The organism is Streptomyces sp. NBC_00683, assembly GCF_036226745.1.
Classification (GTDB): Bacteria; Actinomycetota; Actinomycetes; order Streptomycetales; family Streptomycetaceae; genus Streptomyces.
This window is the reverse complement of sequence record NZ_CP109013.1, coordinates 8,078,202-8,135,872: the sequence shown is the minus strand read 5'-3', so window position 1 is coordinate 8,135,872 and position 57,671 is coordinate 8,078,202. Positions and strand designations below refer to the sequence as shown.

The window sequence follows — 57,671 nt, the reverse complement described above, 5'->3', positions numbered from 1 at the left end:
AATCTGTCCCTCGTCCGCTTCGCCGCGGGCCGCTTCCGCAACCGGGGCAGCGGCGACATGGAGGACATCGTCCAGGTCGGCACCGTGGGCCTGATCAAGGCGATCGACCGCTTCGACCTCTCCCGCGAGGTGGAGTTCACCTCGTTCGCCGTGCCGTACATCGTCGGTGAGATCAAGCGGTTCTTCCGTGACACCAGTTGGTCCGTGCATGTGCCCCGGCGCCTGCAGGAACTGCGGGTCGAGATCGCCAAGGCGAAGGAGACCCTGTCGGCCGGCCTGGACAGGGACCCCACCGTGCACGAACTCGCCGAGCATCTCGGCCTCGACGACGCGGAGATCACCGAGGGAATCGTCGCCGCCAACGGCTACACGGCGGGATCGCTCGACATGCCGACCGATTCGGCGGACTCCGCGGGCCACGTCACGAGCGGCCGCACCTACGCGGATGTGCTGGGCAGGACCGACCCCGCCATGGAGACGGTCGAGAATCTTCATACGCTCGCGCCCCTGCTGGGTGAACTCGACGCCCGTGAGCGCAGCATCATCGACATGCGGTTCGGCCAGGAGATGACGCAGGCTCAGATTGGTGACCGCCTGGGAATTTCCCAGATGCATGTCTCCCGGCTGCTGAGCCGCATTCTGGACAAGCTCCGCACCGGGATGTTCACGCAGGACTGACACCCGGCCCCGGCTCCGACAGGCATCTCGTCGGGAGCCAGCGCGGCCGCCCCACCGCCTTCCGCACCATCCCGGTCCGCCGCTCCCCGCGCGACATACGCGGGGAGCGGCGGACCGGTTCCGGCAACAACGCAACTGCCCTCTGTTGCCGCGGTATTGCAGGTTCGTGGCCATCCCGACGGCACGCTTCCACACCCTCGCGCGGCCCTCTACGGTCCGTAGTCAGCCCGTCGCCGCCGCGTCGCCATCCGTGCTCGCGCGCATCCGCCACTGAACCACCGTGCGAGGAATGACATGAGCCAGCCCGTCGACTCCGTCACCGCAGGCCACACTCCCGAGGACCACGACCGCGAGGACGCCGGGGCCGCCTGGTCCTTCGAGACCAAGCAGATCCACTCCGGTGCCGTCCCGGATCCCACGACCGGTGCCCGTGCGGTGCCGATCTACCAGTCGACGTCCTTCGTCTTCCGTGACACGCAGCATGCGGCCGACCTCTTCTCGCTGGCCGAGCCCGGCAACATCTACACCCGGATCCACAACCCCACGCAGGACGTCCTGGAGCAGCGGATCGCCGCGCTGGAGGGCGGAGTGGCCGCCGTGGCACTCGCGTCCGGACAGGCCGCGGAGACGCTCGCGCTCCTGACGCTGGCCGGCGCCGGCGACCACATCGTCTCCTCGGCCTCGCTCTACGGCGGTACGTACAACCTGTTCCGGCACACGCTCCCCCGGTTCGGCATCGAGGTGTCGTTCGTCGAGGACCCCGACGACATCGAGGCGTGGCGGTCGGCGATCCGGCCCAACACCAAGGCCCTGTTCGCGGAGACGCTCGGCAATCCGCGCGGTGACGTCCTGGACATCCGGGGCGTGGCGGACGCGGCGCACGGGGCGGGGATTCCGCTCGTCGTCGACAACACCGTGCCGACCCCGTACCTCCTGCGGCCCCTCGAGCACGGCGCGGACGTCGTCATCCACTCCGCGACGAAGTTCCTCGGCGGGCACGGCACCACCATCGGCGGTGTCGTCGTGGACGGTGGCACGTTCGATTTCGGTGCACACGCGGAGCGCTTTCCGGACTTCCACACCCCGGACCCGAGCTACCACGGCCTGCGGTACTGGCCCGACCTGGGGCACAGCGCCTTCGCCGTGAAGCTGCGGGTCCAGCTGCTGCGCGACCTGGGGCCCGCACTCTCTCCGCACTCCGCGTTCCTGCTGCTCCAGGGTGTGGAGACGCTGAGCCTGCGCCTGGAGCGGCACACCTCCAACGCGCTGGCGCTCGCCCGGTGGCTGGAGGGCCGCGACGAGGTGTCGGCCGTGCACTACGCGGGACTGGAGTCGAGTCCCTGGTACGGGGCGGGGCAGCGCTACCTGCCGCGCGGTGCCGGAGCCGTGCTCGCCTTCGAGCTGCGGGACGGGGTGGAGGCGGGCAAGCGGTTCGTGGACGCAGTCGAGCTGTTCAGCCACCTCGCCAACATCGGTGACGTACGGAGCCTGATCATCCACCCCGCTTCCACGACGCACAGCCAGCTGACCGAGGAGGAGCTCGCCGCCACGGGCGCCACCGCCGGCCTCGTGCGGCTCTCGGTGGGTCTGGAGAACGTGGACGACCTCAAGGCCGATCTGGAGGCCGGCTTCCGGGCCGCCAAGGCGGCGTCCTGAACCGGGTCGCCACGTCCCCCGCACTCCCTCTCCCGCCGGCCGCCGGAGGCTGGCGGGAGGGGGATCCGTCCGGCCGCCGTTCCTGGGTGGCGCCGGACGGTCCGCTCGGGCTCGAGTCGGGGTCCGAGCTGCCGGGCGTACGGCTCGCGTACGAGACCTGGGGCAGGCTCGCACCGGACGGCGCCAACGCGGTGCTGGTCCTGCACGCGCTGACCGGTGACAGTCACGCGGCGGGCCCTCCCGGGCCGGGGCATCCGACCGCGGGCTGGTGGGACGCACTGATCGGGCCGGGCCGGGCGTTCGACACCGACCGCTGGTTCGTCGTCGCGCCGAACGTTCTGGGCGGCTGTCAGGGCAGCACCGGTCCGTCCTCCCGGCGCCCCGACGGCACCCGCTGGGGAGCCGACTTCCCGTATCTGACGGTCCGCGACCAGGTGGCGGCCGAGGCCGCGCTCGCCGACGCCCTCGGCATCGGCCGTTGGGCTGCGGTCGTCGGCGGTTCGATGGGGGGCATGCGCGCCCTCGAATGGGCGGTGAGCCGGCCGGACCGTACGGGATCACTGCTGGTACTCGCCACCCCGGCCGCGGCGTCGGCGGAACAGATCGCCTGGGGCAGCGTGCAGATCTCCGCGATCCGTGCGGACCCGGGCTGGCGGGGCGGCCGGTACCACGACGGCCCGCCCGGCTCGGGTCCGCACCGCGGGCTCGGCCAGGCGCGGCGGATCGCCCATGTCACCTATCGCAGCGAGACGGAGCTGGCGGCGCGGTTCGGCCGGGAGGCGCAGTCCGGTGAGCTTCCCTCGCAGGGCGGGCGCTACCAGGTGGAGTCGTACCTCGACCACCATGCCGCCAAGCTCGTGCGCCGCTTCGACGCCGGCAGCTACGTGACGCTCACCGAGGCGATGAACGGACACGATGTGGGCCGGGGCCGCGGCGGTGTCGCGCAGGCCCTGCGCCGTGCGGGCATGCCCGCCCTGGTCGCGGGAATCGACTCGGACCGGCTCTATCCGCCCTCGCAGCAGGCGGAACTGGCGGCTCTGCTGCCCGGTGCGGACCGGCTCCGGACCATCGGATCACCTTACGGGCACGACGGCTTCCTCATCGAGACCGGCCAGGTGGGCGACCTCGTGAGGGAGTTACTGCCCGCTTCGTGACCCCCTCCCTCCCCTCCCCTTCTCCCTGGAGCGCCCATGAGTTCCGTAGAGCCGTCCGAAGCCGCGTACGACCGGATGAGACTGCGTCAGTGGTCCCGCGGCGGCGCCAGATCGGCGGGGATCGACCGCCGCGACCTTCTGAAGCTGGTCGCGGCGGCGTCGGCCGCCGTCCCGCTGATTCCGGCCGCCGCCTCGCCGGCCCACGCGGCGGGAACCCTGGCGGGGGTGGTGAAGCCACTGCCGCCGGAGCTGTTCACGGTGCGCGGCACCAACGCGGAGACGAACTTCGCCGCGCTGCGCGACACCGGGCTGCTCACCCCCGTCGACCGCTTCTTCGTCCGCAACCACACCGCGACGCCCCGCATCGAGGCGGCGGACTGGAAGCTGACGGTCTGGGGCAGCGGGCTGACGGGCGGGCCGGTGGACTTCTCGTACGCCGCGTTGCGCGCCCTGCCGTCGGTGACCCGTACCGCGTTCGTCGAGTGCGCGGGCAACGGCCGCAGCTTCTTTACCTCGCAACAGAACCAGCAGGTCAGCGGCACCGCCTGGACTCTCGGCGCGATCGGTACGGCACGCTGGCGCGGGGTCCGGCTCGCCGATGTGCTGCGGCTGGCCGGAATCGGGAGGGACGCGGTGGACGTGCTGCCGCGTGGACTGGACGCGGAGGTCATCAGCGACGGGACGAACCTGGGCCGGGTGCGCAGGCCTCTGCCGGTGTCGAAGGCTCTGGACGACGTCCTCCTCGCCTACGAGATGAACGGCGAGCCGCTGCCGCCCGACCACGGCCATCCGGTCCGGCTGATCGTCCCGTCCTGGGTCGGCATCGCGAACATCAAGTGGGTCGGGGACATCGAGGTGAGCGCTGAGCCGCTGCTGACTCCGTGGAACACCGGCCTGTACCGGCTGTTCGGCCCCGGGTACCCGCCGGAGGGCAGCGATCCGCTGACCCGGCAGACACTCAAGAGCGCCTTCGAGCTGGCGCCCGGTGCCACCTTCGCCGCCCATCGCAGGCACCTGCTCACGGGCCGGTCCTGGTCGGGCGGCGCACCGGTGCGTCTCGTCGAGGTCAGCACCGACGGCGGCACCCGGTGGCGGCCCGCCCGGCTGCGCGACGAGCCCAGGAGCGGCAGCTGGGTCCGCTGGACGGCCGACTGGGTTCCGAAGGAGGCCGGCCCCGCCGTGCTGCTCGCCCGGGCGACGGACCGGTCGGGCCGCACCCAGCCGGCGACGGCGGCCCACAACACGCAGGGCTACCTCTTCGACGCGGTGGTGCGGCACCCGGTGACGGTCGCCTGACGCCGCCGCTATTCGGAGCGGCCCGCGTAGTACGTGGCGATCATGTCCTCGGCGCCGTGTCCGGCCGCCTCCGCACGGGTGAACCGCTCGGCGGAGGCGGCGACCAGATCCAGCGTCACCCCGGACGCCCCGGCGGCGTCGAGGATCAGCCGGGTGTCCTTGAGCGCCGTGGAGAGCGCGAAGCTCGGGGTGAGGTCGCCGGACAGCACCGCGGCGGACTTGCCCTGCAGATACGGGGTGTCCAGTGGGCCGCCCTTCACCGCGTCCAGGAACAACTGCGGGTCGATCCCGAGCCCCTCGGCGAGATTGAGGCATTCGGCCACGCTGTTGACCAGGTTGATCACCCAGGTGTTGGCGACCAGCTTGAGCCGGGTGGCCGCTCCCGGGTCCTCCCCGACCCACACGGTGCGCTGCCCGATCGCTTCCAGGACCGGCAGCGCCGCTGCGCGGGCGGTGGAGGGGCCGGAGACGAGCACGGTGAGGGTGCCCTGCTCGGCGGGCTGCCGGGTGCCGGAGACCGGGGCGTCCAGGTAGACGAGTCCGAGGCCGGCGGCCCGGTGGACGAGATCGGCGGTGGCGTCGAGGCCGACGGTGGAACTCTGCAGCCAGACCTGTCCGGGCCGGAGTCCGGGGGCCGCGGCGGTGAGGGTCGCGGCCACGGACGGGCCGTCGTTCAGCGCGGTGAGGACGACATCGGCGCCGCGCACCGCTTCCTCCGCGGTGTCCGTCACGGTGGCGCCGTTCGCGGCAAGGGGCGCGGCCTTGGCCCGCGTTCGGTTCCAGGCCCGGACGGGGAGTCCGGCCCTGAGCATGCTGCGGGCCATCCCGGATCCCATGATCCCGGTGCCGAGGACCGCGACGGTCGGCCTGCCGGTGGCTGAGCCCGTGGGGGCGGCGGTGGTCATGGGGGATTCCCTTCCTCGGTGCGCCCCGCGCGGCTGCGGCGGCGCGACGGGACTCAAGCCTGCCGCAGCGCGCCGTCGAGTACGGCGCGGTGTACGGCCCGGGCGAGTCGTGATCCCCAGCGTGAGCGCGGGCCGGCGAAGGGTTCCCCGGCCTGCGCCCCGGGGTCGGGAGCGGCGATGCACACGGCGTCCGTGGGGGTGCCCGAGCAGTCGAGTCCGGCGTCCACGAGGGCTTGGACCTTGGCCTCGGTCGCCGTAGCCACGGCGTTGACCAGGGCGGCGTCGGAGAGCGCCACGGGGACGGTGACGACGATGTTGACCGTGCCCGGCGGCAGCGGGCCGTCGGTGCCTCCGGCCGGGTCAGCGGCCCATCCCCGTACCCCGAGACCGCTGGTGACGGTGGCCGTGACGCCCCCGTCGGCCGCGACGGTGTACGCGGTGACGTCCGCGGCCGTCATCAGCCCGGCCCCGGGGCCGCCGAGCTCCTCGGCCGCGGCGATCTCGGCGAGGTGCCGGTCCGGGTCCAGCCGCGGGTATCCGCCCGGTACCTGCGCATTGAGAATCCAGGCCCGCGGCCCGATGCCGCCGCCCAGGACAGCGCTGCTGCACACCCGCCAGCCGGGTCCCAGCCGCCAGACCAGGTGGTGGAGGCGAAGGCCTTCCTCCTGCCTGGCCAGCAGTTCCCCGCGCTGTCCGGGGATGCGGGTGCGTACGGAATCGATGGCGCACCCCCGGGGACAGGCCGCCCGACGGTCGGCGACGGCGCGTCGATCATACGTGCGGGGCGGGGCCGCATCCCCGGCGCACCCATGAGGGTGCTCACCCGAATGGCGTAACGGGTGGAAGGGGCCGATACAGGCATTGCGCGGGGCCACCGCCCACCCCGGGTCCTCCGGGCCGCCCGCTCCCCGGGCCGGGAGGTTGCAGCGTCCAACCGGGTGAGGCGCGATGGAAGCCGGACGCGCCTTCCCTGCTGGACCCACCCACAGGGCGTGCCCGGGCGAGGAGGAATCGGCCATGGGAGCCGCTGACGGTTTCACGGATTCCGGAGAACTCGACGGTCTGACCGTCTACGACAGTGACGGCGAAAAGGTCGGCAGTGTAGGACGGGTGTACGTCGACGACGACACCGGCAAGCCCGACTGGATCACGGTCAAGACCGGAATGTTCGGCATGAAGGAGAGCTTCGTACCGCTCGCCGGGGCCCGCCGCGTGGGCTCCGACCTGCACGTCTCGCACGCGAAGGACCGCGTCAAGGACGCCCCCAGGGTGGACGCCGACGCGCATCTCTCCGTGGCCGAGGAGGAAGAGCTCTACCGGCACTACGGCATGACCAGGAAGACCACCGCCGGTGCGGGCGGCGACGCGCGCACCACGTCCGGCACCGGAACTGCAGCCATGGGCGCCGCAGGAACAGCCGGAGCCGCAGGAACAGCCGGAGCCGCAGGAACGGCCAGCCCCAAGACGACCGCCAAGCCGACAGCGGTCGGCACCACGGGCGCAGCCACCTCGGGCGCCGGCATGGGCAGGCACCGTGACACGGAGACGTCCTCCACGTCGCGCCCGCTCGCCGGAGCCGGGGCCGAACGGTCCGCCGCGGGCGCCGGGGGCCGGGAGGAAATGGTCCGTTCCGAGGAACAACTCCTCGTCGGCACAGAGGAGTACGAGAGCGGAAAGGCGCACCTCCACAAGTACGTCGTGACCGAGAACGTCACCCGGACGGTACCCGTGTCCCACGAGGAAGTCCGCGTGGTGCGCGAACCCATGCGGCCGGGCGAGAAGTCGACCGGGACGACGAGCATCGGCGAGGAGGACGTCGAAGTCACCTTGCACGCCGAACGCGCCACCGTCCGTAAGGAGGCCGTCCCGGTGGAGCGCGTCCGCCTCGAAACCAACAAGGTCACCGAACAGAAGGAAGTCTCCGCCGAACTCCGCAAGGAGAAGATCGACTACGCGGACGGCAAGGACATGGGCAGCGGCAAGGACACGGGCGGCGAGTTCGGCCAGGGACGCCGCCGCTGACCCCCTCACTCAGCGGCGACAGGCCGCGCGACAAGCAGCGAGGGGCGGACCCGGACGACGCGGGCCCGCCCCTTCGCCGTCTGTCACCCGGAAACCGGGCCGCCCGCGGCGGCCCCCGGCAGGAAGCGCACCGACGGCCTGCCGTCCGGCCCTTCGGGTGTCACCACAGCCCTTACCCGGTAGACGTCCGCGATGAGTTCCCCGGTGATCACCTCCGCGGGCGTTCCGCAGGCCACCACCCGTCCTTCCTTGAGGACGGTGACGCGGTCGCAGAACATCGCGGCCAGGTTGAGGTCGTGCAGCGCCACGACAGCGGTGACGGGCAGCGCGGAGACGAGGGCCAGCAGCTCCAGTTGGTGCTGGATGTCCAGATGGTTCGTCGGCTCGTCCAGGAGGAGTTCACGGGGCTGCTGCGCGAGTGCACGGGCGATCTGGACGCGCTGGCGCTCTCCGCCGGACAGGGTGTGCCAGGACTGCTCGGTGCGGTCGGCCAGGCCTGTACGCTCCAGCGCCTCGCGCACGGCGTCCTCGTCCTCGCGGCCGGGCGCCGACCAGGCACGGCGGTGCGGGATGCGGCCGAGGCGCACGACGTCCAGGACACTCAACTCGACCTGGGTGGTGGCGTGCTGGTCGACCACGGCGACGCGTCGGGCGACGGTGCGGCGGCCGGTCTCCGCGAGGGTGCGGCCGTCGAGGGTCACCGCGCCCGCGCCCGGGCCGAGGACGCCGGCCATGATGCGGAGCAGTGTGGACTTGCCGGATCCGTTCGGCCCCAGGAGTCCGACCGTGGCACCTGGTGGCGGCGCGATGTCCACTCCGTCGAGGACGATCCGCCCGCCCGCTTCCCGCGTCACGCGCTCGGCCCGCAGGCCCTCGGTCGCGGCGGCGGTCATGCGGCCCTCCGGGTGCGGTACAGGACCAGCACGAAGGCGGGCACGCCGATGAGGGCGGTGACCACTCCGACCGGTACCTCCTGCGGGTCGAGGACGGTGCGGGCCAGGGTGTCGACCCAGACCAGGAACACCGCCCCGGCGAGCGCGGTGACCGGCAGAAGACGCCGGTGCCCCGATCCGGTCAGGGCGCGGGCCGCGTGCGGCAGGACGAGGCCGACGAAGCCGATGGCGCCCGCCGAGCTGACGAGCGCCGCCGTCAGCAGCGCCGTGGTGCAGAGCAGCACGATCCGGGTGCGGGCGACATGGACGCCGAGGGTGGCCGCCGCGTCCTGGCCGAAGGCGAAGGCGTCGAGCGTGCGGGCGTGTCCGAGGCAGATCAGCAGCGCCACGGCGAGCACCGCCGCGCACATCCACACATCGGTCCAGCCGACCCCGCTCAGGGAGCCGAGCAGCCAGAACAGCACCCCGCGGGTCTGCTCGGCGTCGGCGGCCGTCATCACGACGAAGGAGGTGAGCGCGGAGAAGAGCTGCATCGCCGCCACGCCGGAGAGGACGACCCGGTCGGTCGTCCCGCCGAGTGTGTGACTGAGCAGCAGAACGAGGGCGAACGAGCAGAGGGCCCCGATGAAGGCACCGGCCGAGATCGACACCGCTCCCCCGCCTGCTCCGAGGATGACGACCACGACCGCTCCGGTGGACGCCCCCGAGGAGACACCGAGCACGAACGGGTCGGCGAGCGGGTTGCGCAGCAGTGACTGCATCACGGTGCCGCACACCGCGAGTCCTGCCCCGCACACCGCGGCGAGCAGGGTGCGGGGCATGCGCAGGTTCCAGATGATCCCGTCCCGGATCGGGGTGAGCCGCGAGTCCCCGGGGCCGAGATGGGCCGCCACCGCGGACCAGACGTCCGGGACCGAGATCCGGGCGGGCCCGATGGTGACGGCGACCGCGACGGACAGGAGCAGCAGTGCCGCCCCGCAGCTCCACAGAAGGCCGTCGCGCAGGACACGGACACCGGCCGGGCGGGGCACCGTTGCCTCCGGTGCGCGTACGCCGGCGGCCTGTCGGGTGTCGGTCACCCCGCGAGCCCGAAGCCGCGCAGCCCTGCGGCCACGAGCTCCACGCCTTCGACGGTACGGATGGAGGGATTCATGGCCTGGCCGCTGAGGAGGACGTAGCGCTTGTGCCGGACTGCGTCCATGTTCCTCGTGGCGGGATTGGACTCCAGGAACTGGATCTTCTTCTCGGCGCTCTCGGCGGTCTGCGACTTGCGGGTCAGGTCACCGATGACCAGGACGTCGGGGTTGCGGTCCGCGACGGTCTCCCAGTTGATCTGGGGCCACTCCTCGTGGGTGTCGTCGAAGACGTTCTTCGCGCCGAGTTCCTCGGTGATGATGCCGGGCGCCCCGCAGCAGCCCGCGAGGTAGGGCGACTCGGCGTTGGCGAACCAGTAGAGCAGGGTGGCGTCCGACGCCTCGATGCCCGCGGTCGCCCTGCTGATGCGTGCCCGGAGTTGGGCGACGAGTTCGTCACCGCGTTCCTGGACGCCGAACACCTCGGCCAGATCGTGCACTTCGGTGTAGACGCTCTCCATGGTCAGCGGCTTCGTACGCGAACCGTCCCCGCCTGTGCTGTTGTCCTTGGCCGTGCAGTCGGCCGGCGAGACGTAGGTGGGGACGCCGAGGTCCTCGAACTGCTCGCGGGGCGCGACACCGCCCTTGCCGAGCGTCGATTCGAACGAGGCGCTGATGAAGTCGGGTTCCTTGTCGAGGACCTTCTCCGAGGAAGGCCGGTTCTCGGCGATGCGGGGGACGCTCGCACTGGCCTTCTCCAGGCCCTTCATCACCGGGTCGGTCCAGGTGGAGGTGCCCGCCAGCCGGTCGGCGAGGCCGAGCGAGAGCAGGATCTCCGTCGACCCCTGGTCCAGGGAGACCGCGTGGTGCGGGGCCGCTCCGACGGTGACGGTGCGTCCGCAGTTCTTCAGCGTCACGGGGTAGCCGGCGGCACTGCTGCCGTCCTGCGACGTCTTCTCGGACGAACCGCCACCGCAGGCGGTGAGCAAAACAAGTCCCGCCGTGAGCAGGGCGGTTCGGCGTACGGTACTGGCTATGGGCGGCACTGGGTCCCTCTGCGTCCTGGGGCTCATGCGCGGAGCCCGGTACGAAGCACCGCTCCCGGTACGGGAAACGGGTGCCAGCAGGTTTTCGGACTCGGGTTCATCCGGACGGGACGCCTTCCCGGACCCCGAGGGTGTCCAGTGGCCGTGGCCCCGCCCGTCCCCCTCACCGCTGCGCGTCAGCTCCGGTTTCGCACCGGATTCCCTGACTCCACGTGGAGTGTGACTGGCTTCTGCAAGCTATCACGCAGCTGGACGGAGGCCTCGGGGGCCGCGGCCGGCACGGTGGGTGGGGTGTCCCCCCGCACCGGCCCCTTCCTCGGCCAGGACCTGCGCTCGGGGTCAGGACCAGCGCCGAACCGATTCTCCGCCTCTCACCTGCGACGTCCGCGTCGCCGGGCGAGTACGGATGCCGTGCCCCAGTACGCGAGCAGTACGACCCGCAGGCCGAGGATCTCTGCGGCCTCGCGCACACGCCGCCGGGCCCCGGCCGCACCAAGTGGTGTCCGGACGGGCCGTCGGTCGCTCACCGTGCGGCCGGCGGCGAAGGCTCGGCCTGGCCCCGGCTCCAGGAGCCGTCCGGGTCGTCGTACGCGTCGGCGTAGTCCGGTCCTGCGATCGGCCAGTCGGCGAGCAGCTCTTCCGGCAGCGCGAAGGACTCGACCAGTTCGGGTGCGTGTGCGGCGACCGCCGCGATCAGTTCCTCGGTGGCCTCGGGCAGTTCTTCGACCTGCTGGGTGGTCAGGTGACCTGCCGCCAGCAGGTCCCCGCTGTTGCGTGCCACCCATTGGAGGGCGAACAGCCGCTGCAGCTCGGCCAGCCGCTCCCGGGCGTCCCCCTCGGGGAGCGTGGCCAGGGCCTCGGTGTACCCCTCGGCCGCGTGTCGGTACGCGTGGGCCTCGACCCCGCGCAGTGCGGCGCCGGAGGCCGCGTTCCACCGCGCGAGCGCGTCATCGTTCGGTGCCCCGAGCGCGCGTTTCCTGGCCCGGGTGAACCAGATCTCCTCCACCGCGTCGAGAAGCCTGCCGAGGAACCGGGGGTCGGCCAGCTCACCGGGGGTCCTGTCGGGCGGGGTGTTGCCGGTCCCGTCCGCCGGGTCCTGCGAGGGGTCACCGGGTGCCGGTCCGGCGGCGAAGAACATGTCCGCCGCCGCCTTCGCGTGGATGGCGAGGTTGTCGCCCTCCGCCGTGATGGCGCCTTCGACCCCGGTGACCAGCTCCGTCATGCCGTTGTTCTCCAACAACGCCTGCGCACCGCAGCGTTCGCGGCACTCGACGATGACCGCGCGGGCCTGCCAGGTGATCCACCCCTTGGCGACGGCCACCAGGCGTTCCGCCTCCGCCCCGTCCTCACCGGTGCGGCGCTCCCACCGGTCGAGGGCCCGGCGGTGCAGCAGACTCATGGCGAAGACCGTGGCCATGGCCGAGGCGAGCGGCCCGTGGTGGGTCCGGTGGGCGTTCACCGGAATCTGCCCGGCGCCCCGGCCGCCGGAGACCATGCGGTGGCCGCCGTAGCGGACGGCGACCGCGAGCGTGGCGCGGGCGGATCCGGCAGCGCAGGCGCTCATGGAGATCCTCCCCGGGGTCACACGGCCGATGGATGTCAGGAAGCGGCGCCGCCGGTCGGCGGGGGTGCTGCTGAACCCGCTGTCCCCGCCCAGCACCCTCCCTTCTCCCAGCAGGGCGCCCCGCCCGACGAACAGCCGGTCGAACGAGGTCAGGCAGTGGTCCACGGGGCTGCCCATCCGGGCCGGCAGGCGCCGGACCCGTACCCCTGGAAGAGCCTGTACGTCGTCGGTGAGCGGTACCAGGAAGAGGTGGACTCCGTGGTCCGTGCCGTCGGCGAGCAGGCGTGCGGCGACGAGGCCGGTCTTCGGCCCGCCCGCCGGGCTGGTGTTGGGCATGAACTTCTGCGCCCCCGCGTTCGGGGTGTGCAGGACGAACCCGTCCCGCTCACGGTCGTACGTCGCGGTGGTCTCCAGGGACGCCGCGTCGTTGCCGTGCGCCACCTCCGTACAGAGGAAGGTGCCGATGCGCCGCATCCCCAGGAAGTCGGACAGGTCGCGGTCCGTGCCGGCGTCGTGGTCGAGAAGGCTGCCGAGGAAGAGGCTGTAGTGGATGCCCGCAACGGTGGTGAGCGCGGGGTCCACCGGGCCCAGCCATTCGTGCAGGGCGGCCAGCGCGCGCGGGTCGGCGGCGAGGCGGGCTCCGCTGTCGAGGGACCGGTTGAGGATCCGCAGCCGGTCGTAGGCGAGGGACAGCCGCTCTTCGGGGGTACCGCCCGCGGGGCGGCGGAACGGTTCTGTACTGATCAGCCGCCGCCAGAAGCCGTGCTCCCGGCGGAAGTCCGCGCCGAGGAGGACGCCGGTCAGCAGATCGGCCGTGGACGGTTGGACGGTGTCGGTAAGGGTCACGGTCATGAAGGACTAAACGACCGGGGCGTGCGGGAGGACACCGGCGTTGTCAGGCCTTGGGGACAGGTGCCCGGGTCAGTCCCGCCGCCAGCTCCTCCGCGTCGGGCGGAAGGGCACCGGCCCGCGCAACGGTCACGGCGGCCGATGCCGCCCCGTGGCGCAGCACGTCGCCCAGCGTCCCGGTGTCCAGTGAACGCAGCCGTGCGCGGCCGCCCTCCCCGAGCAGTCCGTGCGCTGCCAGGGCGTGCAGCGTGCCGGACATGAACGCGTCGCCCGCTCCCACGGTGTCGACGACGGGGACGGGCACCGCGGCGACGCTCGACGTCGCACCGGGAAGGAACGCCGACGCCCCTTCGGCGCCCCGCGTGACGAGGACGACGGCCGGGCCGGAGCGCAGCCACCGCTCGGCGGCCTTCTCCGGTGCCTCACTCGGGTACAGCCATGCCAGGTCCTCGTCACTCGCCTTGACGACGTCGCTGAGGGCGACACAGCGTTCGACCCTGCGTACGGCCTCGGTGTGATCCCCCATCAGCTCCGGCCTCACATTCGGGTCGTAGCTGACGGTCGCGGTCGCCCGGAGTGCTTCGACGGTGGCCAGGACGGTCCCGGCCCCGGGCTCGACGACGGCGGCGATCGACCCGGTGTGCACATGCTGCGCCGGACGCTCCGGTGTGACCGGCGCCAATGACCAGGTGATCTCGAAGGTGTACGTGGCCCGCCCCGCGTCGTCCAGGGTGACGGCGGCGGACGGTGTGGGCGCGCCGCAGCCATCGGTGCGCACACGGACCCCTGCCGACGCCAGATGGTCCCGGATGAGCCGTCCGTTCGCGTCCTGACCGAGCTGGGTGAGGAGCGTGGTGCTCCGGCCCAGCCGGGCCAGACCGTACGCGACGTTCGCGGGGCTGCCGCCCGCGTGGACACGGTCTGCCGCACCCGGCTCCCGGACGATGTCGGCGACGCATTCGCCGATGACCAGCAGAGCGAGTCTGTCGAGCATGAGGGAGGTCTCCAGGAGTGGCGCCGGGCGGGGGGTCCGGCACGCGGTGGTCGCCGGACACGCTGCCGCCGATTCTGCCTCGTGCGAAGGGGTGCCGGGAGACCCCGTGTCCGGCACGGACGCCGGAGGCGTCCGCACGCGCGGCGGTACGGAGCAGCCGTCAGCCGATGCCGTCTCCCGTCGCGGGCTCCGGCCGGCCGCTGAGGTGTGCGGCAGGGCCGGCGGCGCGACGGGCCCACAGCAGGGCGCCTGCCAGCAGCACCGTGGCACCGAGCAGCCAGGGCAGGGGGCCTGCGGGCAGCACACCCGTGACCAGCCCTCCGGCCGCCCCGACGAGCTGCAGCGAGAGTGACTGCACGGAGAGAGCGGTCGCACGGCCCGAGGTGTCGACGCGGCGGTGCAGGAGGTCGTTCTCGCTGGGACCGGCGGCCCCGAGCCCCAGGTACACCAGCGCGTATCCGGCGGCGGCCAGGGTCAGGGAGGCCGCTCCGGTGGAGGACACGGTCGCGGCGAGCACCAGGAGACCGGTGGCGCTCGCCGCGAGGCTCGCCAGGACCGCACGCTCGCTGCCGCCGGCGAACCGGGCGACGAGCGGGGCGATCTGACTGCCGAGCGCCGAGCAGACGAACCCGGCGGCTGCCAGTCCCGCGAACAGCACCGCACCGGTCTCGGAGGCTCCGGTGATCGCGGCGGCGCGGCCGGGCGTGAGCAGTTCGAGGGCGGCCAGCGCGGTGCCGGCGGCACCCGCGGTCATCAGGATGCGGCGGATCAGCACGTCCCGGGCGCCGAGCCGGAGCCCCGCGCCGATGGCCGCCGGAACACCGCGCAGCACGCCGCGCAGGGTGGCCCGGGGGCGGGGAGGTTCGGGGAGCGCGGTGAGGGCGTAGAGGACGAAGACGGTCTCGACGGCCACGCCCAGGAGCACGGGGACGGAGAGCGGCAGAACGAGGTCCGAGGTGTACGCGCGCACCCGGGCGCCGAGATCCGGGCCGAGGCCGAGCAGCCAGGGCAGCGCACCGCCGAGCAGCATGCCGAGTGCCAGGGCGGCCGAGGAGGCGGCGCCGCCGCGCGCCAGTCCCGTGCGCAGGTCGGCGTCGGGGCCGGAGCGGGCGTGCACGGTGTCGACGTACCAGGCTTCGGCCGGTCCGCTGGACAGGGCCCTGCCCGCGCCCATCAGCGCCATGCCGAGCGCGAGGACCCAGCCGGCCGTTCCGAGTCCTATCAGGGCGAGGGCGCACACGTTGAGGATTCCGGCACCGGCCAGGACGGTCCGGCGGCCGATGACGTCGGAGAGGCCGCCGGTGGGGAGTTCGAGGGCGGCGGCGGTGAGGGAGTGCGCGGCGAAGGCCGCGGCGACGGCGGCGAGGGCCAGGCCTCGTTCGGTGAAGAGCAGAACCATGGGGGCGGCGGTCAGGCCGGCCGGCAGCCAGAACAGGAACGACACCGCGACGAAGCGGCGCCGCGCGGTGCGTTCGTCCAGCCCGGTGTACTCGGTGTGCGCGGGGGCGGGCGCGGGCCGGGTCACGAGGTGCCCTCGGAGCGCGGGGCGGCCTCGGATGTGACGTGGGAGCGAGTGCCGCCGCCGGGGTCCGTATCGGAGCGCGGGTCCCTATCGGAGCGCGGGTCCGCGGCGGACTCCGGTGCCGTCGGTGTGCTCGCCGCCAGCGCGAGTCCGGCCGTGACCAGCACGACCCGCTCGGCCCTCGGATCGTGCTCGTCACGGGCGGTCAGCTCCGTCGCCTTGGCTTCGAACGCGTCCCAGAGCTCCCTCAGGGATTCCGGCGTCAAGCGGGGCATCAGGTCGCTGACACCGCAGGGCTCGTACCACTCCTCCCCCAGCCGGCCGTCCTCGATGTCCGCCTCGTGCTGGACCACCGAGTGCTGAAGGTGCTCGATCGAGCGACGCCAGAACGTGCCCAGCACCGCCCGGCCCCCTGACGTGGCCAGCATCCCCTCGTTGCTCCACGAGGTGACGGCGTGCACCGCCTGCCACCGTCGCTCGCGGCCGTCCCGGTGCTCCGCCTCCGCGACGAACGCGTACTTGGCCAGCACGCGCAGGTGGTAGCTGGTCGACGCCGACGACTCACCCGTCCTGACCGCCAGCTCGCTCGCGGTGGCCGGACCGTGCTGCCGCAGCAGGCCGAGCAGCCGGAGACGCAGCGGGTGGGTGAGCGCCTTCAGCGCCGCCGAGTCCTGCGCGGGATCGAGTTTTCGGGGTGAGCCGTCGCTGTCCATGACGGCAGGCTAAATGAGATCCACACTTTCCCAAAGTATTTTTGCAGAATATTTTTGGGAAACCTGTTCAGACGCTCCGGACCCCCTCCAGGGCGTCCGCCACCAGCGCGAGGAAGCGGGCATGGGCCTGAGGACTGCACAGGGGCTCCGGGTTCCACGGGACGATCCATGCCGCCTCCGTGGCCGTCCGCCAGTCCGGTGCGCCGATCTCGCCGAGCGGGGTCGCGTTCGACCGGACGTCCGCGAGGACGACGTGCGGCCGGAGCTCCGCCGCCCGGTCCCATTCCGTGGTGGACCAGTTGACTCCCCCGCCCTCGGCCGGTGACACGAGGTCGACCCCCAGCTCGGCCAGCACCCGCAGTTCGGGCCACATCGGCGGGCGGGCGATGTGCGCCTGCTCCTGGCCGGCCGGAGACAGCGCCACCACCCTCCGGCCGTCGGGCACGGCTTCGGCCACGGCACGCAGCCGCTCCCTGGCGGCTTCCAGATCCTCGGCGACGCCCGGGACCGGTTCACCGCCGAGCGAGCGGGCCAGTTCGGCGAACCGCTCGGCTATGCGGTCCAGCGTGCGCGCCTGACCCACGTCGATCACGGCGACCGGGACCCGCTCCTCCAGCTGCTTGGCGGCGTCCGGGTCCAGCCCGTAGACCTGTCCGTGGCCGTAGCTCACGGCGACGACCAGGTCCGGCCGTCCACGTAACAGGGTCTCCACATCCAGGTCTGCGCCCGCACCCCGGTAGTCGACGGTGTCCAGCGGGAGCGTGCCGGTCTTCGCCCGGTCGGGCGCGGTACCGTCATGGCCGGAGCCGAAGATCCCCTCCGGGCGCACGCCGTAGTCCCACAGCGTCGCTCCGGCCTGGACGTAGGCGAGCACGCGCGAAGGGCGCCGCTCCGCCGCCAGCAGCTGCCCCCGGTCGTCCGCGAACCTCCACGCACTCTGCTCCGTCACGTCTCTCACTCCTCCGTAGCGGCTGCCTCGGCCCTCACCCGGGCTCGCACCTGACTACCTGCCCAGCCGGTCGCCGCCACACCCCTCGGTGGAACGCCCCAGATAGGCGAGCGGCCCCGGATCGGGGACCTCGATCTCATGGAATCCGAGCCGGTCGTAGAAAGCCCTGGCCGGGGTGTTCGCCAGCAGCATCGACAGATGGACGGCCGGGACCCCCTTGGCATGGAGCGCACCCAGGAAGGTGCCCATCAGCTCCCTCCCGTACCCCTTGCGCTGCCAGGGTGGCAGCAGGTCGATGTGCAGGTGCGCCGGATGCCCGTCCAGCTCGGGAAGGATCATGCGTTCGGGGCGGTGGAGGAGGGCGGTCATCTCCTCGACGAACGTGCTCGGCGTCCCGTCGGGCCGGGGGAAGCGTTCCGTCACCAGCGGGAGCCAGACCTTTCGGAACGCGTCCACGAACTGCCGGGTGTCCGCGGTCCCCAGGATGTAGCCGACCGCCTGCCCGGACCCGTCGTCGAGGACGAACGTCAGCTCGGGTTCGAGGTACGCGTAGGGCGCCGCGAACAGCGCCGGCATCAGCTCCGGATCGGGGTACAGATGCCGGGAGTCACCGCCGTTGTCCGCCGTGCGGATGCAGATCTCCGCAAGGGCCTCACGGTCGCCGGGTCGGTAGGGACGTACGTGCGCTGCCTGGGTCATTGCCCCATCCTGCCCACCTGGGAGCGCTCCCACAAGGGCTTTCGCCCTCAGCTGCCGCCGCCCTTCACGCGTTCGAGTTCGACGTTGAACTGGGCGCCGGTCAGAAGCGCCAGGTTGGTGAACCAGATCCAGATCAGGAAGACGACCAGACCGGCCAGCGAACCGTACAGCCGGCTGTAGCTGCCGACGTGGGTGGCGTACAGCGCGAATCCGGCCGAGGCGAACAGCCACAGGAACGCCGCGAGCACTCCGCCCGGCAGCCCGCGCCGCACGCCCCGGGCGGTACGCGGACCGGTGCTGAAGAGGACCAGGATCAGGCAGGCGACCAGACAGAGCAGCACGGGCCACTTGAGAACCGCCCAGAGAGTCTCACCGGCGTGGGTCAGGCCCGTCCGTTCCCCGAACCAGCGGGCCAGCGGTCCGGTGAGGACCAGGGCGAACGCACTGGCCATCAGCAGGACGAGCAGTCCGATCGCGGACGCCACGATGATGTGCGCCTGGCGCAGGGCGGGCCTGGTGTCCTTCACCTTGTGCATGGCGTGCAGCGCCCTGCGGAAGACCGCAAGGTAGCTGGAGGCCGACCAGACGGCGCTCACGCTCCCGGTGGCCACGAGCAGCCAGACGGCGGTGCGCTCGTGCGTGGCCGCTTCCAGGGGCTGGCGCAGTGCCGCTCCGGACTCGGCGGGCGCGAAGGCCGTGATGTCGATGATCAGGGCGTTGGTGGCGCCGGGGTTCGCGAGGCCGATGACGGACACGGTGACCAGGAGCGCCGGGAGCAGGGCGAGGATGGCGTAGTACGTGAGGGCCGCTGCCCAGTCGGAGAGGTCGTCGTTCCAGAGCGAGACGGGAGTACGGCGCAGGGCGGTGCGCCAGCTCGCTGCGGCCCGCCCTGACGGGGGCGCGGTGCGGTCCGCGGCGGGGGCGTCGGTCCTGCTGGGCACGCTGGTACTCCGGGGGACGAAGGAAGAATCGGCGGGCCGGATGGCGTCACACGACGGCCCGGCTGCCACCTTTCTCTCATGCCTCCGTCCCGCAGGTGTATTCCTGGGTGCTCAGTCGTTGACAGCTGTCAGCAGCACCACGGCGTCCTCGAGCGCCAGCAGCCCGTGCCGTTCCTGGAGAATCGGGTGCAGCCCGCCCTCGGTCAGCTCGACGTCCCCGGAGGCGGCGGTGAGTCTGACCCGGCCTCGCAGCACCTGGAGCGAGGCGGCGGGGGGTGCGTTGTGCTCGTCGAGGGCGGATCCCGAGGTGAGTGCGATCACCGTCTGCCGCAGCGGTTCCTGCCGCAGCAGCAGGTGCGCGCTGCGCCCGTGCGCGCTGGCGCGGGCTGCGGTCAGGTGCTCGTCGGCGAGAGCGTTGAGATCATCCATACGACCACTGTGCCGCAGCCTCCGCTCCCCCGCTATCCACCTCGGGCCGGGCCGCCACGGTGCGCACGGTGACGGCCCGGCCCGGTGGCGGAATCAGCTCCGCAGCCAGGCCGCCGCGTCAGCGGGCAGCAGGCCGGATCCGTCCAGCGGGGCACTGGTCAGCAGCACCTCGGTGTGGTCGGGGAGCGGCACCGGAGCCCCGGACAGGTTGACGGCACAGATCAGGCCGTGGGGCCGGGTGAAGGCGAGCACCCCGGGCTCCGACGGCAGCCAGTTCAGCTGCCCGTCCGCCGTTTCCGCGGCGGCTGCGGCGAATCCGGGTTCGCTGCGGCGCAGACTCAGGGCTTCGCGGTACAGGCTGAGCATCGAGCCGGGATCGCCGCTCTGCCGATCGGCAGCGTAGGACGGCCAGGAGGCCGGCTGCGGCAGCCAGGGTTCGTCCGCGGACCCGAATCCCGCGTGCGGTTCCTGTGCGGACCACGGCAGCGGCACCCGGCAGCCGTCCCGCCCCGGATCGATGCCGCCGGAGCGCAGATGCATGGGGTCCTGGATGCGCGCCCGCGGGATGTCGGCTTCCGGAAGGCCGAGCTCCTCGCCCTGGTACAGGTAGACGGCGCCGGGCAGTGCCAGCGAGAGCAGGGCGGCGGCCCGGGCCCTGCGTGTGCCGAGTTCCAGATCCGTGGGGGTGCCGAAGACCTTCGCGGCGAAGTCGAAGCCGGTGTCCTCGCGTCCGTACCGGGTCACGGTGCGTGTCACGTCGTGGTTGCACAGCACCCAGGTCGCGGGGGCGCCGACCGGCGCGTGCTCGGCGAGGGTGTCGTCGATCGCGGCGCGCAGCAGCCGGGCGTCCCAGGGGCAGGCCAGGAAGTTGAAGTTGAAGGCGGTGTGCAGCTCGTCGGGGCGCAGGTACCGGGCGAAGCGCTCGGAGTCGGGAAGCCATACCTCGCCGACGAAGATGCCCTCGTACTCGTCGGCGATCGCACGCCAGGCGCGGTAGATGCCGTGGAGTTCGTCGCGGTCGATGTACGGGTGGGGGTCGACGCCCTTGGTGAAGTCCGGCAGGGCAGGGTCCTTGGCGAGCAGGGCCGCCGAGTCGATGCGTACGCCCGCCACTCCCCGTTCGAACCAGAAGCGCAGTACGTCCTCGTGCTCCTGGCGGACGGCCGGGTGTGCCCAGTTGAGATCGGGCTGCTCGGGAGCGAACAGGTGGAGGTACCACTGGCCGTCGTCGAGCCTGGTCCAGGGGGTGCCGCCGAATTCGGACACCCAGTCGTTGGGCGGGATCTCACCGTTCTCGCCGCGTCCCGGCATGAAGTGGAAGAGGTCGCGCTCGGGGCTGCCGGGGCCCGCCGCGAGCGCTGCCCGGAACCAGCTGTGCCGGTCGGAGACGTGGTTCGGAACGATGTCGATGATGGTGCGTATACCCAGCGCACGGGCCTCGGCGATCAGCTTCTCGGCTTCGGCGAGATGACCGAAGGCGGGGTCGATGACGCGGTAGTCGGCGACGTCGTAGCCGCCGTCGGCCAGGGGTGAGAGGTACCAGGGGGTGAACCAGAGGGCGTCCACACCCAGCTCCACGAGATAGGGCAGCCTGGCCCGTACTCCCGCGAGATCGCCGGTGCCGTCTCCGTCGCCGTCGGCGAAGCTGCGTACGTAGATCTGGTAGATGGCGGCGTCGCGCCACCAGGTTGCGGTGGCCTCGGTCGGACGGATGGCTGCCACGTGGCGTTCCTTTCGGGCAGGTGGTACTCCGCCGCCGGCCCCGGACACGGGGCGCGTGGTGGGATGGCCGGCGGCGGAGTGCTGGTGGGGGACGGCAGGGGTCGTGCTAGCCCTTGAGGCCGCCCGCGGTGAGACCGCTCATGATGTTGCGCTGGAAGAGAAGGAAGATCAGCAGCGTCGGGACCGACGCGATGGTGAGCGCGGCGATGAGGACGTTCTCCGGGACTCCGCTGGCCAGGGAGTAGATGCCCACGTTGAGCGTCTGCTTGCTCGGGTCGGGCAGGGTGAGCATCGGCCAGAGGAAGTCCTTCCAGACTCCGACGACGGCGAAGATGGAGACGACTCCGAGGATCGGCCGGGAGATCGGCAGCACCACGGAGCGCAGGGTGCGCAGGGGTGAGGCGCCGTCGATGGCGGCGGCGTCCAGCAGTTCGCGTGGGATCGAGTCGAAGAACCGCTTCAGCAGGAAGATGTTGAAGGCGTTCGTGACGGACGGCAGCCAGATCGCCCAGGGCGAGTTGAGCAGGTTGCGCTCGAAGATCGGCACGTCGAGCACGGTGAGGTACTGCGGCACGACGAGGACGGTCGCCGGGATCATCAGGGTGGCGAGCATCATGCCGAGGATGACCTTGCCGAAGACCGGCCGCAGCTTGGAGAGCGAGTAGGCGGCGGCCACGTCGAAGATCAGCTGGAAGGCCAGCGCGCCGAACGCGTAGTACAGGGTGTTGAAGAGCAGCCGGGACAGGTCCATCACGTTCCACGCCTGGGAGTAGTTCTCCGTGTGGATCGAGGTGGGGAAGGCCGTGGGCGGGCTCTGTACGACTTCCTGGGTGGTCTTGAGTCCCCCGGTGACCATCCAGTACAGGGGCCCGAGGAACGCGATGGTGAAGGCGGCGATCACCACGGCGAAGATGATCCAGTAGAGGACCTTGCCGCGGGGGCGGCCGAGTTGGGCGGGCGAGATCAGGGTCCGCTGCCGGCCGAGGTCGGACTCGCGGGGTCCTCCTCCGCGCCTGCCGGTACCTCGCCGGGAGACAAGCGTGTTCGATGCCATCCTCGTACTCCCGTCCTAGTCTTCGCTGTTGCGGCTGAGCCGTACGTACACCGCGGAGAAGCCCGCGAGTACGACGAGCAGGACGAGTCCGAGAGCCGCCGCGCTGCCGTAGTTGTTGAAATTGAAGGCGTACTGGTAGATGAGGTAGACGACCGTCGTGGTGGAGCCTTCGGGACCCGCTCCGTTGGTGAGCAGGAAGGGCTCGGTGAACACCTGCATCGTCGCGATGATCTGCATGAGCAGCAGCAGCGACAGGATGAGCCGGGTCTGCGGAATGGTGACGTGCCAGATCTTGCGCAGCAGTCCGGCTCCGTCGAGCTCCGCCGCCTCGTACAGCTCGCCGGGGATGCCCTGGAGTGCGGCGAGGTAGATGAGGGTGGCTCCGCCCATGTTCATCCAGGTCGCCGCGATGACGACGGAGAGCATGGAGGTGTCGGGGTCCTGGAGCCATTGCTGTGCGGGGAGGTGGAGGAATTCGAGGATGCGGTTGAAGAGTCCGTAGCCGGGGTCGTAGAAGTACTTGAAGAGCAGTACGGAGGCGACCGGCGGCAGCATGACCGGCAGGTAGACCAGCAGCCGCAGGTACCCCTGCGCGTGCCTGAACTCGTTGAGTACGACGGCGATGACGAACGGGACCGCGAAGCCCAGCACGAGGGCCAGGACGGTGAAGAGCAGGGTGTTGCGCCAGGCCTGCCAGAAGGCCGGGTCGTTGAAGACGTAGCTGAGGTTGGACCAGCCGGCCCAGGTCGTGTGTCCGTCCTCGGTCTTCTGGAAGGCCAGGAAGAACTCCCGGACCATCGGGTACCAGGAGAAGAACGAGAAGCAGAGAACCGCGCCGATCAGGAAGCCGTGTGCGGATATGTTGCGGCGCAGGGCGCGCACGAACTCCTCGCGGGGGGAGTCCGGCCGGGCGGGGCGGTGGTGTCCGGGCGGTGGCGGGCTCGCCTTGCTCGTGGACAGGGTAGGGGCCGACATGGTGTCTCCTCGGTGCCGGTGCAGTCGCTCGCAGTCGGACGGTCGGGATTGCGGGGCCGGGTCCGCGTGACCCGGCCCCGCGCGTCCGTTACTGGTTCGCCAGAACCTGGTTGACCTGCTGCTCCGCGGTGGAGAGCAGCTTGTCGATGTCGGCGTCCTTGTTGGTCAGGACTCCGGACATCGCGACGTCGAGGATCTTGTAGATCTCCTGGGCCTTCGGCGGCTCGGCCTTGCCCTGGACGGGGTTGTCCATGAAGGCCTTGAAGTTCTCGATGGGCATGGTGGCGTTCGTGGCGCGACTGGCGTCGTCCTTGGTCTTGCTCTCACCGGTGAAGAAGTTCGGCTGCGGCAGCCCGACGGGCAGCTGGTCGGCCTTGGTGCGGGCCCAGTCGAACTGGCCCTTGCCGGGCGAGAGGTTCTTGAAGTTCAGCCAGGCGACGGCCGCCTTGATCTTGTCGGGCGAACTGCCCTTCTTGATCATGTAGTTGTTGCCGCCGAAGAGGGTTCCCTGTGCGCCGGGGATCGGACCGATCCCGAAGTTCTCGTACTCGGCTCCGAGTTGCTGGACCATGTACGCGATGTCGTCGGGCGCGGCCAGGAACATGCCGAGCTTGTCGGTGGATATCTGCTTCTGCAGATCGCCCCACTTCAGCAGCTGGGTCTGCCCCATGCTGTTGTCCTTCCAGCGCATGTCGTGCAGCTGCTGGAGGACCTGCTTGCCCTTCTCGTCGTTGAACGCCGCCTTCTTTCCACTGGCGTCCACCACGTCACCGCCGAGGCCGTACTGCGTGGCGGCGAAGTGCCACCCGCCGTTGTTGCCCGCGCTGTACTCGCCGAAGCCTGCGATGCCCTTGCCGAGCCCCGCGATCTTCTTGCTCGCCGCGCGGACCTCCTCCCAGGTCGAGGGAGGGGTGTTCGGGTCCAGGCCGGCCTGCGTGAACAGCTTCCGGTTGACGATCAGACCCATGGTGTAGTTGCTGGTCGGCAGGGCGTAGAGCTTGCCGTCCTTGCGGGCCACGTCGAGGACCTGGGGCTGGATGTCCTTGAGCGCGGGGACGGACTTGTCGGTGACGTACGCCGAGATGTCCTCCGCCCCGTCGTTGTCCAGGACCTGCTGCAGGTCGGTGAAGTAGGCGTAGAACACGTCCGGCTGCGACTTGCCCTTGAGCATCGCCGTGAAGCGCGGCGGCTCCAGGCACTGTCCGGGCGTGGACTTTCCGTTGATCTTGACGTTCGGGTAGATCTTGGCGAACGCCTTGATGTCCTCTTTCCACTCGCGCAGCTCCGCGGCCTTCGCGGCCGGCGGCATGCAGTCGATCGACAGCGTCACCTTGGCCTTCGGGTCCAGCGGTGCTGACGGATCGGACGAGCCGCTACCGGAACCGCTCTTGTCGTCCTCGCTGTTGCTGCTGCTCGTGCCACAGGAGGCAAGGGCAGTCAGCGCGAGCGCGGTGACGAGCGCGGCGGCGGAGGTTCGACGTGTGCGAGAACGGCGGAACCCAGCACTTCTCATCGGTGGTCCCCTTCGGGCATGAGCATGGAAGGCCCTCGGCGAACTCTCTGCCGGGGCGCGGCTTACTCAACCACCGCCGACATGTGAACGCAATATCTCGCGCAGTTTTCGTAAATGTTTGACAGCCTTCCGCATCCGGGGCGCGGCGCACCCGGTGACGCACTCGCCGCCACGGACGGCGATCCGCCCCACGGGCCCGTCAGGTACGCGCCTGCGCGGTCGAGCCGCGGACCACCAGTTCGGGCTCGAAAAGAAGCTCGCCCGGCGGCACGGTGCCACCCTGGATCAGCGCGGAGAGCAGCTCGACGGCCGCCCGCCCCATCGCCTCGATGGGCTGGCGGACCGTGGTCAGCGGCGGTTCGGTGCAGTTCATGAAGGCGGAGTCGTCGAAGCCGACGACCGAGACGTCCGAGGGGACCGCGAGGCCCCGCCGGCGGGCGGCACGCACGGCACCGAGCGCCAGCGGGTCGCTGGCGCAGACGATCCCCGTGACGCCCCGCTCCAGCAGCCGCGAGGCCGCGGCCTGGCCGCCCTCGAGCGAGAACATGGAGCGCTCGATGCGCTCCCGCGGGAGCGCTCCCGCCACGGCGAGCACGGCAGCGAGCTTGCGCCGCGAGGGGACGTGGTCGGAGGGGCCGAGGACCAGGCCGATGCGCTCGTGCCCGAGTGACACCAGGTGCCGCCACGCCTGTTCGATCGCGACGGCGTCGTCGCAGGACACGCAGGGGAAGTCCAGCCCCTCGATGGGTGCGTTGATCAGCACGACCGGGATGCGGCGCTCGGCGAGCCGCCGGTAGTGGTCGTGCGGCTCGTCGGCCTGCGCGAAGAGCCCTCCCGCGAAGACGACACCGGACACCTGCTGCTGGAGGAGGAGCTCGACGTAGTCGGCCTCGGAGACGCCCCCCTTGGTCTGGGTGCACAGCACGGGCGTGAGCCCCTGCTGCGCGAGGGAGCCGCCGATCACCTCGGCGAATGCCGGAAAGATCGGGTTCTGCAGCTCGGGCAGGACGAGGCCGACGAGCCTGGCCCGCTCTCCGCGCAGCTGGGTCGGCCGCTCGTACCCAAGCACATCCAGTGCCGTAAGCACCGATTGGCGGGTCGTCCGCGAGACTCCGGGCTTGCCGTTGAGCACCCGGCTGACCGTGGCCTCGCTGACCCCTACCTTCTGTGCCACTTGGGCAAGTCGTCGCGTCATGACCGCAACGCTAGCGCAACTCTTGCAAGCCACCGACTTATCGCTGCAAAGAGTCTACGCAGGCGGGGTGCCCCGCGGAAGCCGCGAGGCACCCCCTCATCCCTGCTCCTTTCCCGTGGAACCTCCTCCGGGTCCCCGGTACCTACCGGGCGGCTACGGGTTGATGTTGATCTTGAAGGTGGAGGTGGTGTTCCTGACGTCCAGGGCGTTGCCGCTCAGCTTCAGCCCGTTGAACGTGACCTCACCGACGGCCGGGCCCTGGCCCGACTCCGGCATCTCGTTGGCCCAGAGGCCGAAGCCGGACTTCGCGTCGAACGCGTCACCGCTCTTGCGTGCTCCGGTGATCGAGATGTCGGTGAGCACCGTGTCCTTGATCGGGAACTGGGGCTGTCCACCGACGTAGTTCGTCTGGAACATGATCCCGCTGTACGTCGGGTCGACGATGTCCACATGGGAGATCCGAATGCCCTGGAACACCTTGGAGGCCGAGAACAGCCAGATGCCGGGGAAGGTCTGCGACCCCCAGAAGTGCCCGCCCGACCGCACGACCGACACGTTCTCGATCGCGGTCGGGCCGGTCCCGAATCCGTTCATCGGATAGCCGAAGTCCAGTGAACTGACCGTGATTCCGGAGTACACCAGGGTGTCGGCGATGTGGATGTTGCGGAAGGTGTTGTCGTACCCGCCGTACACGGCCACACCCGCGGCACGCCAGGTGAGGATGGACGTCAGGTTCTCGTAGACGTTGTTCTTCATGTCCGCGCCGCCGCCGTCGATCGCCGAGAACAGCGCGAAGCTGTCGTCCCCGGTGGCACGCGCCTCGTTGTTGGTGACGTGGTTGTCGGTGGATCCGTTGGTCATGTTGATGCCGTCGGCGAACATGTTGCGGATCCGGGAGTTCTTGATGGTGACGCTGTCGGTGTTGGCGCCCCAGTAGAGGCACACCATGTGCTCGTTCCAGATGTTGTCGATCACGATGTCCGAGACGTTGGAGAAGTCGAACACCTTGCCCGGCCCGTCGATGCGGGACGTGTAGTTGCCGAAGTACGCGAAGTTCGAGAACGACGAACCCTTCGCACTGGCCTCCGCGCGGAACCCGATATCGGTGTTGTCCTGCGTGGACGGGGCGTGGAAGCGGGTGTACCAGGGACCCGCGCCGACGACCTTCACGGCCTTGCCGTAGACCTGGAACTTGCTGGCGGTGGAGTAGTCACCGGCCGGCAGGTAGACGCCCACGAGGGTGCCCGTGGTGTCCATCCGGACCTTGTCCAGGGCGTTCTGGACGTCCTGGTGGGTGAAGCCGGCAGGCACGGTGTACGTGGCCGGGTCCGGGTTGGCCACCTGGGCGACCTGCTCCAGGCTGACGAAGTCGATCGCGTAGGTGCTGGTGTTGGCCGCGTCCTTCTGCAAGCGGATCTTGCTGCCTGCCGGGACGGTCCTGCCCAGCATGACGTTCGCCTCGTCGTAGATGTGCCGGGGCGCCCCCGCACCCGGGGAGTTGCCCGGTCCGGTCTCGTTCCCGTACAGCCACGCGTACTTCGACGTGAGGTCGATGGCCTTCAGGAAGGTGCCGTCCACATAGACGTTCAGCTTCGAGTCGATGCCGCCGCCACCCGCGGAGTCCGGGATGGAGAACCGGGTGACCAGGGTGTTCGTCGACGCCCGGGTGGTGAACTCGACGTAGTTGCCCGTGCTGTCGAGGGTGACCGCCTTGCGCCCGGACGCCTCACCTGCGACGTCGCCGACGGTCCTGTTGGGACCGACCACCTTGGCGCCTCCGCCCGCGACGCCGTCCTCGGCCTCGTACATGTCGTACGGCATGTTGGCGCCGCGTCCGACGAACAGCGACTCGGTGCGGGTGTTGTTCTCGCGCTTCACCGGAAGCTCGTTGGCGTCGTCGGCGACCACCACCTTCACCGTGTACGAGCCGTTGGCGGCCGTCCAGGTGCCGAGGGAGACCGGCGCCGTCGTGGAGCCCGCCGCGATGGCGCCGCTGTGCGCGCCGGTCAGGGTCTTGACCGTGGCTCCCTTGGAGTCGACCAGACTCAGGGTGATCCCGTGGCTGCCGCTCGCGGAGGCCACGGTGCCCTGGTTCCTGAGGGCGACGGAGAAGGTCACGGTGTCGCCCGCGGACGGGGCGGACGGGGCGGTGGTGACAGCGTTCGCGACGAGGTCGGAGCTGGAGACCGGCTTCACGACCAGCGGGGCACTGCTGGTGAAGCGGTTGTTGGTCTCGTTCTCCTCGATGATCTCACCCGCCGGGTCGACGACGGCGCCCAGCGTGTAACTGCCCGCGTCGCGCGCTCCGATACCGGCGGTGACCTGTGCGGACGCACCGGCGGCGAGAGCGCCCACCGAGGCGGTGGCGACCTTGGAGCCGCCCAGCTCGAAGTCGAGCTTGCCCGCGGGAGAGGCGAGGGCGCCCGTGTTGCGTACCGTCGCCGACAGGGTGATCTGGTCGGACTCGACGGGAGCGGCCGGGGAGGCGCTGACTGCCGAGACCTGCAGGTCCGCGTTGGGCGCGGGAGCGCCCATCACCTGGAACTCGGCGACCTGGCCGGCCGGGGAGCCGGTGTTGGAGGTGAACTTCAGCTGGACGTCGGCGACTCTGGCGGTGACCGGGATCGTCACCGTGTTGCCGCTCGCCGGGTCGAACGCGTAGTTCCTGGCCGCGGCCAGGCTCGTGAAGGACGTGGCGTTCTGCTCCCGTCCGAGCACCTCGATGTTCTGGGTGCGTGCGCCCCAGCTGCTGTCGGGGTTGAGCTTGACGACGACGCTCTCGGTGTCGGCGTTGGAGCCCAGCTTCACCGTGAGGGTGTTGGGGTAGCTGCCGCCCGCGCCCTCCCAGTAGGTGGTCACGGAGTTGTCGTTGGCGTTCGTCGCGACGAACGTGTGGACCACCGACGACGCGGTGATCGGCTTGGAGACGGCGAGGTTGGACGCGGCGTTCGTGGAACCGTTGCGGGTCACGGAGTTGCTCGCGACGGATATGTTCCCGGCCGCGTCCTTGGCCCGCACCACGTAGGTGACCGTGGTGCCGGCCGACTGGGTGTCGGTGTACGTCGTGATGTCGCCGGCCACGCTCCTGCGGAGCACGTTGTTGGCGTAGACGTCGTAGCCGGTCACGCCCTTGTTGTCCGAGGAGGCCTGCCAGGTCAGCCTGATCTGCCCCGCGGCCGGCTCCGTGAAGGCCAGTCCCGAGGGGGCGGTGGGTGCCTGCGTGTCGCCTGAGTCGCCCTGGCGGGTGACGGTGTTGCTGTTGGCCGACACGTTGCCCGCCGCGTCCCGGGCCCGGACGTAGTACGAGACGCTCTCGCCGGCCGGCCGGGTGTCGGTGAACGTGGTGACGTTGCCCGCCACGCCGGTCAGCAGTGAGTTGCCGGCGTAGATGTCGTAGCCGGTGACGCCCGTGTCGTCCGAGGAGGCCTTCCAGGTCAGCCTGATCTGCCCGGTGGACGGCTCGGTGAAGGCCAGGTCGGCCGGGGCCGTGGGTGCCTGGGTGTCCCCGGTTTCGGGGCCGTAGACCTCGAGTTCGGAGACCTGTCCGGCCGGCTGGACCGAGTTGGCGGTGACCAGCACCCGTACGTAGCGGGTGGTGGTGGCGTCGAAGGAGATCGTCGCCGTCTGTCCGCCCGCGGCGTTGAAGGTGTACGCCTTGGAGGCGGTCAGGTCACTGAATGCCGAACCGTTGGTGCTGCCCTGGATCTTCAGTGTCTGGGTCCGCTCCTCCCAGCCGTCGGGCAGCCGCAGCACGACCCGGTCGACGCGGACCGAGGAGCCGAGGTCCGCCTGGATCCACTGCGGGAGGGCGTTGTTCCTGCTCTCCCAGTAGCTGGCCCGGTTGCCGTCGTTGCCGTTGGCCGCCACGTACACCTCGGTGTAGCTGCTCGCCGTGAGGGTCCTGCCTGCAGCGAGGTCGGCCGACGACTCCTCGGCCTCACGGACCTCCAGTTCGGCGAGCTGGGCGTTGCGGCCCGCCGTGTTGGCCGTGATGTTCACCCGTACGAAGCGGGTCTTCGTGGCCGGGAAGGGGATCGTCACCCTGTTCGACGAACCGGGGCTGAAGGTGTACGTCCCCGAGGTCTTCAGGGTGGAGAAGCTCGTGCCGTCCGCGCTCCCCTGGATGGAGAGGGTCTGCTTCCTGCTATCCCACCCCGCGGGGAGCTTCAGCGTCACCTCGTCGATCCGGGAGTCCGGGCCGAGGTCGGTCTGCACCCACTGCGGAAGTGAGCTGCCGGATCCCTCCCAGTACGTCGACTGGTTGCCGTCCGTCACACTCCGGGCGGCGTGCCCGTCGCCGGTACTGCTCGCCGCCGCGGCCCTGCCCGCGGCGATGCTGGGGCCGTCGGCCGCCGAGGCGGCGAGCGAAGGCCATCCGATCATCAGAAGACTGGTGGTGACCGCGGCGGAAACGGCCCGCCATCTCCAGCGTGTGGCTCTCATTGGTCCCCGATCTTCGGCCTCGGCGCGGAGCGCGTCGAGGGCGCGGCTCTGTCTGCTCGGCTCGGTGACACCTGTTTCTGCGCTCACTGAGCATGAGTTTTGCGTTTTGCGGTCAGAGAATTGCAGAGAACTGCGAGAGCGTCCACCGCTGGGACAGAACCGATCGATCCGGATCGATGAGCGATTCAGACACAAGCACCTTGCTGGCACAGAGATTTGGGTGCCAAGGAAGGGAAGCTTCCTAGGGCTGCAAGCCGGTGAAATCAACGCAAGCCGCTTGCGCACAATTGGAAGGCGCTGCAAAGTGCCTGCTCCACGGCACAGCACGGAGCGGGGCCCGCATGACGCGGACCCCGCTCCGATGGGGGCGTATCAGTCTTCGGCCGGACCGGGGGTCAGAGGCCGCCGGTGTACAGAAGCCGGTCGGGCGAGCCGGTACCCAGCTCGGTCAGCGCGTCCGTCGTGGCCTGGCCGGCGATCCAGTCGGAGATCTCCTGCGGGGTCGCGGCCGGGTTCTGCTCCAGGTAGAGGGCGGAGACGCCGACGACGTGCGGGCTGGACATGGACGTTCCGCTCAGCGCCGTGGAGCCGCCACCGAGCCTGGCGGAGACGATGTCGACCCCGGGGGCGTACACCTCCACGCAGGTGCCCCAGTTGCTGAAGCCCGCCTGCCGGTCCTGGTCGTCGCTGGCACCCACGGCAAGCACCTGGTCGGCGCCCGCAGGGGAGACGTCGCAGGCGTCCTGGCTCTCGTTGCCCGCCGCGACGACGGGCAGGATGCCCAGCTCGGCCAGTCCGTCGAACGCGTCGTCGACCGCCGCGGACGAGGGTCCGCCGAGCGACGCGTTGACCACGCTGGGCGGCTCGGCGTTCTCGGCGATCCAGTCGAGCCCCGCGATGATCCCGGCCCAGGTTCCCGACCCTTCGCAGTTGAGCACCCTGACGGGGACGAGCGAGGCCGAGCCCGCGACACCGTACGTCGCACCGGCGACGGTGCCGGCCACATGCGTGCCGTGGCCGTTGCAGTCCTCGGCGCCCCGGCCGTCACCGATGCCGTCGTAGCCTTCGCCCACCCGGCCGCCGAACTCGCTGTGGGCGGCCTCGATGCCGGTGTCGACGATGTAGGCGGTCACGCCGGCACCCGTACCGGCCGCGTTGTACATGGAGTCCAGCGGCAGGGTCCGCTGGTCGATCCGGTCAAGTCCCCAGCTCGCGGCGGCCGCACGGGCACCGCCCGTCGTCTTGGCGGCCGGCGGCGCAAGGGAGGCCTCACTGTTCTCCTCCACGGCCTGGACGCCTGCCGTGCCGCGCACCTTGTCCAGCTGGGCGGGGGTGAGCGAAGCCGCGAAGCCGTGCAGGACCTTGCTGTAGGTGAACAGCGGGGTGACCCCGAGATCCTCGGCCATGGCGTCAGCCGTCTGCGCGGACGACAGGGTCACGATGTACTGACCGGGCACGGCCCGGGACGACTTCTGCACCGGGACGAGGCTGTCGCCGGTGTCGGCCGTGGCCGGGGTGGTGCCGATCAGCGGGGCCATCAGCAGTAGAGCGGCCGGGGCCCAGTGGGCGCGCAGGCGCATGCGTTCTCCCTTGACGTGGAGGAGCCGATCGCGGACCAGGACAGGCCCGCGAGTGCGAACACCTGACCTTTCGTCCACATCCGGGTCGCGCCTTGAGTCACGTCAGCCGGACAGCGCAAAGATCGGTACCGGGCAGGCCCATTCGGCCGATCGCCTGAAAGGTTTCAACTTCCTCCTGCGGGCGAACATAAACCCGCTTCAACACGGACGTCAATGCCGCACACAGCAGGCTTTCAATCATCAAGCCAGAAAGACCTCGATCACGAAGGAACCCTTGACAGGGACCGAACACAACCCTAGCTTCACAGGACTGAAACGATTCATCATCGCGTCGTTACGGAGCCGAGTTGTGATCAGCAGAAGACGACTGCTCAGCACCACCGCAGCCACCGCAGCGCTCGCCGCGGCGTCCGCACCCGCGGCCCACGCGGCCGGACCGGCGCGGGCGGCCGCCGGCCGGGCCCGTGTCACCGAACCGACCGTCGAATACGTACGCCATCCGCTCGGTCTCGACACCCCTCGTCCGAGACTGAGCTGGCCCGTCGCGTCGGAGCTCCCGGGCGGGACCCAGACCGCTTACCAGGTGCGGGTCGCCACCGCCCCGGAACGCCTCGCGAAGCCCGACGTCTGGGACAGCGGCAAGGTCGAGTCCGACCGGTCGGTGCTGGTCCCGTACGCGGGCCCTGAGCCGGTGTCCCGTACGCGCTACCACTGGTCGGTGCGTGTGTGGGACTCCGGCGGGCAGGTCTCCGGATGGAGCGAGCCGTCCTGGTGGGAGACCGGGCTCCTGGCCGAATCGGACTGGTCGGCCGGGTGGATCGGCGCGCCGGCCGCGCTGACCGCCGTGCCGGCTCTGGACGACGCCTCGTGGATCTGGTTCCCCGAGGGCGATCCGGCCGCCGGTGCGCCCGCGGCCACGCGCTGGTTCCGGGGCCGGGTGGAGATTCCGGCCGGTGTCACCCGCGCCCGTCTGGTCATGACGGCCGATGACGGATTCACCGCCCGGGTGGACGGCGTGGAAGTGGCGCACACCGAGGCGGACGGTCCCGCCAACAACTGGCAGCGGCCCGTCCTCAGGGATGTGACGGACCGGCTCTCCCCGGGCGTCCATGTGATCGCCGTGTCGGCCACCAACGCGACGGAAGGACCCGCCGGACTGCTCGGCCTGCTGGAGCTGACCACCGCTGACGGTGTGGTCACCCTGGCCACCGGCGCCGACTGGCGGACCACCGACAAGGAGCCTTCGGGGGACTGGGGGTCCGGTACCTACGACGACAGCGCGTGGCCCGCCGCCAAGGTCCTCGCCCCCTGGGGCTCCGGGCCCTGGGGCCGCGTCCAGGTGGCGCACTCCCCCGCCACCCAGCTGCGCAAGGAGTTCCGGCTCGGCCGCAAACGGGTGGCGCGCGCCAGGCTGTACTCGACGGCACTCGGGCTGTACGAGGTGTTCCTCAACGGCAAGCGGGTCGGCGAGGACCGGCTCGCACCGGGCTGGACCGACTACAACAAGCGCGTCCAGTACCAGACGTACGACGTGACCGGACTGCTCGCAGCCGGCGGCAACGCACTCGGGGTCACGCTCGCGCCAGGCTGGTACGCCGGCAACATCGCCTGGTTCGGGCCGCATCAGTACGGTGACCAACCCGCCGTTCTGGCGCAGTTGGAGGTCACCTTCACGGACGGCTCGACGGAGCGGGTGGTGTCGGGTACCGACTGGCTCGCCGCGACCGGGCCCGTCACCGGCGCCGACCTCATGGCGGGCGAGGAGTACGACGCCCGGCTGGAGACCGACGGCTGGACGCGGACCGGCTTCGACGCGTCGGGGTGGCTCGCCGCCGATCAGGTGGACGACGTCACGGCGGCGCTCGTCGCCGAAGTGGACGGGGCATGCCGGGTCGAGCGCGAGCTGACGGCGCGTGAGGTGACGGAACCGGAGCCCGGTGTGTTCGTGTTCGACCTCGGCCAGAACATGGTGGGCACCCCGCGCCTCACCGTGTCGGGGCCGGCCGGCACGACGGTGCGGCTGCGGCATGCGGAGGTCCTGAACCCCGACGGCACGATCTACACGACCAACCTGCGCACCGCCCGTGCCACGGACACGTACACGCTCAAGGGCGGCGGCCCCGAGACGTACGAACCCCGCTTCACGTTCCACGGCTTCCGCTACGTCGAGGTGACGGGCTATCCCGGCCGGCCGGGCCCCGACGCGGTCGTCGGCCGGGTCATCCACACGTCGGCATCGTTCACCATGGACTTCTCGACCGATGTGCCCATGCTCAACCAGCTCCACAGCAACATCACCTGGGGGCAGCGGGGCAACTTCCTCTCCATTCCGACGGACACCCCCGCCCGGGACGAACGCCTCGGCTGGACCGGTGACATCAACGTGTTCGCTCCCACGGCCGCGTACACGATGGAGTCGGCGCGCTTCCTCACCAAGTGGCTGTACGACCTGCGCGACGACCAGGTCGCCGACGGCGCCTTCCCGAACGTCGCCCCGGACCTGCCGGGCGTCGGCAGCGGTGTGGCTGGCTGGGGCGACGCGGGAGTGACCGTGCCGTGGGCCCTGTACCAGGCGTACGGCGATGTGCGGGTCCTTGAGCAGTCCTGGTCCGCGATGCTGAAGTGGCTGGAGTATCTGGAGGCGCACAGCACCGGGCTCCTGCGGCCCGCGGACGGCTTCGGCGACTGGCTCAACATCGAGGACGAGACGCCCAAGGACGTCATCGGCACGGCGTACTTCGCCCACAGCGCCGACCTCGTCGCCCGCACCGCGGAAGCGCTGGGCAAGGACCCGGCGCCGTACCGGAGCCTCTTCGGCCGGGTGCGCGACGCGTTCCGGGCCGCGTACGTGACGGCCGGTGGACGCGTCAAGGGCGATACGCAGACGGCCTATGTACTGGCTCTGTCCATGGACCTGCTGGCGGAGGGCGACCGAGGGCCGGCGGCCGACCGGCTGGTCGCGCTCATCGAGGCGAAGGACTGGCATCTGTCTACGGGGTTCCTCGGGACCCCGCGGCTGCTGCCGGTGCTGACCGACACCGGGCACACGGATGTCGCCTACCGGCTGCTGACGCAGCGGACCTTCCCGAGCTGGGGCTACCAGATCGACCGGGGCGCCACGACGATGTGGGAGCGGTGGGACTCCATCCGGCCGGACGGCAGCTTCCAGGACGCCGGGATGAACTCCTTCAACCACTACGCGTACGGCTCGGTGGGTGAGTGGATGTACGCGAACATCGCAGGCATCGCACCGGGGAGCCCCGGCTTCCGGAAGGTCCTCGTGCGACCTCGTCCGGGTGGCGGAGTGACGCAGGCCGAAGGCCGGTTCGACTCCCTGTACGGGCCGGTCACGACCCGATGGAAGGCGGACACGGACGGCTTCGCTCTCAGGGTCGTCCTGCCCGCCAACACGACCGCCGAGGTGTGGGTACCGGGCGGGGACGAGCGGAGCGCCGGCCAGGGCTCCGCGAAGTTCCTGCGCCTGGACGACGGGTGTGCGGTCTTCTCCGCCGGGTCGGGCACCCACCGGTTCGCCGCCTCCGCCTGACGGGGATCACCCGGGCGCCCTGTAGGACAGAAACTGTCCTACAGGGCGCCTAACGTGTTCCTCAGGAGCTCGGGGAGATGCCCCAGGATTCCCTGGAGGAGGCGGACGTGACCATGGCCGACGGCACGGAACCGGGGGCGGAGCCGCACTTCTTCGCGCGGGTCGCGGAACTGAGGACCTGGCTGGAACGGCACCACGGGCTGCGGTCGGACCTCTGGGTGAAGGTCGCGAAGAAGAGCACGGGCATCGAGTCCGTCACGGCCCCCGAGATCATCGACGCCGTGCTCTGCTACGGCTGGATCGACGGGCAGCGCAAGTCCCTCGACGAGGAGTACTACCTCCAGCGGATCTCGCGCCGCCGCAAGGGCGGCCACTGGTCCCAGGTCAACGTGCGCAAGGTCGAGGCGCTGACGGCGGCCGGCCTGATGCGGGAGCCGGGGCTGGCCGAGGTGCGGGCCGCGCAGGAGGACGGGCGGTGGGCGGCGGCGTACCCCTCGCAGAAGGAGGCCACCGTGCCCGAGGACCTCGCGGCCGCGCTGACCGCCGGCTCCCTGGCGGCGCAGCGGTTCGAGGAGCTCGGCAAGACGGACAGGTACCTGGTGATTCTCGAGCTCCTCAAGGCGAGAACGCCCGAGCTGAGGGCCGCCCGGCTCGCACGGGCGATCACGAAGCTGGAGTCGGGCGGCACGCCGGGCTGAGCCGCCCGGCCCGGTCAGGCCGGTGTTGCCGGCCGGTGTTGCCCGGCCCCGTCAGGCCGGTGTCGCCCGACCCGGTCAGGCGGAACTGCCGAGGAGCTCCGGCTTGTCGGCCAGCGCGGCGAGACGCCCGGCCGGGTCCGCGACCAGCCGACGGGCCGCCAGATCGAGGATGCCGCCGACGGCCCTGATGTCCGCGGCCAGGGTGCCGTCCTCCTTGACGATCTGCTGCACGATCTCGAAGGTCTTGCCCGCACCGTAGACGAACTCGCAGCTCACCCGCACTCTGTCCCCGCCACGCAGCTCCCGCAGGTACTTCACCGTCACTTCCAGCTGCACGGGCCCGACTCCGTCGGCCAGCAGTTTCTCCTGGGGCAGTCCGGCGGCCCGCAGCAGCTCCCAGCGCGCGTGTTCCGCGTACTGGAGATAGACGGCCTGGTTGAGGTGGCCCTGGGTGTCGAGCTCGTAGCCGCGCACGGTGACGTCGACGAAGTAGGTCATGAACATCCGAACACCGGCGGGCAGTCCGTCATTCCGCCGGAGTCCGTGCTCAGGTACCCCTACGCAACCTCTTTACGTGCCTGTCATGCACCGGTAACTTCCTCACTGCAAAAGATTGCAGCAAAATTCAGACAGCACTTGCTGTCGGAACGCACTGCTCGCCCGAACCCCGAGGCGCGTCCGGGTTCTCCGGCGGGATCCTCGCAGCCGCTCGCGGAGCGGTTGTGCTGTTGGCAGCCACGGTCCACCCGCCCGTGGCACTCCCCTGGAGACACACGAATGAAACGCACCCCCACCCGGCTGCTCGGACGCCCTCTGGCAGCGGCCGTCGCAGCCACCGTGATGCTGGGGCTCCTGACCGCGCTGCCGAAGGCCGCGGGTCCCGGTTCGGCCGTGCCCGCGGCTGCTTCGGAGTCCACCGCGACCGTCTTCTACTACACGAAGACCAAGAACTGGTCCGCGTACAAAATCCACTACGCACCTGACGGCGGCTCCTGGACCACCGTGCCGGGCGTGGCGATGGAGGCCGCGTGCACGGACTGGGTGAAGCAGACCGTCAGCCTGGGCAGCGCCTCCGGTCTGGCCGCGACGTTCAACAACGGTTCGGGCGTCTGGGACAACAACGCCGGAAAGAACTACGCCCTGGGCACCGGCAACATCACCGTCAAGGACGGCGTGGTGGCCCACAGCGACCCGTGCGCGGGCACCGGTACGGACCCCACACCGACCTCCGCCCCCGAAGAGGCACACACCGCGGCGGTCTACTACTCGACCGCCACGGTCGGCTGGACCACCACCAATCTGCACTACCAGCCGGCGGGCGGCACCTGGACCACCGTGCCCGGCGTGGGCATGGAGGCCGCCTGTACCGGCTGGGTGAAGAAGTCCGTCGACCTCGGCACAGCGACCACGATGCTTGCAACGTTCAACAACGGCAACGGGGTGTGGGACAACAACAACGGCGCCAACTACACGGTCCCGGCGGGGCTCACCACGGTGAAGGACAAGAAGGTCACCGCCGACGCGAAGGACCCGTGCGCCGCCGAGGTCCCCGACACCCAGGCACCGACCCCGCCCACGGAGGTGACCGCCGATGCCGACGGTGTCTCCGTCGTGCTGACCTGGGATCCGTCCACCGATGACCGCGGTGTGACGAAGTACCAGGTGACCCGGACCGGTGGCACGAGGGGCACGATGGTCACCGACGTCGGCTCCACGGTGTACTCCGACACCGGGCTGGAGGAGAGGACGGCCTACAGCTACACGGTCAGGGCCGTCGACGCCGCCGGGAACGTGTCGGCCGCCTCGGCCTCCGCCACCGCGACCACGGGCGAGAAGCCCGCGGCACCGGCGTCCGGGGAACCGCTGGGCACCGATCCCCGCAAGGACCCGATCTACTTCGTGCTCACCGCCCGCTTCAACGACGGTGACACCTCCAACAACCGGGGCGGGAGCCAGCACACGAAGTCGGGCAACGCGGCCAACAACGACCCCATGTTCCGGGGAGACTTCAAGGGCCTGGTCGAGAAGCTCGACTACATCAAGGGCCTCGGCATGTCCGCCGTCTGGATCACCCCGGTGGTGCTGAACCGGTCCGACTACGACTACCACGGCTACCACGGTTACGACTTCTACGAGGTCGACGCCCGGCTGGAGTCCGCCGGCGCCTCCTACCAGGACCTCATCAACGCGGCCCACGCCAAGGGCATGAAGATCTACCAGGACGTCGTCTACAACCACTCCTCGCGCTGGGGCGCCAAGGGCCTGTTCACCCCGAAGGCGTACGGAGTCCGCGACACCCAGTGGAGCTGGTTCTACGACGAGAAGAACGACGGGTTCGAGTACGACGGCCTGACCGTCGAGCCCAAGTCCGGGAAGTCGTACTACAACGGCGACCTCTGGTCCACCGCCGAGCCCTCGGGCAACACCTGCGTCAACTGGGGCACGCCCACCCAGTACACCTCGCCCGAGGGGTACCGGATCTACAACTGCCAGTGGCCCAACCCCACTTCGGGCATGTTCCCGAAGGCGTACTACCACAACTGCTGGATCGGGAACTGGGAGGGCGAGGACTCCCGCAGCTGCTGGCTGCACGACGATCTCGCCGACTTCAACACCGAGAGCGCGCCCGTGCAGAACTACCTGATCGGCGCCTACAACAAGTACATCGACATGGGCGTGGACGGCTTCCGGGTCGACACCGCCGTGCACATCCCCCGTACGACCTGGAACCGCCGCTTCCTGCCGGCGATCCAGGAGCGCGTCACCCAGCAGTTCGGCGCCGAGGCCGCGAAGAACTTCTTCGTGTTCGGTGAGGTCGCGGCCTTCGTCAACGACAAGTGGAACCGCGGCTCCGTCAACCACTCCGCGCAGTTCTACACCTGGAAGGAACGCAAGGAGTACGACGCGGACGACGAGAAGGCCGCCCTGGAGATGTACGACTACGAACAGCAGCAGGGCACCGGCTCCCAGCCGACCTCCACCAACGCCTTCCTGAACGGCAACGCCTACCACGCACCGGACCACAGCAGGTTCTCCGGCATGAACGTCATCGACATGCGCATGCACATGAACTTCGGTGACGCCAACAACGCGTACAACAACGGCAAGGACTCCGACGACAGTTACAACGACGCCACCTACAACGTCGTGTACGTCGACAGCCACGACTACGGTCCCAACAAGAGCAGCGAACGGTACGCGGGGGGCACCGACGCCTGGGCCGAGAACATGTCCCTGATGTGGACCTTCCGGGGCATCCCCACGCTCTACTACGGCTCCGAGGTCGAGTTCCAGGCCGGCAAGAAGATCGACTGCGGGCCCACCTGCCCGCTGGCGACGACCGGCCGCGCGTACTTCGGCGGTCAACTCGCGGGCGACGTCAAGGCGTCCGACTTCAGCAAGGTCTCCTCGGCGACCGGTGCCGTCGCCGACACCCTCGCGAAGCCGCTGGTCAAGCACGTGCAGCGGCTCAACGAGATCCGACGGGCCGTGCCGGCCCTGCAGATGGGCCAGTACTCCACCGAGGGCATCACCGGGTCGATGGCGTACAAGCGCCGCTACACCGACGCGGCGAGCGGCACGGACAGTTTCGCGCTGGTGACGGTCACCGGCAGTGCCACGTACACGGGCATCCCGAACGGCACCTACAAGGACGCCGTCACCGGGGACACCCGGGTGGTGACGGGCGGCACGCTCGCCGTCCCGGCACCGGGCAAGGGCAACCTGCGGGTGTACGTCCTCGACCTCGGCGGGAAGAACGCGGCCCCGGGCATGATCGGGACGGCGGGTGCCTACCTGAAGTGACCCGAGGTGAATCCGGGCGTGACGGGCGCGCGATGCGCGTCCGTCACGCCCGGCCGTCTCAGCCCCCGGCCACCCGCCGCAGGGTGCGCAGCAGGTACTCCTTGCGGTGGAGCGGGTCGTGGTCGGTACGGGGCCGCTGCGGAACGGGGCCCTCGACCGGCCGGTAGTGCGCGAAGTCGGACTCCAGCACCCCCTCGCCGCGCGTCAGCTCCGGCAGCAGCTGCTGCAGTTCGTGGATGCGGGCGGCGGGGACCTCGCCCTCCAGGGTGCATACGCGGCCCCGCGTCCGCGGAGTCCGGGGAACGGCGCGCAGCCGTGCCAGGACCGGGACGAGCGGGCCGAACGCATCGGCCGGGAGCTCGATGCGGAAATGGTGCATCGGCTCGTACACCGTGGTCCCGGCCTCTTTCAGCGCGTCCATGAGCACCAGTGGTGTCAGGTTGCGGAAGTCGCCCGCCGTACTCGACATGCTCTTGTCGAACACCGCGTGCGAATGACTCTGCCGGGGCCAGTATCCGGAATGGGTCAGGGTGACGGTGCAGTCGGTGACCTGCCATCCGTGAATTCCCTGGCCGAGCGTCTCCAGCACGGTGTCCTCCACGGCCCGCATGAGGGAGAAGGGCATGGATCCGAGTTCCACCTCCCGCCGGAATTCCACTCCGCTGCCGGCCGGTGCGGGATCGACACGGAGTCCGACCGTGGCGAGGAAGGGATTGGGTTCCCGGTCGATGACCTCGACGGCCGCGCCGGTTCCGGCCGGCCGTTCCAGACAGATGGTCGTCGTTTCCCGGAAGGTGACCTCGATTCCGTACTCGTCGGCCAGGGTCGCCTGGATGACCTCCTTCTGCACCTCGCCGTAGAGCGAGAGGGAGACCTCCTGACGGACGTCGTCACGCCGTACGCCGATGAGCGGGTCCTGCTCCGCGAGCTGGCCGAGCGCGGTGTGCAGGGCGCCCCGGTCCTCCCGGCGGAGAGGGGAGACCACCGTCTCCAGTGTCGGCGGGGCGAAGTGGGCCTGTGTCTGCGGCTTCGCGGGCGCCTCACCGATCCTGTCCCCGATCCGGACGGCGCCGAGCCCCCTCAGCCTGCCGATCCGGCCGGCGGTGAGTGCGGGAGCGCGGTCGTCCGTACCGCGGTCGAAGACGGTGATGCCGGAGATCTTGCCCTCGCGCCCGTCGTCCTCGCCGTCCCCCCGGAAGCGGACGCGTTCACGCGTGCGCAGCGTTCCGGAGAACATCCGCACGTACGCGATCTTCTCCCCGGCCGGACCGCGCTCGACCTTGAACACCGCGCCCGATGCCGGTCCCTCGGCATCCTGGCCGGTCACGGGCAACAGCTCGGTGATTCCCGCGATCAGGTCCGCCACGCCCGCCCCGGTGGCCGCGGAGCCGAAGTACACCGGGTGCACCAGCGCCTGCCGGGTCTGCGCGGCCAGACCGGCGCGCAGCCGGTCGTACGGGATGCCCTTCGCGTCGTCGACGTAGGCGGCGAGCAGGTCGTCGTCGTGACCGGTGAGCAGATCGGTCAGGGCGGCGGTGAATCCCGCGTCCCCGGCGGTGAACGGTGCGGTGCGTGCTTCGCGGGTCCCCAGGGCTTCGGCCGAACCCATCGCGACGATGTCGCTCGACAGCCGCTCCGCGATGTCCGCGAGGACACCTTCGTACCGGGCGCCTCCCCTGTCGGTCTTGTTCACGAAGACGAGTGTGGGGATCCGCAGCCGGCGCAGCGTCCGCATCAGGACGCGGGTCTGTGCCTGCACGCCCTCCACGGCGGAGACGACGAGCACCGCGCCGTCGAGCACGCCGAGGACCCGTTCCACCTCGGCGATGAAGTCCGGGTGGCCGGGGGTGTCGATGAGGTTGACCGCGACGTGGTCGATGACGAAGGAGACGACCGCGGACTTGATGGTGATGCCGCGTTGCCGTTCCAGTGCCAGCGAGTCGGTCTGTGTGCTGCCGTCGTCGACGCTGCCGACGGTGTCGATGACTCCGGCGGCGTGGAGAAGCCGCTCGGTCAGGCTCGTCTTACCGGCGTCGACGTGCGCCAGAATTCCCAGGTTCAATGTGTGCACTGAGCTTCATGCCCTCGAGATAGGTGTCAATTCCTGTCTGGGTGGACACAGAAGCTCGGCGCATGAATTTACTCCCGGGTTGTTCGGCTGGTGCCGGAATTACAGCAGGCGGCCGCTTCGCGGGGCAATCGAATTAGGCCTCCAGGTGCGGGAAGCGCAGTTCGGTGCGGCTCCGCGCGGTCTCTCCGGGGCGCAGGACGGTGCTGGGCTGGTCGGGCCGGTTGGGTGAGTCGGGCAGGTGCTGGGTCTCCAGGCAGACCGCGCCGTGGCGTTCGTGGCGGCGGCCGGAGGCGTCGGTGAACGAGCCGTCGAGCTGGTTGGCGGTGTAGACCTGGATGCCCGGCTCGGTGGTCCACACCTCCAGGACGCGGGCCGAGTCCGGGGCGGTGAGGCGGGCGGCCCGGCGCAGACCGCCACCGGGCCCGCGCAGCACCCAACAGTGGTCGAACCCGCCCGCCAGGCGCAGCTGTTCGTCCTCCAGTCCGATGGACTCCCCCAGTACGCGCGGTGCGGTGAGGTCGAACGGTGTGCCGCGTACCCCGGCCGGCGCTCCCAGGGGGATGCCGTCGCCGTCCACCGGCAGATAGGCGTCGGCGTCGACCTCCAGCCGGTGGCCGAGGATGTCGCCGCGGCCGGCCAGGTCGAAGTAGGCGTGGTTGGTGAGGTTGACGACCGTGGCCCGGTCGGTGACCGAGGCGTAGTCGATGGCCAGGGTGCCCGCCGGGTCGAGGGTGTACGTGACCGTCGCGTCGAGCGCGCCGGGGAATCCCATGTCGCCGTCGGGGCTGTGCAGGGTGAGGCGCAGGGACACGCTGTGCTCGGTGGCGTCCGCGGTGGCGTCCCACACCTTGGTGTGGAAGCCCTCGGGGCCCCCGTGCAGTGCGTGGCCGCGGTCGTTGGCGGGGATGTGGTGCGTGTCCCCGTCGAGGGTGAAGCGGCCGTTCGCGATGCGGTTGGCGTAGCGGCCGACGACGGCGCCGAAGTACGGGTGCTTGCCCGTGTAGTCGTCGACGGTGGCGAGCGACCGTACGACGGAGGCGGTCGCGCCCTTGGTGTCGGGCACGGTGAGGCTGTGGAGGGAGGCGCCGTAGGTGAGTACCTGGGCGACGACTCCCGTACCGGAGTCGAGGGTCCACAGGCCGGTCTCCGTCCCGTGGGCGGAGCCGAACGGTGTGCGGTGCACGGTGGGGCGCGGCATCAGAGGTCCTTGTGAAGAGCGGGGGCACGCCCGGGTGCGGTGGATTCGCGCACGATGAGGCGGTAGCCGGGTCGGGGCCGGCGTGGTTCGGAGACCGGTTCGCCCGAGAGACGTTCGACGAGGCTGTCGACGGCCAGCCGGGCGATGGCCTCCTTGTCCGGGGCGATGGTGGTGAGCGTGGTGGTGCCGTACCGGCTCTCCTCGATGTCGTCGAAGCCGACGACGGCGATGTCGTCCGGGATGCTCAGCCCGCGTTCGGTGATGGTCCGCATCGCGCCGATGGCGATGAGGTCGTTGTACGCGAACACGGCGTCCGGCCGCTCGCCCCGGTCCAGGAGCGAGGCCATGGCTGTGGCGCCGTCCTCGCGGCCGTATCCGTCGGTGACCACGACGAGGGACTCGTCCGGCTCGATGCCCGCGGCGGCCAGTTCCTCGCGCCAGCCGCGCAGTCGCAGGTGCGCGGGCTGGCGTTCGCGGCCGGTTCGCGAGCCGAGGAACGCGATCCTGCGGCTGCCGTTGTCGATGAGGTGCCGCACGGCCTCGCGGGACGCCGCGACGTTGTCGATGGCGATGTGGTCGTAGGGGGCCTCGTACTCGCGCTCACCGAGCAGCACCAGCGGCGCCGTCTCGGTGCGTGCCATGAGGTCCTCGGTCTCCAGGTGGATGGGGCTGAGGATGAGGCCGTCGATCACATGGGACCGGAATCCCTGGCTGACCAGGAGTTCCTTCTCCCGGAGGCCGGCGGTGTGGTCGACCAGGACGGTGTAGTCGTGCCGGGCGGCCGCGTCGACGACCGCTCCGGCGAGTTCGGCGAAGTAGGGGTTGCCGAACTCGGGTACGGCGAGGGCGATGATCCCGGTGCGGCCCTTGCGCAGGTGGCGGGCGGTGAGGTTCGGCCGGTAGCCGAGTTCGTCGATCGCCTTCTGCACCTTTGCGCGCATCGCCGGTGTGACGTGCTGATAGTTGTTCACCACGTTCGACACGGTCTTGATGGACACGCCCGCCCGATGCGCAACGTCCTTGAGGCTGACGCCCACGGCACTCCTTGGATCGACTTGGCTCAGTGGTTCGGCTCGGTACAGCTGGTTCGTCGTCAGGTGCTTCTGCGACTGCGCGCCAGGTAGCGCTGGGCCACCACGACAACGATAAGGAAACCGCCGCTGACCACCGACTGGTACGAGGAGTTGAGCGAGCCGATCTGGTTGATCAGGTTCTGGATGACGGCCAGCAGCAGGACGCCCCACAGGGTTCCGCTGATCGAGCCGGCACCGCCGATGAGCAGCGTGCCGCCGATGACGACCGCGGAGATCGCGTCCAGTTCCATGCCCACGCCGACGATGGTGACACCGGAGGACAGCCGGGCCGCGTTGAGCGCACCGGCGAGTCCTGCCAGCAGGCCGCTGAGGGTGTAGACAAGGATCTTGGTGCGGGCTACGGGGAGGCCCATCAGGGTGGCCGCGTCGCTGCTGCCGCCGACGGCGAAGAGGGTCTGCCCGAACGAGGTGCGCTGCAGCACCAGTCCGCCGGCCCCGAAGAGGACCAGGGCGATCAGGATCGGGTAGCCGAAGCCCCAGACGCTGCCCTGGCCGAGCTCCCCGAAGGCGGAGTCCTTGGGCACCAGGTACGTGGTGGCGCCCTCGTCGGTGAGGGCGAGCAGCAGACCGCGGGCGGCAAGCAGGGTGGCGAGGGTGACGATGAAGGGCGCCATGTTGCCCCGGGCGATCAGGAGCCCGTTGAGCAGCCCGATCGCGCCGCACACCACGAGGGGTACGAGCAGGGCGGCGAGGAAGCCGTACTGCGAGGCCCAGGCGGCGAGGACGCCGCCGAGGGCGAACACCGACCCGACGGACAGGTCGATGCCGCCGGTGATGATGACCATGGTCATACCGAGGGCGACCACGGCGAGGAAGGACGCCTGGATCGTCACGCCGCGCGCGTTGTCCAGGGAGGCGAAGGTCGGGTAGATGAACGACGCGGCGATCACGACGGTCAGCAGGACCGCGAGGACGCCCTGGCGCTGGAGGAGTTCGGCGATGCGCTGCTTCGTGTCCGGTTCGGGGGCGGCGGGGCGGGGAGCCTTGCCGCCCGCGGGTGCGGCCGGCTTCCGCACGGCCGGGGCCTGGACTGCGGGGGCGGGTGTGGTTTCGTTCATCGGGACCGACGCTCCCGGGCGACGTAGACGGCGGCGATGATGATGGCCGCCTGGGCGATCTGTGCGGTGGAGTCGGGCAGGTCGTGCTTGACGAGTGTGGCGCGCAGGAGCTGCATCAGCAGGGCGCCGGCCACGGTGCCGAGCACCCGGATGGAGCCGCCGTTGAGGGGCGTGCCGCCGACCACGACCGCCGTGATGGCGGAGAGTTCCATGAGGGTGCCGAGCGAGGACGGGTCGCTCGCGGTGAGCCTGGCCGTGGCGAGGATGCCGGCGAGGGCCGCGAGCACGCCGCAGAGCACGTACACACCGATGAGGACGCGCTTCACGGGGAGTCCCGCGAGGGCGGCGGCGGACCGGTTGCCGCCGACGGCGACGATCTGCCGCCCGAAGGTGGTGCGCTGCACGAGGAAGGCCACGGCGACGGCGAGGACTCCGGCGATCAGGACGACCAGCGGAATGCCGAGGAAGGAGCCGGTTCCCAGCGACAGCAGGTCGGGGTTGACGATCTGCTTGAGCTGGCCGTCGGCCATGACCAGGGCCAGTCCCCGGCCGCCGACGAAGAGGGCGAGCGTGGCCACGATGGGCTGCAGCCCGATGAGGGAGACCAGCGTGCCGTTGACCGCACCGACGACCGCGCCCGCGAGGAGCGAGACGACGAGCGCGGGCACGAGCCCGTATCCGAGGTAGAGCGGCAGGAACGCGGCGGCGAGCGCCATGGTCGAGCCGACGGAGAGGTCGACGCCTTCGGTCCCGATGACCAGGGCCATGCCCAGGGCGACGATGACGATGGGGGCGACCTGGACGAGCTGGGTGCGGAAGTTGTCCGCGGTCATGAAGTGGTCGGTGAACAGGGCGTTGAAGAGCAGCACCACCGCCACGGCGACGTACACGCCGTATTCCTGGTACCAGGCGGGGTCACGCAGCCGTGCCAGGGGCGTCACACGCTTGATGGGCTGCTTTACGGGCTCTACGGGTGGGGAGACGGCGGCCTGGGTCATCGGGGGTCCTCCTGAGCGGCCGGGGCCTTGTCTCCCGGCGCCGGTGCGTGGTCGGCGAGTACTTCGAGCAGCCGGCTCTCGGCCACCTCGTCGCCCGCCAGTTCGCCTGCGACGGCTCCGCCGCGCAGGACGACGATCCGGTCGGCGCCCTCGATGAGCTCCTCGATGTCGGAGGAGATGAGCAGGACGGCCAGGCCTTCCAGGGCGAGGTCGTCGATGAGGCTCTGGACCTCGGCCTTGGCGCCGACGTCGATGCCGCGGGTGGGTTCGTCGAGCAGCAGGACCTTGGGTTCCAGGCAGAGCCAGCGGGCCAGCAGGACCTTCTGCTGGTTGCCGCCGGAGAGTTCGCCGACCTTCTGCTCGGGGCTCGACGCCTTGATCCGCAGGCGCTTCATGAAGATGTCGACGATCCGGTCCTGCTTGGCGCGGGAGACGACACCGGCCCGGGAGAGGCGCGGCATGGCGGCCAGCACGATGTTCTCGCGGACGGAGAGGCCGGGGACGATTCCCTCCGCCTTGCGGTCCTCGGGCAGCAGGCTGATCCCGGCCCGGATGGCGGCGGCCGGGGTGAGGCGGTTCAGCGCGGTGCCGTCGACGGTGAGCTCGCCCGCGTCCAGGGGCAGGGCACCTGACAGGGCTTTCGCCGTCTCGCTGCGGCCCGATCCGAGGAGGCCGCCGAGGCCGAGCACTTCGCCCGCGTACAGCGACAGGGATATGTCGTGGAGCTGGTGGCGGCTGGTCAGGCCGGTCGCGGTGAGCACCGGGGTGCGGGCCGCTTCGTGTCCCTCCGCCGCGAAGTTGGTGACGCCGGAGCGGCGGACCTCGGCCATGTCGCGGCCGAGCATCATCGAGACGAGCTGCATCCGGTCGAGGTCGGCGAGGTCGCCGGTGTGGATGTGGCGGCCGTCGCGCAGCACGGTGACGCGGTCGCAGATCCGGTACAGCTCGTCCATGCGGTGGCTGACGTAGAGCACGGCGATGCCCTGGGCGCGCAGGGTCTCGATGACCCGGAAGAGGGTCTCCACCTCACGCGGTTCGAGCGAGGAGGTGGGTTCGTCCATGATGACGACCTGGGCGTTGACCGAGACGGCCCGTGCCAGGGCGACCATCTGCTGCGTGCCGATCCCGAGGGTGTGCAGGGGGCGGCGCGGGTCGACGCGTACGCCGAAGCCGTCGAGCAGTTCGGCCGTCTCCCGGTGCATGCGGGCGAAGTCGATGAGGCCGAGGCGGTTCTTGGGTTCGCGGCCGAGGAAGATGTTGCGCGCCACGCTCATCAGCGGGACGAGGTTCACCTCCTGGTAGATCGTGGAGATGCCGGCCTGCTGGGACTCGAACGGCCGGGCGAACCTCACCGGCTGACCCGCCATCCGCAGGTCTCCCCCATCCGGCCGGTACACACCGGTCAGGACCTTGATGAGGGTCGACTTGCCGGCGCCGTTCTCGCCGACGAGCGCGTGCGTCTCCCCCGCGCGCAGGGAGAAGGAGACGTCGTCCAGGGCGACGACGCCGGGGAACCGTTTGCTCACCGAGCGGGCTTCGAGCACCGCGGCGGCCGTGGGCACGGCCGCGTCCGGTGCCTGAGGTACTGCTTCGGGTGGTGCCATGGGTGGTCTTGGCCTTCCGCTGTTCCAGGGGTGTGGGCCCGGGAGCCGCCGTGGCCCTCGTCAGAGGGCCACGGCGGCCGGGGCCGTCGGGACCTGAGCGGTCAGTACGCTCCGCCGAGCGATTCCTTGGCGTTCGTGTCGTCGTACTCGCGGTCGCTGATGATGACGTTCTCGGGGATCTCCTCGCCGCCGTAGAACTTCTGGGCGGTCGCGAAGGCCAGCGGGCCGAAGCGCGGGTTGGACTCGATGACGGCGTTGTACTCGCCGTTGACCAGGGCCTGCACGGCGTTGCGGGTGCCGTCGACGGAGACGATCTTGACGTCCTTGCCGGGCTTCTTGCCGGCGGCCTTCAGCGCGGTGACGGCGCCGAGGCCCATCTCGTCGTTCTCCGCGTAGACGGCGGTGATGTCGGGCTTGGACTGGATGAGCTGCTCCATGACCTGCTGGCCCTTGTCACGGGCGAACTCGCCGGTCTGCTGGGCGACGATCTCGATGCCGGGCGCCTTGGCCTTGATCTGGTCGACGAAGCCCTTGGTGCGGTCGGTGGTCACGTTGTTGCCGGAGGCGCCGAGGAGGATGGCGACCTTGGCCTTGCCGCCGGTCGCCTTGATCATCGCGTCGGCGGCGCGCTTGCCCTGCTCGACGAAGTCGGAGCCGAGGAAGGCCACGTAGTCCTTGCAGGCCGTGGAGTTGACCTTGCGGTCGATGGTGAGGACCGGGACCTTCTTCGCCGCGGCTGCCTTGAGCGCCGGCTCGAGACCGTCGGAGTTGAGCGGGGCGACGATCAGGAACTGGGCGCCCTGGGAGAGCATGTCCTGGATGTCGCTGATCTGCTTGGAGAGCTGCGACTGCGCGTTGGTGACGAGCAGCTTCTTGACACCGATCTTCGCGGCCTCGTCCTTGATGGACTGGGTCTCGGCGATACGGAAGGGGTTGGCCTCCTTCTCCGACTGGGAGAAGCCGACCACGGCGTTCTTCAGGTCCAGTTCGGGCGCGCCGTAGGTCTTCAACGAGCAGCCGGCACCGGAACTGGCCTCGGGGGTCTTGGCCGCCTGGGCTCCCTGGCTGCTGTCACCGCCCGCGTTGTCCGAGGTCTCCGACTTCGAGCAGCCGGAAACGGCCAGCGTGGCGGTGGCGGCGAGCAGGCAGGCCGCGGCGAGGGTACGGGATCGACGCTGGGTCATCATGCGCGGGACGCTCCTTGGCGGGATGACGGCACGCCGTTCGGCGTGCGGTCGGGCATGGCGGGACGGTGGATCGGCCGCTCGGCGGCAGATGGTGCCGCATACCTCACGACCTGCTTCTGAAGTGGGCTCCAGCTGCGCGAACTGTGGTCGTGAGAGCCTGTGCGGCCTCTCGGCGGCTCGGGTTTACAACGTTATATAGGCGGGGCGGCGCAGGCGGCAAGAGAGTTGTCGATGCGTTTCCAAAATGTGTCGCCAGGGTCGCGGCCTCCGGCGCGCGGCCGGCGGGGCCGGGACGGCACCAGCTGTTGCGCCACCTATGGACACCGGCTTGACGGCGTGCTGTCATACCGCCGACATCAATTTTCCAACGTTGCAAGTGAGTTGGCGCGCCGGCACCCCCGTTCGCGGCAGCCGACTTCGCCATGCGCCGGAGCGGTCCGGGCCGGTCGCGTCCCTCGCTGTCCTGCAGAGCAGAAGCGGAGCCCCACCGATGCCCCTGAACCGCAGACAACTCATGACCGGCGCCCTGGCCACAGCGGCAGCGACGACCGCAGGCGGCCGCTGGGCCACCACCGCGACCGCCGCCGGCGGCAAGGCACCGGCCGCACGCGGCGGCCACTACTCCCCCAACGCCGCTCCGCTGCATCCGACCGCGTTCCTGAAGCTGCCGCCCGGCCAGGTCACCGCACGCGGCTGGCTCGCCGGCCAGCTCCGGCTCCAGCTGGACGGACTCTGCGGCCGCTACGAGGAGTTCTCCCACTTCCTCGACTTCGACGCGTCCGGCTGGGTCCGCCCCGACCGGGGAGGCTGGGAGGAGGTCCCGTACTGGCTGCGCGGATACGCCGACCTGGCGATCGTGACCGGTGACGCGACGGCGCTCGCGGCCACCCGCCGCTGGATCGACGCCATCCTCACGACCCAGCAGTCCGACGGATTCTTCGGCCCGAAGTCCCTGCGGACCTCGCTCAACGGGGGTCCGGACTTCTGGCCCTTCCTGCCTCTGATCCAGGCCCTGCGCTCCTGGCAGGAGTACAGCGACGACAACCGGATCATCCCGTTCCTCAGCAGGTTCTTCCGCTACATGAACGCCCAGGGCCCCGGGGCCTTCAACACCAGCTGGATAGCGCTGCGCTGGGGCGACGGCCTCGACAGCGTCTTCTGGCTCTTCAACCGCACCGGCGACACCTTCCTGCTCGACCTCGCCGACAAGATCCACAGGTACGGTGCCGACTGGGGCGACAACCTGGTCAACCTGCACAACGTCAACATCGCGCAGGGGTTCCGCGAACCCGCCCAGTACGCCCTGCGCAGCGGCTCACCGCAGGACACCCAGGACACGTACGGGACCTACGGCAAGGCCATGGACCAGTACGGGCAGTTCCCGGGCGGCGGCTTCGCCGGGGACGAGAACGCCCGTCCCGGGCACGGAGACCCCCGGCAGGGATTCGAGACCTGCGGAATCGTCGAGTTCATGGCGAGCCACCAGCTGCTCACCCGGATCACCGGCGACCCGCTGTGGGCGGACCGCTGCGAGGACCTCGCCTTCAATTCGCTGCCCGCCTCACTGGACCCGTCGGGCAAGGCGGTCCACTACGTCACCAGTGCCAACAGCGTCGATCTGGACAACGTCCCCAAGAGCGGCCGGCAGTTCCAGAACGGCTTCGCGATGCAGGCGTACCTGCCGGGCGTCGACCAGTACCGCTGCTGCCCGCACAACTACGGGATGGGCTGGCCGTACTTCGTCGAGGAGCTCTGGCTGGCCACTCCGGACGGCGGCCTGGCCGCGGCGATGTACGCGGCCTGCGAGGTCACCGCGAAGGTCGCGGACGGAACGGAGGTCACCTTCACCGAGGTGACCGGCTACCCGTTCACGGACACCGTCTCGCTCTCCCTGAGCTCACCGAAGAGTCTCCGCTTCCCCCTGGTGCTCCGGGTTCCCGCCTGGTGCACGGAACCCGACATCAAGGTCAACGGGCGCAGCATCGCGGCGCCGGCGGGCCCCGCCTTCACCCGCATCGACCGCACCTGGGCCGACGGCGACAAGGTCACCCTGCGCTTCCCCCAGCGCACCGGTGTACGCACCTGGGCGGACAACCACGGCTCGGTGAGCGTGGACCGCGGCCCGCTCACCTACTCGCTCCGGATCGGCGAGGACTACCGGCGCATCGGTGGCACCGAACAGTTCCCGGAGTACGAGGTCCACGCCACCAGTGCCTGGAACTACGGGCTCGTCCTGGACGGGAACGGGCCGTCGTCCTCGCTGCGCCACCACACACTGCGTGCGCCCGGGGACAACCCGTTCACGCTCGAAGGCACCCCGCTGACCATGACCGCCCGGGCACGAAGGATCCCGGAGTGGACCGCGGACGGCGAGCACGTGGTGGCGCCCCTGCAGGACAGCCCGGCACGGAGCGCCGAGCCGGTGGAGGAGGTCACCCTCGTCCCGATGGGTGCCGCCCGGCTCCGCATCACCTCGTTCCCCACCGCGGATCCGCAGGGGACGCCGTGGCACGCCGACCGCTGGTACCGGATCGGCAATCTGCACTCGGGCAAGGTCCTGGGCGTGGACGGCATGTCCACGGCCGACAGTGCCCATGTCGTCCAGTTCGGCGATACCGGCACCGACGACCACCTCTGGCGGATCGTCCCCAACGGCGACGGCTGGTACCGCGTCCTCAACCGCCACTCCGGCAAGGTCCTCGGCGTCGACACCATGTCCACCGCCGACAGCGCACACGTCGTCCAGTTCGCCGACAACGGCACCGACGACCACCTCTGGCGGATCGTCCCCAACGGCGACGGCTGGTACCGCGTCCTCAACCGCCACTCCGGCAAGGTCCTCGGCGTCGACACCATGTCCACCGCCGACAGCGCACACGTCGTCCAGTTCGCCGACAACGGCACCGACGACCACCTCTGGCAGCTGCTCTGACAGGCATGTCGGACGCAGCTGACGCACCGCTCCCCCGCACCGGTCCGGTGCGGGGGAGTTTCCCCCTGTGAAGGAGATCGGACCGATGAACTCCGTACGAGTAACGGGCCGCGGGCCCTGGTGGCGCAGATTAGCCGCCGCAATCGGGCTGCCGGCCCTTGTCGCCACCGCACTGGTGGGCGTCGGCGCGGCACCCTCCGGTGCCGCTGCCGCGGCGTGGACACCGAAGCCCTCCCCCATGACCACGCCCTGGACCGACCAGGTGCCCGTGGACAGCCCGCTCCCCGAGTATCCGCGCCCCCAGCTCACCCGCCCGGACTGGGCCAACCTCAACGGCATCTGGGACTTCGCGGTGACGGGCCGGGATGCCGGGCAGCCCGCGGCGTTCCCCGATCAGATCCGGGTCCCGTTCGTCGCGGAGTCCGCGCTCTCGGGCATCAAGCGCAGGATCACCGAGAACGACAAGCTCTGGTACAAGCGCAGCTTCACCGTCCCGTCCAACTGGAACGGCCGCCGCGTCGAGCTCAACTTCGGCGCATCCGACTGGGAGACCACCGTCTGGGTCAACGGCACCCGGGTGGGAGCGCACAAGGGCGGGTACGACTCGTTCGCGTACGACATCACGCCCCAGCTCAACGGCGGTGCGAACACCGTCGTGGTCTCCGTGTACGACCCGACGCAGACCGGCGGCCAGGCCGTCGGCAAGCAGCGGATCAACGACGTGAACCCTCACCCGGGCGGCGGGATCTTCTACACCGCCGCCTCCGGCATCTGGCAGACCGTCTGGCTGGAGCCCGTCGCCGCCTCGCACATCACCCGGCTGGACATGACGCCGAACCTCGGCAGCAGCACCCTGCGGGTGAAGGTTCAGGCGGCTTCCGCGGGCTCGCGCAGCGCGCGGGTCACCGTCTCCAGCGGGGGGACCGTGGTGGGCAGCGCGACCGGAACACCGGGCTCGGAGATCTCCGTGCCGGTGCCGAACCCCAGGCTGTGGAGCCCGGACGACCCGTATCTGTACGACGTGCGCGCCGAACTGCTCGACGGAACAGCCGTGGTGGACGCGGTGGGCAGCTATGCGGGCATGAGGTCGATCGCGGTGGCGAAGGTCGACAACATCCTGCGGCCGGTCCTGAACGGGAAGTTCGTCTTCCAGAGCGGCACGCTCGACCAGGGCTACTGGCCCGACGGAATCTACACGGCGCCGACCGACGCCGCCCTCAGGTCGGATCTGCAGGCGCACAAGGACCTCGGGTTCAACATGGTCCGCAAGCACATCAAGGTCGAACCGCAGCGCTGGTTCTACTGGGCCGACAAGCTGGGGCTCCTCGTCTGGCAGGACATGCCGGCGATGGACACCGGCAAGACACCCGACGGCGCCGCCCGCACCCAGTGGGAGGCCGAGTACCACGCGATCATCGACCAGCACCGCAGCTCGCCCTCCGTCGTCATGTGGGTCAACCAGAACGAGGGCTGGGGACAGTACGACCAGGCCAGGATCGCCAATGAGGTGAAGGCGTACGACCCGTCCCGGCTGGTCAACAACATGAGCGGGGTCAACTGCTGCGGTTCCGTCGACGGCGGCAACGGCGACGTGGTCGACAACCACATCTACGTCGGCCCGGGCAACACCGCGCCCACCGCGACCCGGGCTGCCGTCCTCGGCGAGTTCGGCGGTCTGGGATACAAGGTCCCCGGCCACGAGTGGTATCCGGGCGGCGGTTTCAGCTACGAGGACCAGGCGAGCATCTCCGCGCTCAACAACCGCTTCGTCGGGCTGCTGGACAGCATTCGCGTCGGCCAGCTGCCGGCCGGGCTGTCGGCCTCCGTCTACACGGAGATCACCGACGTCGAGAACGAGGCGAACGGGCTGCTCACCTACGACCGCCAGGTGGTCAAGGTCGACACCGCACGGGTGAAGGCCGCCAACCAGGCCCTCATCCAGACGTCGAAGACTCCCGCCCCGCCGGTCACCCTGCCCACCGGCCAGTACAAGTCGCTACGGGTCACCACGCCCGGCCACACGAACAAGTACCTGCGGCACCAGCAGCAGCTCGCCTACACCGCTGTCGTCGACGCCGCCGGCAGCGCGCTGCTGAAGAGCGACGCCACCTGGAAGATCGTCACCGGTCTGGCGAACAGCAACTGCTACTCGTTGGAGTCCCGCAACTATCCCGGCGAGTACCTGCGCCACCAGGACTTCCGGGTCCGGCGCGACGCGAACGACGGCTCGGCCCTCTTCAAGGCCGATGCCACCTGGTGCGCGGTCGCGGGTACGGGCGGGGTACGGCTGTCCAGTGCGAATCTGCCCGGCAGCTATCTGCGCCACATCGACTCCGAGGTATGGCTGGCCAGTCCCGGCGGCGGTCACGCCTGGGACAACCCGGCAACGTTCACCGAGGACACGACCTGGGCGGTGGATGCGCCCTGGGCACCGTGATCTGACCACCCGTTGAACGGGGCCGGCCCGGCAGCACGCGCTGCCGGGCCGGCCTTCGGCGTCGCTACGGCTGCTCGCCGTCGTGGAGCGCGGTCACCTCCTGGTCGGTGAGCGCCTTGTCGTACACCTTCACCTGGTCGACGGAGCCGTTCCAGAAGTCGGTGTTCGCGCCCGACCACTTGGCGCGGCCCACGGACAGCGCGCCGGTGCTGACATCGGCGGTGCCGGCCGCCGCGGTGGCGGCGAGCTTGCCGTCGACGTACAGCTTGATCTCGTCACCGCTGCGTACGCCGACCACGTGGTACCAGTGGCCGAGTTCGGGCTTCATCTCGAGCCGGGCGCGGTGGGCGCCCGGTGTGGAGAAGGCGAACGCACCCTGTCCGTACTGGAGGTAGAACGGGTTCTCCTGGCGCCGGCCGTCCTGGCTGACGAGGGTGGCGTAGTTGCCCGGGAGGGCGTCGAGCGAGGCCCAGGCCGAGACGGTGTAGTCGCCGGTGGTGTCGACGACAGGACCGCTGGTCTCGGCGTACTGGCCCTCGCCGTTGAACTTCAGCGCCGAGCCCTGCACTCCGGGTGCCCAGGACGTCCCCTCGGAGAGGGTGAGGTCCTTGTGGTTCGGTCCGCTGTCGGCGGCCTTGGTGCCCGTGTTCTCGTCGAGGGACCAGCTGCCGCCGCCCTTGAGCTCGTCGCGCTCACCTGCTGCGGCACCGGCCGCGATGACCTCCTGGTTGATCTTCCGCACCTTGGCCGGGTCGACCTTGATCTCCCGGCGGTCGTACGTCCAGAGCCCGTTGAGCTCGTTCTCGAGGTCGGTCACCTGGGTGTAGATGGAGCCGGAGAGTTCGGCGCCGGCTGCCGCCAGGTAGTGCGTGCGGGTGTTCTCGACGTACTTGGCGGTCAGGGCGTCCTTGTCCGCGACACCGCTGTAGATCGCGGTGGGGGCACCCGGCCACATGTGTCCGGGCATCCGCAGGGTGAAGCCGCCGTGCTCACCGTCCATCGCGGCGCGGGTGTCGTCCGGGAAGGCCGGGTCGGTGTTGTTGTAGTCGTGGTGGTCGATGATGTCGCCCTTGCCGGAGTCACCCTTGGAGTTGCAGCAGTTGACACCGCTGTGGGCGTTCACGACACGGGAGGGGTCCGCGGCCTGGACCTTCTCGGTGATCTTTCCGGTCTCGGTGCGGTCCCACTCGCCCCAGCCCTCGTTGAAGACGATCCAGGCACCGATCGACGGGTAGTTGTGGAGCTGCTCCATCATCTCGGCGCCCTGGTCGAGGAAGGCCTTCTGGCCCTTCTCACCGGTGATGTTGCCGGAGACGAAGTCCTGCCACACCAGGAGACCCAGCTGGTCCGCGTGGTAGTACCAGCGGGCGGGCTCGACCTTGATGTGCTTGCGGACGGAGTTGAAGCCGAGGTCCTTCTGCGTCTTCAGGTCGAAGACCAGGGCGGAGTCGCTGGGCGCCGTGTTGAGGCCGTCGGGGTAGAAGCCCTGGTCGAGCTGGGCGAGGGAGAAGAACGGCTTCCCGTTGAGCACCAGCTTCTGGTAGCCGCCGACCTCGGCGACGCCGAAGGAGCGCATTCCGAAGTAGCTGTCGACGGTGTCCTCGGAGCGGCCGTCCTTGAGGGTGACCTCCAGGTCGTACAGGTACGGGTCGTCCGGCGTCCACAGGTGCTGCTTGGCGACCGGAAGGCTCAACTGGCTGTTGGCCGGGCCGGTGACGGTGCCGACGACCTTGCCCTTCCTGTCACGGGCGACGGCGGTGATCCGGGCGGCCTGGGAGGCGTCCTCGGAGTTGACCTTCAGCGCGAGGCGGCCCTTGTCGATGTCGGGCGTGGTCGTCAGGGAGTCGACCGCGGCGGGCGCGACGGGCTCCATCCAGACGGTCTGCCAGATACCGGAGGAGGCGGTGTAGAAGATGCCGCTGGGGTTCGCGGACTGCTTGCCCGTGGGCTGGTCGGCGCCGGTCGTGTCGGTGACCGCGACCACGATCTCCTGGGGGCCGCTGCCCTTGAGGGCGTCGGTGATGTCGGCGCTGAAGGCGGTGTAGCCGCCGGTGTGCTCGGCGACCTGCTTGCCGTTGACCCAGACCCGCGCCTGGTAGTCGACGGCGCCGAAGTTGAGCTTCAGCCGGTCGTCGCTGCTCCGCTTGCCGACCGACCAGCTCTTGGGCACCGTGACGAGCTTGCGGTAGAACATGTGGTCTTCGTGGCGCTCGAGGCCGGAGAGCTGGGACTCGACGGGGTAGGGCACGGTGATGCGCTCGTCGAGCGACTTGCCGAAGACCGGCTGCTCACCGGCGGTGGCTCCCGCGAACTCCCACGGTCCGTTGAGGTTCTTCCAGTCGTCGCGCACCTGCTGCGGGCGGGGGTACTCGGGCAGCGGGTTCTTGCGGTCGACCTTCTCGCCCCACGGGGTGATCAGCCGGTGCGTGGAGAGGTTCTTCGCCCTGCGGCTGATCTCCGGGACGGTCTCGTCGCCGGCCTTCAGGCCGCCCTTGCCGTCGTACGCGAACCTGACCTGCTGATTCTTCTGGACGGCTGCGTCCAGCGTGACGATGAACGCCTTGGGGTTGCCCTTCACCGCGGACACCGACTTCACGGGCATCGGCGTCGTGTCGGCCTCGACGGTGAGGTGGTCCTTGACGCCCTCGATGTCACTGACAGCGTTGTCGAACGTTGCCTGCAGCTTCCGGCCGTCCTCGGCCACGCTCAGCGCGACGGGGTAGACCTCGAAGTCCGCGGGCGGGGTGAACGCGGACTCGGGCACGATCTGCTTGGCGAGCTTCGCGCTCGACCAGCGCAGGAACATGTTGGCCCCGCCGATGTCCTGGAACATCTCCAGGCGGAAGGTGTGCGGCTCGCCCGCCTTCAGTGCGACCGGAGAGCTGGTCTGCTCCTTGTCCCAGTCCGGCACCCAGTGGTCGATGACGGGCTTGTCGTCGATGAAGAGCCGGAACCCGTTGTCGCCGATCGCGGAGAAGGTGTAGTCACCGGTCTCGGGTGCTTCGATCTGTCCGGTCCAGCGAGCCGTGGTGTGCTCGGTCTTGCCGGTGGCCGACTCGAACGCGCCCGTGAGTCCGGGGAAGTTGATCTCCGGGTCGAGCGCCACGGCACCCAGCTGGGCGAAGTCCCGTGCGCCCGGGGCGGACATGGCGAAGTACTCGCCCTTGAGGCCGTGGAC

Annotated in this window: 39 protein-coding genes and 1 riboswitch (2 of these 40 cut by a window edge); of the genes, 10 read left to right on the top strand and 29 right to left on the bottom strand. The window is 70.2% G+C overall.

The features are described 5' to 3' along the window. The 4 genes from OG257_RS35305 to OG257_RS35290 all read left to right on the top strand — a co-directional run. Positions 1-678 carry the 3' portion of an RNA polymerase sigma factor SigF gene (locus OG257_RS35305; RefSeq protein WP_329214223.1) on the top strand. The gene continues 195 nt to the left of window position 1, outside the view, so the window shows 678 of its 873 coding nt (coding positions 196-873); its start codon lies off the left edge, out of view; it ends in the stop codon at positions 676-678. Positions 679-972: 294 nt separating this feature from the next. After that, on the top strand, positions 973-2,334 hold the full coding sequence (locus OG257_RS35300) for a bifunctional o-acetylhomoserine/o-acetylserine sulfhydrylase (RefSeq protein WP_329214221.1): 1,362 nt from the start codon (positions 973-975) through the stop codon (positions 2,332-2,334). Then, positions 2,331-3,488 (top strand): homoserine O-acetyltransferase MetX, encoded by a 1,158-nt coding sequence (metX, locus tag OG257_RS35295; protein WP_329215513.1) that lies wholly within the window; start codon positions 2,331-2,333, stop codon positions 3,486-3,488. Before OG257_RS35300 ends, metX begins: the two co-directional genes overlap by 4 nt. A gap of 36 nt (positions 3,489-3,524) precedes the next feature. Next, the gene (locus OG257_RS35290; RefSeq protein ID WP_329214219.1) at positions 3,525-4,784 is read left to right on the top strand and encodes a sulfite oxidase; all 1,260 of its coding nucleotides are present in this window, start codon (positions 3,525-3,527) and stop codon (positions 4,782-4,784) included. 8 nt (positions 4,785-4,792) lie between these two features. Here OG257_RS35290 and OG257_RS35285 read toward each other — a convergent pair whose 3' ends face one another. Further along, on the bottom strand, positions 4,793-5,689 hold the full coding sequence (locus OG257_RS35285; RefSeq protein ID WP_329214217.1) for an NAD(P)-dependent oxidoreductase: 897 nt from the start codon (positions 5,687-5,689) through the stop codon (positions 4,793-4,795). A gap of 53 nt (positions 5,690-5,742) precedes the next feature. Then, complete coding sequence (locus OG257_RS35280) at positions 5,743-6,366, bottom strand: adenosylcobinamide amidohydrolase (RefSeq protein ID WP_443054595.1); 624 nt, start codon at positions 6,364-6,366, stop codon at positions 5,743-5,745. A 340-nt stretch (positions 6,367-6,706) separates the two neighbouring features. Here OG257_RS35280 and OG257_RS35275 point away from each other — a divergent pair, with 340 nt between their 5' ends. Further along, complete coding sequence (locus tag OG257_RS35275) at positions 6,707-7,711, top strand: PRC and DUF2382 domain-containing protein (RefSeq protein WP_329214215.1); 1,005 nt, start codon at positions 6,707-6,709, stop codon at positions 7,709-7,711. Between the two features lie 83 nt (positions 7,712-7,794). Here the strand turns inward: OG257_RS35275 and OG257_RS35270 are convergent, their stop codons facing one another. The 18 genes from OG257_RS35270 to OG257_RS35185 all read right to left on the bottom strand — a co-directional run bounded on the left by OG257_RS35270 (position 7,795) and on the right by OG257_RS35185 (position 31,865). After that, the gene (locus tag OG257_RS35270) at positions 7,795-8,604 is read right to left on the bottom strand and encodes an ABC transporter ATP-binding protein (protein WP_329214213.1); all 810 of its coding nucleotides are present in this window, start codon (positions 8,602-8,604) and stop codon (positions 7,795-7,797) included. Then, the gene (locus tag OG257_RS35265) at positions 8,601-9,683 is read right to left on the bottom strand and encodes a FecCD family ABC transporter permease (RefSeq protein WP_443054528.1); all 1,083 of its coding nucleotides are present in this window, start codon (positions 9,681-9,683) and stop codon (positions 8,601-8,603) included. Before OG257_RS35265 ends, OG257_RS35270 begins: the two co-directional genes overlap by 4 nt. Further along, complete coding sequence (locus OG257_RS35260; RefSeq protein WP_329214211.1) at positions 9,680-10,750, bottom strand: ABC transporter substrate-binding protein; 1,071 nt, start codon at positions 10,748-10,750, stop codon at positions 9,680-9,682. Before OG257_RS35260 ends, OG257_RS35265 begins: the two co-directional genes overlap by 4 nt. A 32-nt stretch (positions 10,751-10,782) precedes the next feature. Further along, positions 10,783-10,966: riboswitch (cobalamin riboswitch) on the bottom strand. A 280-nt stretch (positions 10,967-11,246) separates the two neighbouring features. Further along, complete coding sequence (locus OG257_RS35255) at positions 11,247-13,139, bottom strand: acyl-CoA dehydrogenase family protein (protein ID WP_443054527.1); 1,893 nt, start codon at positions 13,137-13,139, stop codon at positions 11,247-11,249. Between the two features lie 43 nt (positions 13,140-13,182). After that, entirely contained in the window at positions 13,183-14,130 is a 948-nt protein-coding gene (locus OG257_RS35250; protein ID WP_329214209.1) for a carbohydrate kinase family protein, read from the bottom strand. Positions 14,131-14,290: 160 nt separating this feature from the next. After that, positions 14,291-15,655 (bottom strand): MFS transporter, encoded by a 1,365-nt coding sequence (locus OG257_RS35245; RefSeq protein WP_329214208.1) that lies wholly within the window; start codon positions 15,653-15,655, stop codon positions 14,291-14,293. Next, a complete protein-coding gene (locus OG257_RS35240; RefSeq protein ID WP_329214206.1) occupies positions 15,652-16,365 on the bottom strand; it encodes a winged helix-turn-helix domain-containing protein in 714 nt (237 codons plus the stop codon). Before OG257_RS35240 ends, OG257_RS35245 begins: the two co-directional genes overlap by 4 nt. A 67-nt stretch (positions 16,366-16,432) precedes the next feature. Beyond that, positions 16,433-17,314, bottom strand: a complete 882-nt coding sequence (locus OG257_RS35235) for an ABC transporter substrate-binding protein (RefSeq protein WP_329214204.1) — start codon at positions 17,312-17,314, stop codon at positions 16,433-16,435. A gap of 54 nt (positions 17,315-17,368) precedes the next feature. Next, positions 17,369-18,013, bottom strand: coding sequence for a GNAT family N-acetyltransferase (locus OG257_RS35230; RefSeq protein ID WP_329214203.1), 645 nt, complete (start codon positions 18,011-18,013; stop codon positions 17,369-17,371). 47 nt (positions 18,014-18,060) lie between these two features. Continuing rightward, positions 18,061-18,954 carry a YihY/virulence factor BrkB family protein gene (locus OG257_RS35225; RefSeq protein WP_329214201.1) on the bottom strand — a complete coding sequence of 298 codons (894 nt, stop codon included), beginning with the start codon at positions 18,952-18,954 and terminating at the stop codon, positions 18,061-18,063. Between the two features lie 111 nt (positions 18,955-19,065). Next, positions 19,066-19,383, bottom strand: a complete 318-nt coding sequence (locus OG257_RS35220) for a cupin (RefSeq protein WP_329214199.1) — start codon at positions 19,381-19,383, stop codon at positions 19,066-19,068. 93 nt (positions 19,384-19,476) lie between these two features. After that, entirely contained in the window at positions 19,477-21,105 is a 1,629-nt protein-coding gene (locus OG257_RS35215) for a glycoside hydrolase family 13 protein (RefSeq protein WP_329214197.1), read from the bottom strand. Between the two features lie 106 nt (positions 21,106-21,211). After that, positions 21,212-22,159 carry a carbohydrate ABC transporter permease gene (locus OG257_RS35210; RefSeq protein WP_329214195.1) on the bottom strand — a complete coding sequence of 316 codons (948 nt, stop codon included), beginning with the start codon at positions 22,157-22,159 and terminating at the stop codon, positions 21,212-21,214. 15 nt (positions 22,160-22,174) lie between these two features. Continuing rightward, positions 22,175-23,134, bottom strand: coding sequence for a carbohydrate ABC transporter permease (locus OG257_RS35205; RefSeq protein ID WP_329214192.1), 960 nt, complete (start codon positions 23,132-23,134; stop codon positions 22,175-22,177). Positions 23,135-23,222: 88 nt separating this feature from the next. Beyond that, positions 23,223-24,647 carry an extracellular solute-binding protein gene (locus OG257_RS35200; RefSeq protein WP_329214190.1) on the bottom strand — a complete coding sequence of 475 codons (1,425 nt, stop codon included), beginning with the start codon at positions 24,645-24,647 and terminating at the stop codon, positions 23,223-23,225. Positions 24,648-24,846: 199 nt separating this feature from the next. Continuing rightward, complete coding sequence (locus OG257_RS35195; RefSeq protein ID WP_329214188.1) at positions 24,847-25,842, bottom strand: LacI family DNA-binding transcriptional regulator; 996 nt, start codon at positions 25,840-25,842, stop codon at positions 24,847-24,849. Between the two features lie 153 nt (positions 25,843-25,995). After that, positions 25,996-30,285, bottom strand: a complete 4,290-nt coding sequence (locus tag OG257_RS35190; protein WP_329214186.1) for a discoidin domain-containing protein — start codon at positions 30,283-30,285, stop codon at positions 25,996-25,998. Positions 30,286-30,680: 395 nt separating this feature from the next. Beyond that, complete coding sequence (locus tag OG257_RS35185) at positions 30,681-31,865, bottom strand: S8 family peptidase (RefSeq protein ID WP_329214184.1); 1,185 nt, start codon at positions 31,863-31,865, stop codon at positions 30,681-30,683. 349 nt (positions 31,866-32,214) lie between these two features. Between OG257_RS35185 and OG257_RS35180 the strand changes: the two genes are divergently transcribed. Together OG257_RS35180 and OG257_RS35175 are read left to right on the top strand one after the other, a co-directional pair. Further along, positions 32,215-35,412, top strand: a complete 3,198-nt coding sequence (locus tag OG257_RS35180; protein ID WP_329214182.1) for an alpha-L-rhamnosidase — start codon at positions 32,215-32,217, stop codon at positions 35,410-35,412. Positions 35,413-35,489: 77 nt separating this feature from the next. Next, positions 35,490-36,110 (top strand): YdeI/OmpD-associated family protein, encoded by a 621-nt coding sequence (locus OG257_RS35175; RefSeq protein ID WP_443054526.1) that lies wholly within the window; start codon positions 35,490-35,492, stop codon positions 36,108-36,110. Between the two features lie 75 nt (positions 36,111-36,185). On the opposite strand, the gene OG257_RS35170 is transcribed toward OG257_RS35175, so the two are convergent. Next, entirely contained in the window at positions 36,186-36,608 is a 423-nt protein-coding gene (locus OG257_RS35170; protein ID WP_329214179.1) for an acyl-CoA thioesterase, read from the bottom strand. 279 nt (positions 36,609-36,887) lie between these two features. Here OG257_RS35170 and OG257_RS35165 point away from each other — a divergent pair, with 279 nt between their 5' ends. Further along, the gene (locus OG257_RS35165; RefSeq protein WP_329214177.1) at positions 36,888-39,914 is read left to right on the top strand and encodes a carbohydrate binding domain-containing protein; all 3,027 of its coding nucleotides are present in this window, start codon (positions 36,888-36,890) and stop codon (positions 39,912-39,914) included. Between the two features lie 58 nt (positions 39,915-39,972). Here the strand turns inward: OG257_RS35165 and OG257_RS35160 are convergent, their stop codons facing one another. From OG257_RS35160 to OG257_RS35130, 7 genes are all read right to left on the bottom strand, one after another. Beyond that, positions 39,973-41,985 (bottom strand): translation factor GTPase family protein, encoded by a 2,013-nt coding sequence (locus OG257_RS35160; RefSeq protein WP_329214175.1) that lies wholly within the window; start codon positions 41,983-41,985, stop codon positions 39,973-39,975. 133 nt (positions 41,986-42,118) lie between these two features. Continuing rightward, a complete protein-coding gene (locus tag OG257_RS35155) occupies positions 42,119-43,183 on the bottom strand; it encodes an aldose epimerase family protein (RefSeq protein ID WP_329214173.1) in 1,065 nt (354 codons plus the stop codon). Continuing rightward, positions 43,183-44,220, bottom strand: a complete 1,038-nt coding sequence (locus OG257_RS35150; RefSeq protein WP_329214171.1) for a LacI family DNA-binding transcriptional regulator — start codon at positions 44,218-44,220, stop codon at positions 43,183-43,185. The genes OG257_RS35155 and OG257_RS35150 overlap by 1 nt, the downstream gene beginning before the upstream one ends. A 56-nt stretch (positions 44,221-44,276) precedes the next feature. Beyond that, positions 44,277-45,335, bottom strand: coding sequence for an ABC transporter permease (locus tag OG257_RS35145; RefSeq protein ID WP_329214169.1), 1,059 nt, complete (start codon positions 45,333-45,335; stop codon positions 44,277-44,279). After that, positions 45,332-46,333: an ABC transporter permease gene (locus tag OG257_RS35140; RefSeq protein WP_329214167.1), complete on the bottom strand. Its 1,002-nt coding sequence runs from the start codon at positions 46,331-46,333 to the stop codon at positions 45,332-45,334. Before OG257_RS35140 ends, OG257_RS35145 begins: the two co-directional genes overlap by 4 nt. Continuing rightward, positions 46,330-47,937, bottom strand: a complete 1,608-nt coding sequence (locus OG257_RS35135; protein WP_329214165.1) for a sugar ABC transporter ATP-binding protein — start codon at positions 47,935-47,937, stop codon at positions 46,330-46,332. The genes OG257_RS35140 and OG257_RS35135 overlap by 4 nt, the downstream gene beginning before the upstream one ends. A gap of 101 nt (positions 47,938-48,038) precedes the next feature. Continuing rightward, a complete protein-coding gene (locus tag OG257_RS35130) occupies positions 48,039-49,124 on the bottom strand; it encodes an ABC transporter substrate-binding protein (protein ID WP_329214163.1) in 1,086 nt (361 codons plus the stop codon). 490 nt (positions 49,125-49,614) lie between these two features. On the opposite strand from OG257_RS35130, the gene OG257_RS35125 reads away from it, so the two are divergent. Together OG257_RS35125 and OG257_RS35120 are read left to right on the top strand one after the other, a co-directional pair. After that, entirely contained in the window at positions 49,615-52,056 is a 2,442-nt protein-coding gene (locus OG257_RS35125; protein WP_329214161.1) for an RICIN domain-containing protein, read from the top strand. Between the two features lie 85 nt (positions 52,057-52,141). Beyond that, positions 52,142-54,493, top strand: a complete 2,352-nt coding sequence (locus OG257_RS35120) for an AbfB domain-containing protein (RefSeq protein WP_443054594.1) — start codon at positions 52,142-52,144, stop codon at positions 54,491-54,493. Positions 54,494-54,557: 64 nt separating this feature from the next. Here OG257_RS35120 and OG257_RS35115 read toward each other — a convergent pair whose 3' ends face one another. Continuing rightward, positions 54,558-57,671: the 3' portion of a LamG-like jellyroll fold domain-containing protein gene (locus OG257_RS35115; protein WP_329214157.1), read on the bottom strand. Its footprint extends 213 nt past the window's final position; only the last 3,114 of its 3,327 coding nucleotides appear in the window; its start codon lies beyond the right edge, outside the window — the gene reads right to left on this strand; it ends in the stop codon at positions 54,558-54,560.

Bases quoted from the DNA above. Each gene is read 5' to 3' on its own strand.
- OG257_RS35300 (WP_329214221.1), top strand. From the start codon at position 973: ATGAGCCAGCCCGTCGACTCCGTCACCGCAGGCCACACTCCCGAGGAC.
- OG257_RS35290 (WP_329214219.1), top strand. From the start codon at position 3,525: ATGAGTTCCGTAGAGCCGTCCGAAGCCGCGTACGACCGGATGAGACTG.
- OG257_RS35285 (WP_329214217.1), bottom strand. From the start codon at position 5,689: ATGACCACCGCCGCCCCCACGGGCTCAGCCACCGGCAGGCCGACCGTC.
- OG257_RS35275 (WP_329214215.1), top strand. From the start codon at position 6,707: ATGGGAGCCGCTGACGGTTTCACGGATTCCGGAGAACTCGACGGTCTG.
- OG257_RS35270 (WP_329214213.1), bottom strand. From the start codon at position 8,604: ATGACCGCCGCCGCGACCGAGGGCCTGCGGGCCGAGCGCGTGACGCGG.
- OG257_RS35260 (WP_329214211.1), bottom strand. From the start codon at position 10,750: ATGAGCCCCAGGACGCAGAGGGACCCAGTGCCGCCCATAGCCAGTACC.
- OG257_RS35255 (WP_443054527.1), bottom strand. From the start codon at position 13,139: ATGACCGTGACCCTTACCGACACCGTCCAACCGTCCACGGCCGATCTG.
- OG257_RS35250 (WP_329214209.1), bottom strand. From the start codon at position 14,130: ATGCTCGACAGACTCGCTCTGCTGGTCATCGGCGAATGCGTCGCCGAC.
- OG257_RS35240 (WP_329214206.1), bottom strand. From the start codon at position 16,365: ATGGACAGCGACGGCTCACCCCGAAAACTCGATCCCGCGCAGGACTCG.
- OG257_RS35230 (WP_329214203.1), bottom strand. From the start codon at position 18,013: ATGACCCAGGCAGCGCACGTACGTCCCTACCGACCCGGCGACCGTGAG.
- OG257_RS35220 (WP_329214199.1), bottom strand. From the start codon at position 19,383: ATGGATGATCTCAACGCTCTCGCCGACGAGCACCTGACCGCAGCCCGC.
- OG257_RS35210 (WP_329214195.1), bottom strand. From the start codon at position 22,159: ATGGCATCGAACACGCTTGTCTCCCGGCGAGGTACCGGCAGGCGCGGA.
- OG257_RS35205 (WP_329214192.1), bottom strand. From the start codon at position 23,134: ATGTCGGCCCCTACCCTGTCCACGAGCAAGGCGAGCCCGCCACCGCCC.
- OG257_RS35200 (WP_329214190.1), bottom strand. From the start codon at position 24,647: ATGAGAAGTGCTGGGTTCCGCCGTTCTCGCACACGTCGAACCTCCGCC.
- OG257_RS35195 (WP_329214188.1), bottom strand. From the start codon at position 25,842: ATGACGCGACGACTTGCCCAAGTGGCACAGAAGGTAGGGGTCAGCGAG.
- OG257_RS35190 (WP_329214186.1), bottom strand. From the start codon at position 30,285: ATGAGAGCCACACGCTGGAGATGGCGGGCCGTTTCCGCCGCGGTCACC.
- OG257_RS35185 (WP_329214184.1), bottom strand. From the start codon at position 31,865: ATGCGCCTGCGCGCCCACTGGGCCCCGGCCGCTCTACTGCTGATGGCC.
- OG257_RS35175 (WP_443054526.1), top strand. From the start codon at position 35,490: ATGCCCCAGGATTCCCTGGAGGAGGCGGACGTGACCATGGCCGACGGC.
- OG257_RS35170 (WP_329214179.1), bottom strand. From the start codon at position 36,608: ATGACCTACTTCGTCGACGTCACCGTGCGCGGCTACGAGCTCGACACC.
- OG257_RS35165 (WP_329214177.1), top strand. From the start codon at position 36,888: ATGAAACGCACCCCCACCCGGCTGCTCGGACGCCCTCTGGCAGCGGCC.
- OG257_RS35155 (WP_329214173.1), bottom strand. From the start codon at position 43,183: ATGCCGCGCCCCACCGTGCACCGCACACCGTTCGGCTCCGCCCACGGG.
- OG257_RS35145 (WP_329214169.1), bottom strand. From the start codon at position 45,335: ATGAACGAAACCACACCCGCCCCCGCAGTCCAGGCCCCGGCCGTGCGG.
- OG257_RS35140 (WP_329214167.1), bottom strand. From the start codon at position 46,333: ATGACCCAGGCCGCCGTCTCCCCACCCGTAGAGCCCGTAAAGCAGCCC.
- OG257_RS35135 (WP_329214165.1), bottom strand. From the start codon at position 47,937: ATGGCACCACCCGAAGCAGTACCTCAGGCACCGGACGCGGCCGTGCCC.
- OG257_RS35130 (WP_329214163.1), bottom strand. From the start codon at position 49,124: ATGATGACCCAGCGTCGATCCCGTACCCTCGCCGCGGCCTGCCTGCTC.
- OG257_RS35125 (WP_329214161.1), top strand. From the start codon at position 49,615: ATGCCCCTGAACCGCAGACAACTCATGACCGGCGCCCTGGCCACAGCG.
- OG257_RS35120 (WP_443054594.1), top strand. From the start codon at position 52,142: ATGAACTCCGTACGAGTAACGGGCCGCGGGCCCTGGTGGCGCAGATTA.